Genomic DNA, 57671 nt, shown 5'->3' with positions numbered 1-57671 from the left:
GGTTGTACTTAGTAAACGATACAATCTACCAATCATTCCTTTATATTTGGATGCTTATAATTTGAATAAACCTATTCGATTGTCTGTTGGAAATCCTATTTGGGAAGTAAACGATGCACCAGAAACTATCAATTATATTCGAAGTGAACTGATTCGGTTGAAAGACAAAGGAACTTCTCTTTCTGTTTCTGAAGTCAATAAAGAATTATTGAATGATGAAAATGATGGATTAGAAATTTCACCGGTAGGTTAACTTTCTTTTTTACTTAAAAGTTTTTGAAAATAGGAAATCCCTTCTTCAATGGGATTTCCTGAACCTTTTCTTTTTCTAAGCATTCCTGTCATATCCAAAACAATCACACCGTACATCCAACTCCACATCATTCTGGCAATGGCAGGGTATTCGTTTTTGGGGTAGGGAATCTCACCAGATTCAAATCCAATGCGAACGGTTTCTAAAAAGAAACGATAACTTTTTGGTAATTGTGGGAAAGCTTTTCTATGTACTCCACCGTAATCAGTGACAAACATCACTTTATGTAACTCACGGTTGTTGCTTGCGAAATTAAAATAAGCACGTGCAATGGAAGCCAATTGTTGGAAGGCGGACTTCGTATTTACTTCAGCACTTGCTTTTTTTAACATGGAGAGGAGTTCGTCTTCACCCGATCGAATTAAATCTTGCACTAAGTCAATTTGACTTTCGTAATAAGAGTAGGGGCTTGCCACACTGCATCCTAATCTGTTGGCGATCTTTCGCATAGAAAGACCATCCAAGCCTTCTTCTTTTAAGATTAGGAGAGATACGTTTCTAATTTCCTCACGCGAAAGGCTATTTCGAATCCGTCTTTGTTTGTTTGAAGCTTCCAACATGGATTTGAATCGATCTGACCTCCATGATATTCAAATCCAGCTAAAAATCGAACGTTTTTCTTAAAAAGCAGCGTTGATTTGGGCATAGGCCATGTAGGCGTCACGAGCCAGTTGGTTTTTACCTTGTAAGTAGTTTTGGTTCCATTCGAAGGACTGCGTGGTTACGTTGTATTGGATTTTACTATTTCGATAATTGCGAACCGAATCACCTGCATTTAAATACCCAAACCCCATCCATAAAGAAACAAAATCGTTTATTTGTCCGTGCCAAGTTAAATCCACTTCTGTATAAATTCGTTTTCCTAGAGCATAAGGTGAGGAGTAGGAATTATTGGAATAGTTTTCTGTACTCCCTTTGTCCGAGGATACGGGGTAAGGATTTTTTTCTCCCAAGGAACTTGTCGAATTTGCTGAACCACTAATGGCATACCATGCATCTTGTTTTTCTGCTTTATCATTTTGGAAATAGGTGACTTGGAATTCTCCAAAGGAGTCTGTTTTGTAGCTAATGCTGACTGACTTTGAATAAAGGTTTTGTGCATTAATATTTTCTGAGATTCCGGCTACACTATTAAAATAGGGAATCACACCAAATCTCGGATTGGCCAATGTTTGAAACGTAGATATAGATGCATCGGCTCTATTTTTGTCACCAGAAGCATACAATACTTGTCCACCTAATCTCAGTTTTTTGAAGAATGTATATCCAGTTTGGAAAACGTGCATTTGTCCTGTATACTTCTCTCTTTCGGTTCTAACATTGTCATATTCGTTGGGAAGGTATTCTTTTAGATAGGGATCTTGGATTCTTCTTCCACTAGTTCCTGTTTGAAAGGCGGATTCCAAAGTGAAATCCCAAGACTTTCCTTCTGGAAGGAAATTGCCTTTGGTTCTGTTGGTTAGGCGAAACCCTGTAGTAATCAAATTTTGGTTTTGTCTGCTTCTATTGGCGGCAAGGGGATCGTCATTGGAAGATGTTGGTAGGCCTGTGATTGGATTGATTGGATTTTTTTTCCATTTGCGAACCACTCCTAAACTATAAAGATCCAATGTCACCCAATCAGGAATAGTAAAACTATTATAAGTCCCGAGAAGTGTTGTGTCTGTACCTGTGGCAGCTGAATTGAGTTTGGGATCGTTTGCCGAAACGACACCGTTGGTTCCGCTTTGTGTCCAGTAAGGTCTAGCCATAAGAAAGTGAATTTTAAAATTATCATAGTTGAACATAAGCCTCGCCCCATCAAAAGATAGGCCGTTCACTGTCCAGTTCCCTCCACCGATGATTCGTTGGTCGCCATAAGCCCAAATTTGTCTTCCCACTTGAAATTTAGAATGTAACGGGAGTTGGTTGATGGTTACAAAGGCTTCTCTGATCCCAGTTTGGTTTAACGATACTGCGTTTGTTTGATTTTTCGAATAAAGATCTGCTGTGTTATTAAAAAAATTGGCTCTTATATCACCAGAGGAAGCGGGAGATTCCCCTCCCCAAACGCGTGCGTCTTGGAGTGTAACCTTCGCTTGTACATAGGGGCTCGGATCAAAGATAAAATAAATGGATGATGTTTGTATGGTTCGATCTATATAACCTTTGTCAGATGCATTAAAATCTAAATTGTATCTGGATTCTTGTCTTGGTCTAAGATACAAACCAAATCGTAATATATCGTTTAACCAAAATTGCTGCGAGTTTGCAGAGTGTTTCGATAATTCTGGCTCTACAAACATATGGCGATTGAATTCTGGATCAATTCCCTTTTCTTTCATGGGGGAAACGTAGGATTTAGCGATTGGTTTTGTTTCTTCTGGACTAGGTGAATCGGTTGGTTCGGCCCTTGGAATTGTTAGCGGTAAAAAAACCGCTAACAATAGAAAATAGAAATAACCTTTGGAAATATTCATGATATTTCTCCTTTTCTTTTTGTGAAAAACCAGCTTATTAATTGGTACCTGTGATTACTTTTAGGATGTAAAAGTAAAGAGGAATTCCAATAATAATATTGATTGGGAAAACTATCGATAAAGCGACAGTTAAGTAAATGCTTGGATTTGCTTCTGGTATAGATTCCTTCATGGCTGCCGGTACTGCAATATAGGAGGCAGAAGCACAGAGCACAACAAACATTAATGCATCACCAATTGGCATTTGAATGATTTTAGTGAGTAAGATGGCGATCACAACGTTGATGACCATAATCAGTAGAGCCGATCCGACAAGGAAGAATCCAACTTTTTTTAATTCGCGCATTTGTTTTGCGGCATCAATTCCTTTGTCCAAAAGGAAAAAAGTGAGAAGCCCTTTGAATATATCTTCTGTGAAAGGTTTTGTTGTATTCCAACCAGATTCGCCAGATAGATAACCAACAATCAATGCTCCTATCAGAATATAAACTGAGGAACTAAAGAAAGCTTCATGGAGTAATTGTTTCCATTGAATTTTTTCGTTTATGTTTTCGTGGTTTTTCTTTTTACCTAATCTGTCTAGGATCACGGCAAGGACAATCGCTGGTGATTCCATAAGAGCCATCCCTGCTACGATAAAACCTTGGTATTCGTAACCGTAACTATGTAAAAATGCACCTGCAGTGACAAAGGTAACGGCACTGATTGAACCAAAACTTCCCGCAAGTGCAGCAGAGTTTGCATGATCCAATTTTACTTTGAAGATAAAGTAAGAGTATATGGGAACAAAACATGCCATAAACATACAGGCAATGAGTGTAAGAAGATGTTCTTCTGCGAAAGGAGATTTGAATAATTCATGTCCTCCTTTGAAGCCGATAGAGAACAAAAGATACAAAGAGAGGAACTTAGATACCCCTTCTGTAATTCTTAGATCTGATTTGAAGAATACGACACCCATTCCTAAAAAGAAAAAGAGTACCGGTGGGTTTAATATATTGTTGAGTGCTGCATGGAAATCCATAATTTCTTCCCTCTGTTTGTCATCATTTTAGACATGCATTTTGTCCAAAATCATAAAATTGGACAAAAAATAATCCATTTCAAAAATCCACAAACATCGAAATCGCTTTCTTAGGCATAGATTTCGCGAAACCTGGTGATTCAGATGAAACAAATGGCTTTAGTCCTTTTCCTTTTGGCAATCCTTGCCGGATCGGGAGGGTGTCTGTGGAAACCTGAAAGTTTCTACGGGCAGAATATCAGCCGCAATGTCCAATTTTTGGTACCCCAAAAGACAGAAATTCCAAAGAACTGTAGCCACGAATCCATCCATACCTTGCGAAATATGATTTGGATGGAAAACCGTAGTGCAGATGCCATGCGGGGAAAAAGGGAAGAGGGAGGCCAGTGGGTTCGCTTTCAGTTAATCAATGAACTGGAAATGGACTCTCAATTCAATATTTTAATCCAGTGGATCAATATTCCTTTTGTGGATCTTTGTTCGGAAGGACCCGAGGGAAATGTGATCGAATCCTATAGCGGGAATGTTTGGGAAGATTGGTTGGGAATCCTTTCTCCATTTCCACATTTTAATGTAACACTTCGTACTAAAGAAAGTCGTTACTTTTATATTTATTTGATTTCTAATGAAGATCTAAATTTTCCGATTCGTACGGTATCTCAATCAGGGTACAGGTCGATTGTTCTGTTCCGTTTTTTGACATTTTTGTTTTTCTCAATGGTGGGGATTATTTCCTTTGGTTGGGCAATTTCAGAATATTGGAAATCAAAGGAGAAGGTTTATCTTTCCATTCTCATTCATTTTCTTATGTTTTTCCTACTTGTGTATTCGGTTCATGGGAAGGAGTTTGCGTCGATATTTGGAAATACAAACAATCTAATTAGGCATTCCTATTATCTTTTTCTATCCATTAACCATTTTGTATTCTTCGTTTATTTGGCTTCTTTTGATCAGTTTATAGGTAATCGCCTTTCTAAAAACATTTTGTTTTGGGTTTCGGGGATATCTGGATTTTTGTATTTGTTTGTCCCACTTTTTGAGCGAGTTTATGACTTTAGAATTTTTCTAGTTCTAACAATCTTTGGAACGGCTGCGTATCATTTATATAAAACTCACGAAATCTTGTTATCAAAACAAGAAAGTGAAGATAGAGCTTATGTATTTAGTTGGTTCTTTTTTCTTTTTGCCGTCTTCTTAAAGACATTGTTCCATTTTGATTTTTATCCTTATCAGCCTTTTTTTATCTATGCTTCGGTATTTTATCTTCCTTTTTTGACCGCAGGTTCTTTTTTATTTTTGCGGAATTATGAAAAAAAGGACAAATCAAAGACAAGATACCGTTCTCTAACTTTAAAATTAGATAAAACAGAATTTCGAAATAAACTGGAGTCATTGTTAGGTGCGGAAAAAATATATTTAGATCCTAATTGTAACGAAGAACTAATCGCTTCTAAAATGGGTCTTTCTTACCACCAACTCAGTGAACTTATTAATTCAGAATATAACTTCAACTTTCCATCTCTTTTAAACCAATATCGAATCAAAGAAGCTATGGTTTTGTTAAATGAAAAACCAGAACTCAATATTGCTGAAGTTGGTAAATTATCTGGGTTTGGATCTAGATCAGCATTTTATTTAGAATTTAAAAAACAATCGGGTATCAACCCGAATCAATTTCGAAAAACAAAAGGCCGTATAAATAAAGATATTTAGATAGAGAGGATGTTCGCTATGAACAACGAAGACAAACCAAAAGATTGGTTACCTGGATTAAAGGAAAATTGGAAATCGGACATTGTGTCCGGTTTTATTGTGTTTTTAATTGCCTTACCCCTATGTTTGGGCATTTCACTTGCTTCAGGTGCACCTCCGATGGCAGGAATATTTTCCGGTATCGTCGGTGGTATCATCGCTTCCTTACTCAGTGGATCCCATTTAACGATCAATGGTCCCGCTGCCGGACTCATTGCCGTTGTTCTGAATTCAATTATGGTTCTCGGTGGTGGAGATCCAAAACTTGGATTTGAACTGACACTTGCTGCCATAGTGATTGCTGGTGCCATCCAAGTGGTTTTAGGCCTTGTGAAAGCGGGAAATTTAACGGTTTTTTTTCCAATCTCTGTGGTGCACGGAATGATGGCTGCCATTGGAATCATCATTATCTCTAAACAATTTTATGTGGCCCTTGGAATCACTCCAAAAGCAAAAACTATTGGTGGATTACTTTTAGAAATACCTTTTAGTTTTTCATTTGTAAATCCTGAAGTTGCCATCATTGGAATTTCTGCCATTTTGATCATTGCAATCCTCGCGAAAGTCAAAAATCCATTGTTGAAAAAATTACCTGCTCCGCTTGTCGCAGTGTTAGTCGGGATTGTTTTGGGTATCGTTTTTGATTTAGCCGATGAACATTCTTATACACTACTGGATCAAACTTATAAAATTGGACCGGAAAAATTAGTAAATTTGCCGGACCATATTTATGATGGGATTACATTTCCTGATTTTTCAAGATGGAAAGATGGCGTTTTTTGGGTGATGGTGATTACCATTGCACTTATCGCAAGTATTGAATCTTTGTTAACTGCTACTGCTGTTGATAATACAGATCCATATCGACGAAAATCAAATATGGATCGAGAGTTATTGGCTAAAGGAGCAGGAAACTTCTTTTTGGGATGGATCGGGGGTTTACCAATCATTGCAGAAGTAGTTAGGTCATCTGCCAATATGGAAAATGGTGCAAAAACTCGTTGGTCCAATTTTTTTCATGGATTGTTTTTGTTAATTTTTATTTTACTTTTACCCGGACTCATTCATCGAATCCCTCTCGCAGCGCTTGCCGGTATTTTGATTATGGTAGGAATACGGTTAGCCTCTCCTCATGTTTTTAAGGAAACTTACGACAAAGGATGGGACCAAATTGTTATTTTTACTGTCACTGTTATTATTACAATTGTAGAAGATTTGTTAGTTGGTGTATTCTGCGGAATCATAACAGCGATATTAATTCAAATATATTTTGGAGTTCCTCTACGTTATATTTTTGTAGCGGACATCACAGTAAAATCTGAGAATAAAATTCATGTGTTAGATGTAAAACATGCTTTATTATTTTCGAATATGATTTCACTTAAACTTCTACTTAGAAAAATTGTGCCTGGTGAAAGAGTAGATTTGAAGTTTGATGAAAATGTAAAAATGATTGGTTTCTCTGCCATTGAGTTTTTGCAAAGTTTTAAACGTGATTATGAACTTAGGGGTGGGCAAGTGAACCTAATTGGCTTTGAGGATTTAAAACCAATCTCAACTTATTATGGAGCCACACGAATCCACAAGTAAGTAACAAAAAATTCTTGTAACTTCTGGTTTTAATACCAATATCCTTATATGCAGCGGATATTGGTATTTTTGCTTATGTAGCAGCTAACGAAGATTATATTTTTTTGTTTATTTCTTTTTATTCCCCTTTTGGAAATGATTCCCAAAAGCAATTCACGTTACCAATGTAGTTGCTTTTGCATTTTTAACTTATGCAACCGGTGGAGGAAGTTCGGGGGAGTTGGTAAATTTTTTCAAAAAAAACAAAAATTTGGAACTTTTTGATCATTACTTAGGTTTAGTAAATAGTGAAGTTGATTCGAATTACATTTGTTATTTTTGAGATTTTTGGTATGGTTACTTTATCTGCAAAACCAGTCCAAGTCAAAGATCTTTGGCAAACTGCCTTACAATCTAATCCTGAATTTTTATCTGCAAAGGCAGACTATGATAAAGCTTTTTTTGAAAACGAAAAAAGTTATGCTGCCTATTTACCGACCGTGAATGTTCTGGCATCGGCAAGACAATCTTCTGCTAATTTTAGTGGATCGGGAACTGTTAATGATCCCTTGGTCAATGGATCAGCTGGAACAGGTTCGAGTACAAACCAACAAACAAGTACAGGAGAATCCAGGCCAACAGCAATCAATCGTTATTCGGTGGGTCTAAGCACTAATCAAAATCTTTTTGCTGGATTTAAGGATAAAAGTGGAATTGAAAAAACTGAGGCATTGTTACAGGCAGCAAAACAGACATTACATGATTCTAGATTGAAGATCTGCTTTGAACTAAAGTCAGGTTATGCACAAATGTTGTATGCAAAAGAACTTCACCAACTTTCAGAAAAAATTAAGGAAAGGCGCGCCAAAAACCGCGATTTGGTAAAACTTCGGTATGAAGTTGGTAGAGAACATAAAGGAAGTTTTTTACTGAGCGAATCCTTTGTAAAACAATCCGAATTTGAAGTATCTTCTGCTTTCCGATTATTTGAAAGTAATGTAAACGAAGTCGAGAGAGTGATCTCCAATCGTTTGGATGTAAACATCAATTCAGAATTTGTTTATGAACCTATTTTGGAAAAAAAGTTTTCGGATAAAGAAAAAGAAAATTTGTTAGAATCGCATCCCTCTGTTATGGCTGAACAATCGAAAGTACGGGCAGCACAAGCAAACATTGGTATTGCGGAAGCTGGATTTTATCCGGATTTGAATTTAAGTGCAACTGTCACTAGACAAGATGATGTATGGTTACCAAAACCAAGAAATTATAGTTTTGGACTGAATTTAACTTATCCCCTGTTTAATGGTGGAAGAGATTATTATAATGTAAAAATTGCAAAAACCGAGTATGAAAAATCAATCCATACAAGAGATGCAAAAAAAAACTCTCTTTCGTTTTCTTTAGAACAATCACATCTTAATTTTAAAAATGCCTCGGAACAATTGGTTGTATTGACAGAATTTTATAAAGCATCCGAAATTCGTGCTATGATTGCAAGGTCACAATATTCGAACGGACTTATTAGTTTTGAAAATTGGGATATCATTGAAAACGATTTGATCAATCGGGAAAAAAACCTATTGATTGGCAAACGAGATTTGGGTTTGGCAGAAGCTACATATTTGAGAAATTTAGGAAAGTGTTTCGATGAAGATTAAATTTGTTTCCATAGCCATTGTTTTCGTAATCCTTTCCCTCTCCTTATACTTTTTCGGATTTGGAAAATCAAAACCAAATACAAAAGTTGAATCTTCTAAAGTGTTTCGTGGCGATTTGATTGTTACAGTGCGAGCAACGGGCACTGCCATACCAAAGAATAGATTGGAAATCAAACCACCAATTGCGGGTCGTGTGGAATCTATTTTAGTTGATGAAGGAAATCATGTGGCTCGTGGTAAAATCATAGCTTGGATGAGTTCTACAGAAAGAGCTGCCTTGTTAGATGCTGCCAGGGCAAAAGGGGAAGAAGAACTTAAAAAATGGGAAGATTTTTATAAACCTACACCCGTAATATCGCCATTACGTGGTTTGGTGATTGCATCCAATATCAGTCCAGGACAAACGGTGACCCAACAAGACATTCTTTATGTTCTTTCTGATAATTTGATGATCCAAGCAAAAGTTGACGAAACGGATCTTTCCAAAATTAAAATTGGCCAGATAGCAAATGTTACTGTTGATTCTTATTCTGATGTCCCCATCCAAGCAAAAGTAACTCATATAGGATATGAGGCAGTCACAGAAAATAATGTGACCATGTATAATGTAGATTTAGAACTAAAAACCATTCCTGAATATTTAAGAAGTGGAATGTCAATAACAATTGATTTTATCATCTCTGAAGAAAGAGATGTATTGCTTGTTGCCAATGAATTTATAAAAGGAAATTCGGGAAAAGGAAAAGTTTTAAAAAAAATAGACGGTGAACTTGTAGAAACTCCAGTTAATGCTGGAAACTCCGATGAACAAAATACGGCAATTCTATCGGGATTAGAAGAAAACGAATTGGTGTACCGAAAGAAAAAAATTCAGGAAGAAAAAAAGTCTAGTAGTAGCGGGCCATTTTCCTCACCAAAAATGCCAAAGAGATAACTTTTGTTAGCAATCGAGATTCAAAATTTAAATAAATCTTATACCATAGGAAATTCCAAATTTCCAGTTTTATCAGGAATTGATTTAGAAATTAGCCAAGGTGAATTTGTTGCCATTATGGGTCCATCTGGTTCAGGAAAATCAACACTGTTGCAAGTGATGGGACTACTAGATCATGTAGATTCAGGCACCTACCGTTTGTTTGGTCGAACTGTGAGCGGAGAATCATCCGATGTTTTGTCAGATGTACGCGGGAGTATGATTGGTTTTGTATTTCAACAATTCCATTTGTTAGCAAAATCGAATGCATCGCAAAACGTAAGTTTACCGTCATTGTATACAAATGTAGATCATACTGAAAAAAGAGCCGAAGAACAACTTCGGAAAGTTGGTTTGGAAAGCAGAATGTTTCATACCCCCAATGAACTCTCCGGTGGCCAACAACAAAGGGTTGCCATTGCACGTGCACTGCTTGTTGATCCACCCATTATTTTTGCTGATGAACCCACGGGAAACTTAGATTCAAAAAGTAAAATTGAAATTATGTTGGAATTACAAAGGCTTCATAAAGAAGGAAAAACCATTGTGATGGTAACACATGAACCAGAAATGGCAGAGTTTTGCGATCGAATCATTCATGTGAGTGATGGAAAGATTATTTCGAATGAAGGAAAAAAGAAAAAAAAAGATTTGGTTTCCTTCCCTAAAACAAATTTAAAACGAAAAACGGGATGGACTCTATTCCAAGGAATTTTTTTACAATCCTTGTTTTCTTTATCATCAAACCGATTGCGTACTTTTTTATCAGCACTCGGTATCCTTTTTGGTGTAGTTTGTGTGATCTCAGTGATGGCTCTCGGAGAAGGTGCCAAAAAATCAGTAGAGGAACAGTTTTCTTCGTTAGGTGCCAATTTGGTTATCGTAAGAACAGGTGGAATGCGTAGTGGTGGAGTTTCACTGGAAGCAGGTACTGTCAATCGATTGGATGTTTTTGATGTAGGAGCGGTATCCAAAAAATTCCCAGAAGTGAAACAAATCTCTGCTGTTGTGAATGGAAGAGGGCAACTTGTTTTTGGAAATAGAAACTGGAATAGTTATATTACTGGAGCCAGTCCCAATTACGAAACATTAAGAAATTTGGAACCTGTAGAAGGTAGATTTTTTACAGAAGAAGAAAATCAAAAAAGAGCTCTCGTTTGTCTTGTGGGAAACACAGTAGTGAGAGAATTGTATGAAGGAAAAAATCCTGTTGGAACTTATTTAAAAGTAAATCGAATTCTATTTCGTGTGGTAGGACTTCTTCCAGAAAAAGGAAGTGCTGGTTTTCGCGATCAAGACGACGTGATTCTGATTCCTTTAAATACTGCTATGCGAAGGTTGTTAAACAAAGATGCTGTCGACAGTTTGGAAATGGAATTAGAAAAAACAGAATCTTCCGAAGAATTTACCACTTCCTTAAAACGTTTTTTACATGAGAGACATGGAACCAATGAAGCAATGGGTAATATTTACCAAGTAATGAATATGGCTGATATCCAATCAGCAGTGTCTGAAACTAATCAAACAATGACAACATTACTCATCGCACTAGCAACTGTTTCTCTTGTTGTAGGTGGGATTGGAATTATGAACATTATGTTAGTTTCTGTGAAAGAAAGAACCAAAGAAATTGGTTTACGGAAAGCACTCGGAGCTAGAGAATCTGATATCCGGATTCAATTTTTAATTGAATCCACTTTAACCAGTTTGACGGGAGGGATCGTTGGACTTGTTTTTGGGATATTAGCAGTATTGTTTTTACAAGAATACTTTGGTTGGAGTATTGTTTTATCCTTTCCATCTATAGGATTTGCCTTTCTATTTTCCATATCGATTGGAATTCTTTTTGGTTGGTGGCCTTCTGAATACGCTGCAAAATTGAGTCCCATAGTCGCACTAAGATCAGAATGAATATAAAATTAAATCCAAGGAAAATTCCCCAACAAAAACGTTCCAAGGAAAGATATCAAAAAATCATAGATACAACCATAGAATTGTTAGGTGAGGTTGGGTATGACGATTTAACAACGGATTTGATTGCAGATAGAAGTGGAATCCCTGTAGGATCCATTTATCAGTTTTTTCCAAATAAAGAATCCATTGTTTATTCCCACGCGGAATCATGTTATATAATTCTACATGACTTTTTTTTCAAACTTGTGGATGAAGAACTAAAAAAAAGAAAAAAATTTACACCTGAGTTTATTGATTTTACCTTACATTCCTTCCAACGGACGTTAAACGAGGTAAAAGGGTATCGTCTGATTAATTCGATTCTTTATACAAACCAAGCTCTGTTAAAGTTAGACATCGAAAGTAATGAACGTTTTGCAAAGTCGTTAGCAGAAAAAGTAATTCTTAGTTTGTTTCCCAAAGTAGATAAAAAACGAGCCTATTATAGTTCTTTAATGATCGTGGAAACTGTAGATTCCGTTGTCAAAATTGCCCAAAGAAAGGGGAAACCGGCCGAAAAAAAGGCAATCCTTTCAGAACTACAAAATCTCTTATTTGTATATTTTTCCTCCTTCCTTTGATTTAACATTGACAAAGTTTTAACACAGATGTAAAATTCTTCAAATGTGAGGGAATCCTCATGTTCCGGGAAAGAGCTATGAAACAGACCAAAAAATATTTATTGGGAATCTTCATTGCAGTATTCATAACCTTTGGTATGAATCATTGTAGTTCGGAAGACCCTGCCAATTCGGCCTTCGTCCATGTTACGATGATGGACAATGCCTTTCACCCGCCAGTCATTCGGACGTTCAAAGGCGGTAAAATTCGATTTGTGAACGAAGGAAACAACCCTCACAATGCCATCTCCATCACCAAAGATTGGTCCACAGAGAAAACATTTGGGAATTTGGCTATGTTTCGTGGTGCACATACCGATGTGTTTTTCCCAGAAGAAGGTGTGTACCCTTATTTCTGTTCCTTCCATGCCTCTCCTGATGGCAAAATTGGAATGACCGGAGTTGCTGTCATTGGTGATGCCACATACAATCCTCAGACGAACATTGCTAAGTCGAAGATATCAAAAAAATGGACAGGTGTAACTCGCAAAGTTCCTTCCCAATACAATACCATACAAAATGCAGTGGATGCTGCCTCACCAGGAGACTTGGTTCTTGTGGCCAAAGGAATTTATAAAGAAGAGGTGACTGTCACTACGCCTTCCATTGTGATTCGTGGTGAAGATCGTAATGAAACCATTATTGATGGCGAATTTTTACGTGGAAACGGAATCATGGTCGTTGGTGCCGACGGTGTTGCTGTTGAAAACCTAACAACAAGAAATGCAACACTGAATGGTGTGTATTGGACAGGTGTAAAAGGATATCGTGGTTCCTATTTAACGGCCTATAATAACGGAGACTATGGAATTTATGCATTTGATTCAGAAGATGGACTTATGGAACATTCCTATGCATCTGGATCTCCTGATTCTGGATTTTATATAGGACAGTGTAATCCATGTAATGCGATAATTAATGATGTAATTTCAGAAAACAATGCACTTGGTTATTCTGGAACCAATTCGAGTGGAAACTTATATCTTTTGTCTTCCATTTGGAGAAAAAACCAATTAGGAATTGGTCCTAACACTTTGGATCGTGAGTTACTTCCTCCACAAAAACAAATTGTGGTGAAGAAAAACATAGTGTATGACAATAACAATACCAATGCTCCTTCCAAAAAGTTGGAATATCCGTCCATTGGAAATGGAATCGCACTCCTTGGTGCACTAGAAAACCTAGTCGAAGATAATTTGGTTTTTAACCATAACAACTATGGAATTTTAGTCACTATGAATATTGACGAAAATATTTGGATCTCCAATAACAACGTCATTCGTAACAATCAAGTGTATCATTCCGGTCGTGGAGACATTGCTCTGAGCGGTCCAGTCAATGTGGGAAACTGTTTTGAAGGAAATTCCTACGGCGTATCAAGCCCACCATTTCTGGACTCGCTACAGTCTTGTTCAGGGATTCGTTACCCACATTCTGGAGATATGTCTTCAAGTATTGGTTTACTTGCTTTGTTTGTGCAAGCAAACCTTCGTGAATTTGTGTTAGGTTCTTATAAAAACCAACCAATTCCCGGAGCTCAAATGAACATGCCTAAAGAAAGTTTGGCAAATGTAATTCCCGCACACGATGTATTTGAGACTAACAAAGGTTTAATTGAAGCAGCGGAATTACCAAAACTCAGCCAAGCAGAGTTTGATATAGCATCAAATAAAATGTATACCTCTGGATGGAGAGTTCATTTCCCAGGTACTTTAAAAACTTGGTATTTTCATTTGATAGGTTATCTACTTCCATTCGCCATATTTGCAGCTTGGACAGGACTTTCGATCTTGGATCGATTCTCTGCAAGAGGTGCAAAAGTAGATACGTACTTTTGGTTGATTTTACTCGTACCATTTATTGGTTCTTTGATTTATTTATATTCCAAAGAATCTAAGGTTTCACGAGCCGTTCGAAATACCGTTGTTTTTGGTGGTATTTTACTTTTCTTTACAATTCTGGCTTATGCCGGTTATGCGATGACAGCGGTAACGGAACCGTCTGTATAATCATTTAGGAGATTATTTATGGAAACAACTTTTGCAAACCCAGGTTTTTGGACTTATTTTATCGGCTCTTACGCGTATTACCTTCCCTTCGTTTTAACGATGGTATGGGCTCCATTGGCTTTGTTTGGACTTTCCAAACAAAAAGATATTGATACTACAAAACAAATCATTTGGTCGCTCGTGATCTTGGTAATTCCAGTTCTTGGGCCTGCCATCTATCTTTTGTTTGCTGACAAAGAATACGAAAAGAAATTCAAACAAATTGCAGTTGGTGGTGGATTTGGAGTTTTTGTGCTTGTGTGGGTTCTAAGTTTAATTTCTCACATTTAGTGTTATAGATAAAAGAGAGTTTATTTATGGATCGGAAGAGTTTTTTAACAACGATAGGATTTGGAGTGATGGGGTTTGTGGGATCATTGTTTGGTTCCATGAGAAATAACATTCGAAATTCTGAGGAAATTTGTGGACCTTCTGATCCTGGTAATTCATCCTCTGCAGCAAACTTTGGAATTGTAACTACACCAACCGTTAGCGATAACTATCAAAACTCGATAGGAGCTGGCGGAAGCTTACGTGCTACAAATACCTATGGAAGTATGGCGCACCCTCCTTTTTTTATTAAAGAAGAGTATACTGAGCGCTTTTATTACCCACCTAACTATTCAAATACGAAAAATAAGGTGAAAGATTTTAATTTAAATCTTTTTCCTTTAAGTATGAATATAGCACATAATGTCAATTATCCTGCTTGGACCTTTGATGGATTGGTTCCTGGACCAGTTCTACGGGCAAATTTAGGTGATACTCTTCGTATTCATGTCAAAAATTCAAGCCCGGATCCTCATTCCTTACATTTTCATGGGACACACGATCCATTAGAAGACGGTTGGGAACCGATCCCTGCTTTCGGTGAAAGGACATATCAAATAGAAGCGGGTCCAGTTGGACTTCATCCTTATCATTGCCATGTTCCACCGTTAATGTTACATACCGCCAAAGGTTTGTATGGTGCTTTACTTGTGGATCCACCGGTCAAACGCAAACCAGCACACGAATTTGTTTTAACATTTTCTGGATGGGATACCAAAGGCAAGGGGAGAAACGATTATTATACTTGGAATGGAATTGCTGGAATTTATGACAGATACCCTATGAAAGTTCCTGTTGGGGAACGAGTACGTTTTTACATTCAAAATATGATGGAAAGAGAGCCTATCATTACTTTTCATTTGCACGCACAAACTTTTGATATCATCCGAAGTTTAGGAAGTACAATTCCCGATGGTCACTCTGATGTAGTATCATTGGGCCAAACAGAACGCGTGGTGATTGAATTTGTCCTAAAGAAAAAAGGTAGATATATGTTTCATCCACACCAAACACATATGGCGGAAAATGGAGGTATGGGTTGGATCGTCGCAGTATAAAACTAGTAATTATTTTATTGATTCTAACCTTTAGTTTTTTTTGTAAATCCAAAGAAGATCATATTAAAGAAGAGTGGAAACACCTATCTTTTGTTAATCCAGATGGTACTTTGTTAGAACCAAAATTTTGGTCTGAAAAAAAATCGGTTCTTTATTTTGGATTTTCTCATTGTCCTGATATGTGTCCTTTGGCCTTAACAAACTTTGGAAGGGCCTCACTGATATTAGGTGAAAAATCGAATCGTTTTCGATTTATATTTGTAACTCTTGATCCAGAAAGGGACTCTCCAACAACTCTCAAAAATTACATTCAAAATTTTCCTGGAAAAAATTTAACAGCACTTTCACCCAATGCAGAATCATTAATAAAACTCACGGATTTATTTGGAATTGTTCGGGAAAAAGTTGGTGATGGAAAAAATTACCGAATCGATCATTCCAATTTTATTTATGTGTTAGATGAAGATTTGAATACTCTTGCCAATTTTCCTGGTGGAGTCTCAGCGAATGCTCTTGCCACTAAACTTAGGGAACTTGTTGAACACGAGAATTAAGTATTATTTCGATTTCAGTTCTTGCCCCTTCTGGGAAATTTCTTGTCACTTCGAAACTAAATTCTGTATAAAGATTTTTTAATCGTTCCTTAATATTTCCTAGAGATCTAGCTAATAATTTAGTTTTATCAGCAAGTAAATCTTCAGGAATACCTATTCCATTGTCATAAACCACAAAACTAAAAACAGAATCTCGAATCATTTTTGCATGTATAAATAGTTGGAACTGTTCTTCTGCGGAACCGCGGAATCCATGTTTGAAAGAATTTTCAATGATAGGTTGAAGTAATAGAGGAGGAAGAACTACTGAAGAAAAATCTCCCGACTTTTTAAAGTCAATTTTGATTGTGTCATAAAATCTTAATTTTTGAAGATGTAAGTAGTCTTCTAAAAAATTCCATTCTTCTTCAAAAGGAATCCAATCTCTATCGGTTCGGTCGGAAATAAATCGATAATTATTGGCAAGACTTAAAATTGCATCACCAATTAACTCTGGTTTTATTTTATGTAGAGCATGGATTGTATTCAAAGAATTGAATAAATAATGGGGACTCATTTTTGTTTGAAGAGTTTTGAGTTGGCTTTCTTTTAGTGATTTTTCTGCTTTTAATAAATCTTCTTTATAAACCTGTGCTTTTTGTCTATTAGCAAAAATCGTACGTTCTAAGGCAAATCCTTGAGAGATCACACCAAAAAGAACACCCCAAAGAACTACTTTGTTTGTAGAGTTATCATTGGATTTGACTGCGAGAAAAATTTCTAAGATAACGAGGAGGAGTGTAACGCTAAATCCAATAAAATGACCAAAAGCTTCCTGATTTCCTTTTTTCCAAGATTCAAACGTTATATATATGGGTCCTAAAATATTCAAAAGATTGAATAGGATGAAAAAAGTTCTGCTACTGATCAGTAGTGTATGTGATAAGTCAAAGAAAGGAAGGGAAAAAACCAAAATGGTGGTTAAGGAACAAATGAATACATCTATATAAATTAAGATATCAAGAACCCGAAAACTTCCGCTGCCAAAAAGTCGACGAACACCTGATAACATAGGAATAAAAACAAAATTGGAAGCAATAGTCGTAAGGATAAATAAGGTTTCTGAATTGGTAAATAAATACCGAATAAGTACATTAGATGTAAGGCCAAGTAGACCGAAACATAATGAAAATGCAGCAAAGTCAAGGAGTATGTTATATTGTTTTTTGAATTCAATAGAATATACTATGGCACAGATGATTCCAATCATCAAAAAGAAAGAATGAAAGAAAATGGGTGTTAAATTTTTTAATGCTATTTCTCTATAAAGAGCCGTTTGTTTCCCTACAAGATTTTCTACAATCGAGATGAGAAAGAGAATTCCTTTTTTGTGATACAATCTTAAATAATAATACTTTGAATCATCATTTGGAACTTTAACCCAATCAAATTTGGATTGGAAAATATTTGGAAGTCTTTCTTGGTCCGAAAAATTTCCATACTTGAAAATAGAATCTCCATATTCATTAAAGATTTCTATGTTCAAACCACCATGTTCTAATAATAAATATAATTCTTTTTTTTCTTGGTGATTGGGGAAGGCTTTCGAACGTAACCAAATAAATTCTGAATCAGTGATTCGTTGGAGTTCTGAATCATTGATCCAACCAAATATGGATTCCCAATACACTTTATGCATTTTCTGAAAATCGATTCTTCCGTCATCGTCAGCTGGTATATCCCCAACAAAGTATTCTGTATTCTCGGCGAGGTAATACTCTGTCAAGGAGCCATCTGTTGGTTTTAAAATAGAATAAAGATAAGAAGTTACGGAGACGGTGATGACAAGAAAGAGGAGGCAGATGGATAGAGTTGGTTTTTCTAAAAATCTGCTCCAATATTGTTCCATAGAACTAATGTTAGTCTTCTAAGGAGAATAAAATAGGTAGTCGATGTGCCATTTTTTTGGGGTGTCCTTGCACATAACCTGGGCTAAAACGCACACGTTTGATGAGTTTCATTGCTGCTTCTTCAAATCCGTACCCAGCTCGACCGGAAACAATTTTTGCTGATTGAAGGCTTCCGTCCTCATTTACTTGTACAAGTAACACAACTTGTTTCTCTACAATATTGGCAGCTTTTGCTTGCGGCGGAAAATATTCTTTTAAATCAAAGTCAATGATCGCCGTTGGCATCTTGTCTCCGTTAAAGGAAAAAAGATATCCATCTTTGTCAGTTCCATTTCCAGAAAGTTGATTTGGATTGAGGTCCGAGTTGTCAGGTTCATCGGCTTTATCTTTGTTACTTCCTTCTACCCATTCTTGTTTTTCTACTGGTGCAGGGGAAGACGTACCTCCAATAAGTTCAGGTGGAATTTCTTCAAAACTTACATCCACATCTTCGAAGGTAGATTCTTCAACGACTTCATCGCCACGTAATTGGCTAATCTTGTAACCAGCGTAAGTTGCAGTATGGATGAATAAACTTCCAATCAAACATAGGTGGAAAATACGTTCTCTATTTTGTTTGATGGAATTTTTGAATGTATCCAATAATTCCGCAAAACGATTCATTTTTTTACACTGAGGGCAATTTTTGTGACACCCGCTTTTCGGATGATTCCCATCAGCTCCGTAATTTTTCCATAAGGCAGGCTTTCATCCGCTGAAAGAGTTAAACGCATGTTAGGTCTTATTTTTGCTTCTCTTTCAAGGTTGCGAACTAAACCCGAAATGTCAGTGTCTTTTCCTTCCAAAAGGATTGCGCCTGTTTTTGTTAGTGCTACTTGGACTGATTCCGCCACATTCGGATCAGCCGCCTGCACTTTGGGTAAATTGATATTCAAACTTTCTTTTTTTAAAAAGTTTGCTGTTACCATAAAAATAACGAGAAGTACTAAAATCACATCCACCATAGGAGTGATATTTATACTTCCAATTTCTTCGTCTTGAGAACCTGATGCTCCAGCCATAATTATACCTTTGTCTTATTCATTTGATAAGCGAGTAGTTCTTTTTTCAGTATTTCCAAATTCTGTAGGATCACTTTAGATTTTCTAGAAAAATAATTGTTTGCCATAACTACAGGAATCGCCACTGCAAGACCAGCTGCCGTTGCCAGTAGGGCCGTAGAAATAGAGCGCATGACAACTTCTGCACCAGAACTTCCTAATGTCCCCAATCCATAAAATGCTTTGATGACGCCAAGAACGGTTCCTAGTAATCCAATAAAGGGAGCATTGTTTCCCAAAGTATTCAAGATAGGTAAACGTTTTTCCAGTTCTAATTTTTCAGAAAGAATTTGGCCATCCAAACTTTCATCCAATCCCTTTCGTCCCATTTTTAATTGTTTGAGAGCAAATTGTAAAAATCTTGTATATATAGAATCTTCGCCAGCATCTGTTTTCCAATGAATTTCTGGTTCTTCTTGTAATGAAGTTCTAACTTCCGTTAAATAGTCTTCGTTTTTTTTACCTAAACTTTTTCTGTAATAAATTAGTCTTTCAGCAAATACAGCCAAAGCTACCACACTTGCAAATGCCATTGCTATAAAGATTAATTCTTCGCCTATTTCTACATACTCTTGCATACTATTCTCCGTGTTGAATGTTATTAAATAATAAATATAAAGGAATCTTATCGTTACTAATTTGATTGTTTGTTGATGCAAAACATGATCTTAAACAAGAAATTGCTGAACTAGAAGTTAGACTTGATTCGATGAGTGCGGGAATTGTTGATTGTGTACAAATTCCAGAATTAGTTTTTGTTTTCCAATCCGTTACTTGACATTCAAAAGCACATGTTTGTGCAATTCCTGACATATCCTTATAAAGAGGATTTAAAAGTAAATCTTGGCAAGTTTGAGTTTTTACAGCCGCTGTAGTATTTGAAAAAGATACTCCTATCGAATCTGCATAGGCTTTAAAACATAAATCTTTGTTAGTAATCATCGATTCACATGTTTCTTGAGGCGCATTTTTTGTAGTTAGATATTGTAACAACACAGCTTCTTTATAGGAGTCTTCAAATTTTTTTGGTTCCGAACAGGAGAAGGCAATTGAAATAACTAAAAACGATATCCAGAATTTCATTAGAAATGTACCTCCATACCAACGTTAAAGAATGGAATTACCGTTCCACCTGGCAACTGTAAGGTTCCAAAGGTATCGTTTTCTTTGGGATTGGTTGCAGAAAAGGGACGAGAATTGTCAAAATCAAATCCGTTTTTATTTTTTCTCATATAAACGTTTACGATTTCTAAATACCAGTTTAGGTATCCCCATGAATAATTTTCAAAGATATCAAATCGAATATCTAGTCTATGAAAGTCTGTCCCACGTTTTACATTACCATATTCGGATGTGTAAGGGTTATTAGAGTATTGTGGGTTCCAATAAGTTAGCCCATTTAGTGGATTTGAAAATTTACCGCCATCATCGCCCACCACTGGTCTGGACGGAATCGAAGTTAAATAACTCCACCTACCTCCAATTTGAAAACCCTCGTTCATTCTCCAACCGTAAATAAAGTTGGCAACGTGGGTCCTATCCCAAGGTGCAAGTTGTTCTTTTGAATTCGGAAAATAAGCCGCAAGGATTTGTCGTTCTATTCCACCAATTTGCGAATTATCACCGTCATAAATTTGGTATAAATTTGTATTTTGAAATGATTGTGACCAAGTATAGGAAATCCAACCAAACCAGTCTCTTGTTCCTGGGCGCGCATTTTTACGTATCAAAAGTTCATAACCGTGGGACCAACCTGTTGCTCGGTTAGAATAGTTTAATGGTCGATTGGCGACGATAGGTTGTGTTAGCCATTGGCCTTTATCAGGATTTAAGCCAACAGGCGTGGATGCATATGGATCATCTATGATGGTATCAGTGAATTGGTTTTTAAACATTTCCACTTTTATTTGCCATACTTGGTCTATTTTTTGATCGATACCGGCACTGACTTTTCTTGCTCTTTCGAATCTTAAATCTGGGTTCCCTGTTTCAGAATTGAAATTTGTTGTTAAAGGAAATCTAGAAACATCACCACCACTTCCGTAAACAGTCATTCCTTTTCCAATTTCAGGAAAGGTATAAGAGGCAGTTGCCCTTGGAGTTAACGCACCATTCCCCGTAACTTGAATATAATCATAACGGGCTCCCGGTTCAAAAAGAAAGTTTCCAAACTTAAAATGAAGAGTCGTATATGCATTGTAATACGGGGAAACGCCTCGAATGCTAATCGGTCTTCCGACGAAATCTGGGTTAGATGAATTGTATGGGTTAGGAGATGGATTGGTTGGGTCTCGTAGCGCGACTTCTGTTCCGTAATCTCTAAAAGAAAATTTCCTAACTTCGGTTCCAAAATCAACTTTTAAAAACTTTGTAGCAGTCCAATAGGCATCTTGACGAACACCAACATAACTTCCTCTTTGGTATTGTTTTCCTTGGATAGTACCAAAACCAACATTGTATTCGCCTATTGGGTCAAAGTTAATTAATGTTATACGGTTTTGGAATTTATCGCCTGGAATCCAAGTGTATCGCAAGGCAGTGGTCCTAAAACTTTGTCCAAAACTAGCTTTGGCTCCACTAAGTAAAGCAAATGCTGACGATGTTGGGTCATTAGCTGGTTTATTCGGAACGTTTATAGCAAAGTTATCTTGTGCTGTTAGGTTATAAAATGCAATTTGATGTTCTGGTGTGAAGTTATGAACGTACTTAATTTGTGAGTCATTATAACGAGGAAGACGGATTCCTTCTGGCAATAATCCAGTAGCTCCCAATGATTTATCCAGATATCCAAGTTTTCCAGCAATCGCTAAATACCCTTTACCACCAGAAGTGGGTGTGGCTGCGTAAGCAGTTGTATTCCACAAGGAAACTTGGAATGCTCCTCTTGTTTTTTGAACAGAGTCAACGGTTTCAATTTCAATGATACCACCAGTTGCATTATTAAAGTTTGCTGGATAGGCACCTGAATATAAATCTATAGATTTAATTAAATCATTATGAATGACAGATGTTAGTCCATCCAAGTGGAACGGATATAATATAGGAAGATCGTCATATAGGTATGTGTTTGCATTTGGGTTTGCACCACGTACAATGATCCCATTGGCTCCCCCACCAAATCCAATATTAGGAATGACTCCTGGAAGGGTCTCTAACGCACGTAGAGCTTCTCCAAAAGTACCTGGCATCCGTTTGATTTCTTCATAACGAACTTTGGTTCGGGAAGCAACGGTTTTTTCTCGTTCTCCTTCCACAACAATCCCCGTTTTTGGAGCACTTGCTTTTTTTTCTGTATAAATAGTCCTTGATTCATCTTCAGATCCGACAGAAATTTTTATTTCTTGAATTCCTGTGTCACGTAACAAACGCAAGGTGTATTCGCCGGGAGATGGAAAGTCTAAAGTAACATTTCCTTCTGCATCCGTTTGCGAGAATTTTTTTGTTTCAAATATAAGAACAGAAAGATTCTTCTCGGCAACTTCTTTTTTGGGATTAATGAGTTTAGCTCTGATACTTACCGCGAATAACGGAGATCCAAAACAAAAAAGGAAAATCCCGATTAATAATCGTTTATTTAATTTGAGTTTTGCTGATTTCATTGAAGTTTAAATACCAAGGGATATCTCCCGTTTCTTGTTCGAGATAAATAAGCGTACAAGGTAAAGGATAACCAAGAAATGGACACTCTGTACGTGTGATCGCGATCGTACATAAATCTAAATTTCTTTGGATTGGTTTATTTAGTACGACTAAAGGTGGATTTGGAATTGGATTACCGCATTTGTCTGCCGCAAATTTTGCAGCTGAATAAATTTGGCTTTGGGCATCATTTGTATCTACACGGTCAATCCCAGGCCCGCAGTTAATAACAAATAAAATCAGAAAACAAAAAATAACCGTATAGAATCTCATTTGGTACCTTTTGTCCCTGGATTTTCGGTTTCTTCAGGTTGACCAACAACATCTGCAGTTACATTCACAATAGTTACAAGACCTAATGGAAAATATGCTTTATCTTCTCTTTGGACTTTGATATTGATTAAGGTTTTCCCATTTGGATATTTTTCTAAGATTTGGCTCATCGCCAATTCTATATTAGGCGCTTTGGTGACTGGTATCATACCAAGCAAATAAAAAGCAGAGTCTTGTCCTTTTCCTTTACCTAGAATTTTATACTCCGTGGACCGAACCACTGTGGCTGAATCAAATAAAGTGATTTCTTTCGGAACGTGTGAACCAATACATCCCGAAACCATAACTAACGCAGAGAGAAAGCTTATAAAAAATTTATAAAATGAAGTTTTCATTCGCGAATCTATTTTTTGCTTTTAGTAGTTGTTTGCGATGGAAAACGAACTAAGTCACCTTTGATAGTGAATCGATACCTAGTTAATGGTCCAAAAATGGATTTGTCATTCCAGTAACGAATATTCACAAGTGCATCACCTGAGTCCTCCTCCATTACTTTTTCATACAAATCGGTGACAGGTGGTTCAGAAAAAGGAATCCCAAAGATGATGAAATCAAGAGCATACCAGGTAAAGGTTTTCTCTACAGTTTTTACTGTTTCGTATGGAGTATTAGGGATTGGTTTGTTACTTGTGGCAATTCCAACGGAAGAAGAGGCACAATTGAATAAACCCAAAAATAAAAAGCAAATGCAAGTTATAGTAAAAAAATGTTTCATAAAAAGACTCCGCCTGAATCCAAATCTCATTTTCACAAGTTCGGTCAATGGAATAATTATACTAACGATGATTAACTACACAACAAGGAATGAACGCTACATATTCTGGAGTGAAATCTGATGGGACTACAATTTAAGGGCTTCTTTTAGGTTTTGAGCAAAGGAACGGCCTACGGGGAGTGTCGTTTCATCCTCATTTCTAAGCTGTATAGTGTAAGATCCACCTTTGTCATACCGAAGGCTCGCCACATAATTCAAATTAACTAAAAATCCCTTGTGGATACGTATGAATTGATCTGATGGCAATTTTTCTTCAATTTCTTTGAGTAATTTTGAAGTTTCGTAATCTTTTTGTGAAGTGTGAATCACGCAACTTTTGTTATTCGCTGAAATAAATTGTATATCGTCAAGTGCGAGTAAAAATACAGCAGAATCTGATTGTATTTTGAGATTTGTTAATTTTCCTTGGGAAGGTTGTTTGTTATGTTTTGTTTCTTGCAAAAAACGCAATGCTTTGTCTACGGACTTTCTAAACCTTTCAAATGAAAATGGCTTTAGCAAATAATCAGTTGCATCTAAATCAAATGCTTCTACAGCGTGTTCACTGTATGCAGTTGTAATAATAAAAAAAGTGGACCCGATATGTTCTTTTCTTAAAATATCCATCCCGTTCACTGCAGGAAGATTGATATCCATAAAAACTAAATCAAAATGTTTTTCACCTAGTAGATTTAATGCTTTGTCTCCACTTTCTGCAATACCTGCCAATTTTAACTCTGAACAGTTCATAACGTAATCCATCATGAGCATCCTTGCTGGATATTCGTCTTCGATGATTAATACAGAATAGGAGGATGGTTCCATGAATTTAAGTTAAATCAATAAAGAAAAATGTGACATCATCTTTAAGTTCCTCTTCGGAAAACTTTGAAATTTGTACGATAATTTCTTGTGATAATGTTTTTATATCCTTGTCTTTTCCTCTTTCCAGTAAATCAAGTATTTTGCTTTCACCAAACAATTTATTTTCAGCGCGAGCTTCTGTAACACCATCGGTGAAAAAAAAGTAACGATCACCCGTTTCCGTTTTATGAGTCCATTCATCGTAAGTAAATGAATCTCTCCATCCAATGATAGGGCCTTTGATATTCATAAATTCAAATTTACCTTTGACTCGATTGTAAATGAGAGGATTTGGATGGCCAGCTGTAGAAAAAGTAATTGTTTTTGAATTTGTGTCAATCAATGCACAACATGCGGTGATAAAGTATCTACTTACAAGTGAAGTCAGTGCTTGGTTCATATGTTCCAAAACTTCTTTTGGTGAATTGATATTTTTAGTAGATTCTCTAAATTGCACCTTCACCATAGAAGAAACAAAGGCCGCTGGCACTCCGTGTCCAGCAACATCTGCGATTAACAAAAGCAGACGGTTTTCATCCAATTCAACCCAATCATACAAATCACCACCTACTTGTTTCATTGGTAAGTATGTTGTATGGATTCGAATTCCATTGGTGTTCGGATGTTCTTTCGGTAGTAAATAACTTTGAAGTTGTGAGGCAAAAAATAAATCTTGTTCTAAGTCCTGATTTTTTTCACGGAGTTCTAAAGTTCTTTCTCGAACTCGAATCTCTAAATCCTTTGTGAGGATAGAAAGTTCTTTTTCATTTTTTGCATGTCGATAAGAGATTGCGACTCCTGAAAGAATCATTAATATTAAAAAACCATATTGCGTAAGGTATATATTTTTTCCAGAAGTCACATCAATAATGATATCGATAGTAGTGCCAATGCAGATACAAATGAAACCAATGGTTAGAAAGTAGGCTTCTGCTTTTTTTTCTTTAGCAGCTCGAATGACCCCACGAATGATAAAAAATACGACCAGGATCAATGAGAATTCCCAAATTCGAAGTAATAAAATTCTTGTTGGGATTTCCAATTCCCAGGTTTGCAAAAATGCAAGACAAAGTAGGAAAAAAATCAGCAATCTTTCTTTGAGTTGGAGTTTAGTTTGAAATAAAGAATAACTAAATAAAAATATAGATACAGGAAGTAAAGTTTGTGCGGTGAAAAATACTTTTAACCAAAAGAAAAATGAAAAATTTGTGTAAGTATAACTTATGTTTAAAAGTGGCAATCGCCACATAACAAAAATTAGTGCAGAAATTAGAAGATAAAAATTGGATTTCGCCTGTCTTTTGAGTAAAATGGAAAAAATCTGGTAAGCACCAATTCCAAAAAACAACATGATAAAACAAAAATCACGGCCATCTTCTTTGATGATGAATTCCTGTAATTGTTCATAATTCCCGATGACTGGAACTTTTCTAAACAATCCGCCTTGAAAAGTTTTGTTTCGAAAATGAATTTCCAATTCTAGTTCATTGACATCGTTGACTTTAAGAACTGAGCTCGGGATAAAATAAAGACGTTTGTAATACCAGTTTGGAGAATAAAATCCATCACTAGAGACAGAACCAGTTTCTCCTAACAATATCCCATTCACAAAAAGTTTGTCGACTTCTTGAATTCTGTCTAAGTAAATACCAAGAGGTTTGTTATTTGGTTCATAGTAGAAGGTTGTTTTATAAAAACCGTGGACAGGTGGGTTCATACCTTGTAAAGCAAGACCTTTCCCGACCTGGATAGGAATGGTTTTCCCTTGGGACGTAAAAGTCCAAGCCTCTGACAGTGGCGTAAGGTACTTCGGACTTACTTTTAGTGGTTCCGAGGAGAGCGAAAATACTGCGGTAAGTAAAATGGGGAAAACAAATGAGAGGAGTCTCATCACTACCGGATAAAGTAAGTTGTGTACATCAAGAAAGCAAGTTGATTTTCAATTTCTCATATGGTTTAGTTATTTTTTTGGAGCAAATCTAGATGACAATCACTCAACTTAGATATATCGTAGCTTTGGATCAGTTTAAAAGTTTTGCAAAGGCCGCCGAACATTGTTTAGTTGCACAACCAACGTTGAGTTTACAAATTCAAAAGGTAGAACAGGAACTTGGTTTCGAATTATTCGATCGAAAAAAAAATCCAGTCATTACAACCAAATTGGGAAAAGCGGTGGTTGACCAGGCAAAAAATACCTTAAAAGAAGCCGACAAACTCTTTGAAATCGCAGGGCAATGGAAAGATGAACCAGCAGGAAGTATATCTATTGGTATTATTCCCACTGTAAGTAATTATCTAATTCCCTCTATTTACCAAAGTTTACAGACGGAATTTTCAAAAGTTAATTTTCGAATATCTGAATTACCAACATTAACTATTCTTGAAAAATTAGAATCGGAAGAAATTGATTTAGGGATTCTTGCCACTCCGCTTAAAATTCCAAATATCGTGGAACACCCGCTTTATTATGAACCCTTTGTAGTTTATTATCCAAAAGATGCCAAAGAAAAATCCAGTTCGGTTTCAATGAAACATATAGAAAAATATCCTCTTCTTGTGTTAGGTGAAGAGCATTGTTTTAGGCACCAGTCATTAAAAATTTGTAACAGAAATTCCCTTGCCAAAATTGAAAGTGGGAGTGTAGAAACTCTCAAACGAATGGTGGATATGGGGATTGGTGTGACACTATTGCCTAAATTGTCAGTGAATACAACTTCTGATCGTGTTGTTCCATTTAGTTCACCGGAACCGGCAAGAGAGATTAGTTTGGTATATAAAAAAGGATTTTATAAAACTAGAATTTTGAAAAAACTCACAAGTTTGATTTTAGGTGTGATTCCTAACGAATACCATTCGAAAGAAAAGTTTAAAATTATTGGTGTGTCATTAAACCAAGATTAAAAGATTAAACAAATCCCTGTCATAGTTTTTATAAATGTCATCATTTATCTTATTTATTTTACAAATGATTCATTTGCGAGTATATTCTTCTTAACAACAAAGGAGGATATTCAATGTCCAATATCAACACTCAAATTCCCGATTTTACTACGGAAGCTTTTCACAATGGTGCTTTTAAAAAAATAAGCAAAAAAGACGTTCTTGGAAAATGGTCGGTTTTTGTTTTTTACCCAGCGGATTTTACATTTGTTTGCCCAACAGAACTTGGCGACGTAGCAGATTATTACGAAGAACTTCAAAAAATGGGAGTTGAAGTGTATTCTGTTTCTACAGATACACATTTTGTTCACAAAGCTTGGCATGAAGCAAGTGACACAATTAAAAAAATCAAATTCCCAATGTTAGGTGATGCTTCTGGAAAGATCACCAGAGGATTCGGAGTGATGATCGAAGATGATGGTCAAGCTCTTAGAGGAACATTTGTAGTAAATCCTGAAGGTGTGATTAAAACTGCGGAAATCCATGATCTTGGAATCGGGCGTTCCGCTGAAGAACTCGTTCGCAAAGTGCAAGCAGCACAATATGTTGCAAACAACGACGGCGAAGTTTGTCCAGCAAAATGGAAACCAGGTAACACAACATTGAAGCCAGGTCTTGACTTGGTAGGAAAAATCTAAATGAAGTTAGGCGGGTTAATGCCCGCCTAAATCGGGAGGTTATTATGTTAGATGAATCAACAAAAGAGCAAGTTAAACAATACTTTGAAAGAATCAAAAATCCAGTGCAGATACAATTGTTTTCTGGAGACCATGAAAAACGTGAAGAATTGATTGAATTTCTAAATGATATTGTTTCTTTAAGTTCTAATCTTTCTTTGGAAAATTCTGCGGCTATCAATGATGGTCTTCGGTTTACCATTCTTTCCGAAGGAAAACCAACGGGAATTGAGTTTTCTGGAATTCCCATGGGACATGAATTTACTTCATTGATTTTGGCAATTTTACAATCTGGTGGTAACCCAATCAAATTGGAAGAGGGAATTCTTTCCACAGTTTCTAAACTTACAGAAAGTTTACACTTTGAAACATTCATTTCTCTTGATTGTCATAACTGTCCTGAAGTGGTTCAAACGCTCAATAGTTTTGCTCTTGTGAATCCTTCTATTACACATAACATGATTGATGGAGCTATGTATCCTGAGTTGGTAAAAGAGAAAAATATCCAAGGGGTTCCTGCGGTTTTTCTAAATGGAAAACGTTTTCTTTCCGGAAAAGCCGAAGCTTCAATTATATTTGATAAACTTTTTGAGTTATATTCTGTACCCGAAACAACCGAAGATACAGCAGGTCATTCTAACCCAACTGAAATTTATGATGTAACCGTGATTGGTGGTGGTCCTTCTGGTGTGACAGCGGCAGTATATTCTGCACGGAAAGGATTAAAAACTCTTGTCATCGCAGATAGGTTAGGTGGTCAAGTGAAAGATACTTTAGGTATTGAAAATATAATTTCCTTACCTTACACGACTGGCCCTGAGTTGACAAATGTATTATCAGAACAGCTTAATAAAAACCAAATCAAAAAGAAAGAAAACGTACGTGTCTTAAAAATTGAACCTGGAAAATTAAAAACCATTCATTTGAATACAGGCGAACGCATTGTTACAAAAACAGTGATCCTATCAACAGGTGCAAAGTGGAGAGAACTCAACGTTCCTGGAGAAAAAGAATTTGTTGGAAAAGGGGTGGCCTATTGTCCTCATTGTGATGGACCGTTTTTTAAAGACAAAGATGTTGCGGTGGTTGGGGGAGGAAACTCAGGAGTTGAGGCAGCATTAGATCTAAGTGGAATTGTAAAGTCAGTGACTTTAATTGAATTTGGTGACAAACTAAATGCAGACAAGGTATTGTTGGATAAAGTGGCTGAGTCTTCCAATATCAAAACTTTAGTAAAAGCGCAGACGACAGAAATTCAAACGAATGCTGAGAAGGTAACTGGACTTACTTACAAAGATAGAAGTTCTGAAAAGTCTGAAACAATACCACTTGATGGTGTGTTTGTCCAAATAGGGCTAGTACCAAACAGTAGTTTTGTGAAAGATTTGGTGGAAACAAATCGTTTCGGTGAAATCTTAGTCGATGAAAAATGTAAAACGAACGTAGATGGAATATTTGCTTGTGGGGATGTGACAAATACACCTTATAAACAAATTATCATAGCAATGGGTGAAGGAGCGAAAGCAGCGATTAGTGCATTCGAATATCTTTTACACGCGGCTTGAAGTCAGCCATTTTTCAATCGTAGAATAAAGATCAGTGGTAGATATCGGCTTGGTGAGAAAATCATTCATACCTGATTCTATTGCTGTATCTTTTACAGAAAAAAAGGCTCCAGCCGTTAGGGCAATGATGGGAGTTTTTTTGTTTGTGCCTTTTTCTAATTTTCTAATTTCGATCGTTGCCGTATAACCATCCATAATTGGCATTTGTAAATCCATAAATATTAAATCTGGAACTTTTAGTTGGAATTGTCTTACTGCATCGGCTCCATCAGTAGCAAAACGCAAGTGAATTTGCGGATATCTTTTTAATAACATTTTTGATAATAGCTTTTTATTTAAATCATTATCTTCTACTACCAAAATGTCACTTTGCATTAGATTGTTTTCCACGATTATAGGTTCATCGGCAGATAAATGTTTCTCTTCAAATAAGATTGATGATACCGAGCCCGTATCATTCACTTGTAATGATAGTATAAAACTGAATTTACTTCCTTTCCCAAGTTCACTTTCGATATGTAGTTGGGAATTCATTTTTTGAATCAGTTCACTTGTGATCGTTAAGCCAAGGCCAGTGCCACCATATTTACGTGTGATAGAAGTATCAGCTTGTGAAAAAGAATCAAATAATTTTGTATTTGAGTTGAGATCAATTCCAATTCCTGTATCTGAAACAGAAAACTCAATATCAATGAATTCGTCTATTTGTTTGATTGGTTTTACGGAGACTATAACTTCCCCCTCGTGCGTAAATTTGATGGCATTACCAATTAAATTGGAAAGAACTTGTCTAATTCGTAATGGATCCAAGGAAACAAATTGAGGTAATTGAGAATTTAAATTTAGTTTTAAAGGGATGGCTTTGGAAGCCGCTGAAATTTTGAAAAGATCAACAGTCGATTGTACTAAATCGATTAAATCAGTGCTTATCAATTCCAGTTCCATTTTACCGGAATCAATTTTAGAAAAATCAAGAATTTGATTCACTAATGATAATAAACTTTTTCCAGAAAGACGTATATTTTGTAATGATTCTTTTTGTTCTTCGGATAGATTTGAGTGTAACAAAAGTTCTGTGAAACCAATGATACCATTGAGTGGTGTCCTGATTTCGTGACTCATATTGGCTAAAAAGTTTCCTTTGGCCATATTGGCAGCTTCCGCCATTTCTTTTGCTTTTCGCAGTGTATATTCAATTTTTTTGGTTTCTGTTAAGTCAGAATTGGAACCAACCATTCTAATCTTATTACCAGAAGAATCTCTTTGGATATAACATCTTGATAATACATGAGCATAATTTCCTTTTCTTTTTTTCATTTGGAAACTAAATTCAAAAGTTTCCCGTTGTGAGAGCATAATATTATCTAAAAATTCAGATACCCAATCCAAATCATCAGGATGGATCAAACTTTTCCAATAATCAATTGGAACATTTTCTGCTTTCTCATCGTTACCAAATTCCAACCACCACCTTCTCGAGTAGATGACTGTATTATTAACCAAGTCCCAATCAAACCAACCATCGGAACTAACTTCTAAAATTAGAGCGTAGCGTTCGTTAGATTCCTTGAGAGCATTTTCGGCTTTTTTTTGTTCCGTAATATCTTTACTTGCACCAACAATGAATTTAAATTTTCCATCTACTTCTATCGGAGTAAGAGCAGTGGTCCAAATTTTAGTTCCCGCAGGCATCGGGATACTTTCTTCATAGGAAATTGTAGTTTTTGCTTCTAAAACATTTTGATAGTTTTTAATAACAGGTCTGCCTAAGTCTTCACCTAATAAATCAATGGGAGTTTTACCTTGAATTGATGATTGGTTTACACCAGTTGCTTTTTCATAAGCAGCATTGATGCGGCGAATTATAAATTCCCCACCATCCATAACTTCAATTAGGAACATAGAATCTTGGCTTCCATTGAATAAAATGTTATTTTCGAGTAACAACTGTTTTATTTCGCCAGTTTCATTTTTAATGATGTCTTGTAGGGAAAGTAACTCGGAGATATCGGCAATCACTCCGTCAAATCGAAGAATGTCTCCAGATTCGTTTCGAATGATTCTACCTTGGCATTGTACAAATTTAATTATATTGTTTTTTGTTTGGATTCGATAACGAATGCGAATTTTGTCACCAGCGTTAAGTGAAGTTAAAGCGGTTTCGACAATGGATCTATCTTCTGGGTGAATTAAATTTTTCCAGTGGTCGCGCTCTTGTGTGAAGTAATCTCTAGGGTAACCTGTAAGTGTTTCTGCAGATGGACTAATATAAATGATTTCTAATTCAGGAAAACTCGCCGAGAAAATAACCTCCTCCATAGCAGAGAGAATTTGTTTTTCCAATGAAGGCGGTGGAGGACGCATACCCTTCATTGGACGAATCTTTTTTAGGGATCTAACAAACTAGATTAGGATTTTCTAATAAGAAAGGGGAGTGCCAAATGGGGAGCGAATTTACTGTAGTTCATTCCCAGTAGGTCGGTTTCGTTTAAAACTCGAAATTCGTCTACAAAGTAGGGCCAAGGGAAGGGAGCTTCTTTTGTATATTCTAAGATTAGGCTAGGATTTCCGTCGAGTGGTGAATTTCTAAAAGACAATTTCATGGGATGTCGCATTTGAAATTCAGTAGTCTTTGGTGGCAAAAATAAATTGTAGGCAATATCTGAGCCATCAAAGGATTTTCCCCACCAATGGCGAAACGACATAAAATTTAGGCTGAAACTGGCACCAACTTGGAACCATTTCGGTCCTAACCATTCTGCTTTGTAATTTCCTGCGGGAAAAGATCCTGGCGCCGTTAAGTCGAAAAACTGTTTTTTTATCTGAGATAGTGACATCGTCATCAATCAAATTCCAAAATTTTAAAAGCATAGCGAAAATTCTGATCCAGATAAAAAAATATAGAAAGATTTCTGTTTTCATTCAGGAAAGAGTTGGCAAGAGGTGCTGCTCTTCGTAGAACAGGGAACATTCGAATTTCGGAGTTCTCATGCGTAAGTTAGTATTGGCCTTAGGGTTTCTATTTTTTTTAAGTTCTTGCAATTCTATTAGTGGAATTTTCAGGTCAATCAAACGTACATTTTTTCCGAGTAGTTGCCGAATCGAAGTCAAACTGGACACTACAGATCTCAAATATTTAGAAGACCTTTGGGATTATCGCATTACCGTCACCGAAGATACCAACTTACAAGAGTTAGCATCAGCTGTTCAAATTTTACCAAAACCATCTAATCCCAGTACGGATTTTTCCGATTACGTAAGTCGTGAGTTCTCACTAGACTCTTGGAGTTTTGATCCTGGTGTCGCGTATGAAATCAATATTGGAAAATTTTATGCTGAGAATGACTGTTTCTTAGAGACACCCGTTAGCTTTAAACTTCCTGTAATGACACATAAACCTTCGTTTTATTTATCTCGTGAGAATATATTTGAATCTAATTTAAACAAAGTACTTCCTATTTCAATTTCGAATGTTCCTGAATTTCAAATTCGTTCTGCTGAATTAAATATACCTACACTTGTGAATGCCGTAGCAACATTAGGGGACCGGTATTATGAATTTGAAAGTCAATTGAATTGGAAAAACTCGGTATGGAAATCGGGACAAAAAATAAACTCTTTCGGCAATCAGGGAATGGATATTGATAATTACTTTGGATCAAAACCCAATACAAAAGGATGGATTGCTTTACAGTTAGGTGCAAATGTTATAGGGGAAAATAACAAAGAAGAGTTCAAAAAAGAATCCATTTTTTTACAGTCCACAAACTTAGGAATTACAACAAAACTAGAACCAAATACTCTTCATGTTTGGGTACATAGTTTATCTAAAGCAGAACCAGTAAGTAATACAAATATGAGTTTGTATGAAAAGGGAAGTTTGCGTGGGACATGTAAAACAGACAAAGATGGATACTGTAGACTTCCATCTTTGAGTGATAGTAAATCATTCGATAAATCAGTGTTAATTGCTGAAGATTCCGTTGGAGATAAAGCATTTCTACATTTTAATGAAACCCATATTGAAGGTTATAGCGATTATTATACAGAAAACAATGTAAAAGGAAAGATTTACTTTGATAGAAAGTTATATAGACCAGGTGATCGTGTAGAAATTAAAGCAGTTCTTGCGGAAAGGAAAAATGGAGTTTTGGTGCCTTATTCTTCAAAATCTCTAAACATACAAATTAGAGATTCACGTGGAAAGGATGTGGCCAATACCAATCTCAGTTCCACCACACAAGGAGGTATTACCACAAGTTATCTCATCTCAACGGATGCTTCGCTCGGACATTATTCTGTTTCAGTTTATATTCCGGGTAAAGACGGTTCTATCACATATGATACCTTCCAGGTGGAGGAATTTCGGCCAGTGAACTTTATGGTAAATGTAAATTTGGCTAATGCGGTAAACAAAGATCAAAACGTTAAAGGTTCTGTTGAAGGCAAATATATGTTTGGTGCTCCAATGGGAGGAGCTAAGGTAAGTTATTCGGTATTGAAACGAAAAAGATTTATAGCATTTGATGCATTTTCTAATTATGATTTTTCTGATACTTGGTTTGATTACGAAGACGAATATTCAGGTAGTAATTCTGATTTTGTAACTGGTTCTGAAGGTGTTTTGGATAGCCGAGGTCTTTTTAACTTGGACATTCCTATACAAGAGTTAACTCGCAAATTTGTAACCGATGGTGAGGACATTGAAATTGCAGATGCTTTTAATTTAGTAGTGGAATCGTCAGTGTATGATGTGGATGGAAAGTCGGTTACAAAATCTTCAAGTATACCCTATAATCCTTCTGAAACCTATGTTGGATTAAAATGTAATGATAGATATCAAACCTTAGACAAACCATTTCAGTTTGGAGCTATGGCTGTTAATTTACAAGGCAAATCCGTCGCGGGTGCTGAGCTAAAGGCATATATCATATATAACGATTGGACTTCTGTTTTATCGAAAGGTATTGGTAAATACTTTTTTAGAAGTAATCAACTAACGAAAAAGGTGGTTGAAACAAAAAAACTAATTTCTAAAGCAGAAGGAGTTTCTTTCGATTATCGTGCGAAAGATCCAGGGAGTTATACAGTTTTAGTTTTAAATCGCGATAAAGTTTTTTCACGTGTAGATTTTTATGCGTATGAAAAAGAATCTTATTACACTTGGGACTTTCGTGGAGATGATTCCATTGAGTTACGTTCTGATAAACAAGAATATAGAATTGGAGAAAAGGCAAAAATTTTAATTAAATCACCTTTGCAGAATGCCCGTGTGATCGTAACAGTAGAAAGAGATTCTGTTTATTATAAAAAATCATTTTTGATGAAAGGAAACAGTGCTCCATTAGAAATTCCTATTGAAGAATCCTATTTACCCAATGTTGACGTTAACGTAGTGATGTTGTCTGGAAGATTGCCTGTTCCAGCAGGGCTTTCTGCAGAAGATATAAAAGAATTCAACGAACATGACTTAGGTGCTCCTAAAGCAAAGACTGGTTCCGTTACTTTAAAGGTAAACTTAGCATCCAGAACTGCTCCTGTCGTAATAAAAACTGACAAAAAAGAATATCAACCAAGAGAACAAGTGAAGTTATCTATCCAATCAACTCCTGGTGCAGAACTTACCGTGTCGGTAGCAGATCGGGGAGTTTTAGATTTGGTTGGTTATTCCTTTCAAAGCCCAGTACAAATGTTTTATCAATATTGGTATAATATGATAAAAACTTTTGAACTTCGCAGTATGATCATAAAACATTATATATACGAAAACAAAGGAGATAGTCCTGGTGGAGATTATGGTGAAGATTCGGGAGGTGGATTTTCAGCGGAATCAGAATCGGGAGCAAGAAAAGACTTTAGATACACAGCTTATTGGAATCCTGTGGTAGTTACCGATAGCAACGGAAATGCAGATTTAACTTTTATATTACCTGATAATCTAACAACATTTCGAGTCATGGTTGCATCTTCAGCGAACGGAAAATTTGGTGCTTCCAACGCAGAGTTTACCGTTAAAAAGAATTTAGTTTTACAAAAAACAGTGGCGCGTTTCATTCGTGTTGGTGATAGTTTAGAGTTAGGTGGTAGTATCACTAATAATACTAAGAAAAAAGGAAAGTTTAAATACAAAATTGATTCTGAGTTATTATCAGAGAACAAAGGTTGGTCTTCGATTGAATTAGCGGCTGGCCAAACCAAAGAAGTCCTTCGCACTTTTCAAATTTCAGAATCACAGTATATTAAACTTAAATTGGATCATCCTAGGGATGAGATTCAATTGTCTTATCAAATTTCCGTCGAACCAGAGAATATTTCAGACTTTGTTGAATTGAAAAAATCAGACCTTTCTGATTCTTTAGTTGTATATGTTCCCATCAAAGAATTTGATCCAGTAACGGCTGTTCAGTTTTCTGGTTACACTGATTCTGAATTTAAAACTTTAATCACAGTTCCTAAAAAGGATTCCATTTTACTTAACAAAGGTTCACTGGATATTCGGATGTCGGGAACTGCTCTGACTGCATTAAAATCTGCTTTTGATTTTTATGAATCTAATCCTTATTTCTGCATGGAACAAAGAACCTCTGCTTACCTACTTTCTTTGAGTGCAGGTGAGTTATTAAATGAATTTCAATATAAGGCCCCCTCAAAAGATTCTTATGATTTTACACAAATAGAAAAATTGTTTTTAGATGAGATGTCCGAATTCCAAGCATCAGATGGTAGTTTTAAAGTTTGGAAAGGCTCTGGGCGTACAGGTTATCCTTATTTGACTGCGTATGTTGTTTCTGTAATGCAGATTGCAAAAGAGAAAGGTAAAAGATCAAATTCACCAGCATACCAATCTGCGATTCAATATTTACAAAGTTATGTAAAGAATCCGACAGAAACATCAATCAACTCTTATCAAACTCTTAGTTTGATTTATTCTGTTCTTTCGAAAGACAAAAAAGAGGTACGTTCATTAGAAAAAACTCTTATTGATCACTTTGAAGAATTGAATTTAAAGTCGCGTGGTATTTTTCTTATCTCATATGCAGACACACATAAACTTGAATCTTACGATTCAGATTCTGTGTTTAAAAAGTTATTTTCTGAATTCACAAAGTACATATCATATGAAAAGGAGCTTTTCACATTAAAACCTTTAAATGATAATGCGGAAGAAAAATTCTATTATTCCTATTATAACTCTTCAACAGTACTCGGGAATTATTTACGTTTGTTGTTAAGAGTGGATTCAAAAAATCCTCGGATCGTGGATTTAGTAAAATCCATTATGATGAATCGGCAAAATCATTTTTGGTCTGACAGTCACAGCGTTGGAACCATAGCTCTTGCCTTAGCAGAATATCGAAATCGTTTTGAATCAACATCAATAGACACAGAAGGACAGGCTGTTTTTGGGGAAAAAACTTTAATTAATGAATCGTTTTCTCCTTCATCAGATTCTATCTATAAAGAAGAAATTACATTTGATCGATTGTTCGATTCCAAAGATCCTTCTGGAAGACCTTTGTTATTTAAACGCACAAGTTCTGAAGGAAGACTTTATTTTCAATCTCGGTTAATGTATGTGCCGGTTAAAGATACCACCACACAGAAGTTTAATGGTTTGGAAATTCGTAAAATATTGTATCGAATTGATGGAAGAGATTCCAATGGTAATCCTATTTTAAAAGAAGTGACTAATCTCCAAAGAGGATCTACTTATCTGGTGAAAGTAAAAATATTGAGTAACACGGATCATGCCTTTGTTATGATTGTTGATCCTATTCCGAGTAATACGGAAATTGTGAACACTTCCTTTTTGACAGAAAAAAAATCTGATGCAGAGGAAACAGAAGTTACTGAAAATTATTATGGTGGATTTAAAGAATATAGAGATGATCGTGTCATTTTTTCTGAAGATAGGCTTTCCAAAGGGGAAACAGAGTTTAATTATATACTTAGACCTGTCGCAAAAGGAAATTCAATTTTGCCAGCCTCAAAAACATTTTTGATGTATCTTCCACAGTTTTATGGCAATACAAGTACGATTCGAGTGAAAGTGGATTGATAATCAAAAAATTAAGAATAATAGTTATTCTGTTAGGTGTAGGAATTCTCCTCACCTCAGCAGCCTTTTTATTAAGACCCATTAATTTTGAGTCATTGCGCAATCAATCCACGGTCCGAATCCTTACAGAAGAAGGAAAGCTAATTGGTAGAGGGAAAAATTTATCCCAAACCAAACAAGATTGGCAAAAATTTCGAGAGTATCCGAACTTTGTTTCGGAAATTATAAAGACTGCCGAAGACAAACGATTTAATTCCCATCATGGTGTTGACCTATTGGCGGGTATTAATTCTATTCAATCTTATCTTTTTTCAAAAGGCAAAAGAGGTGGTGCATCTACGATCACCATGCAATTGGTTCGGATTCAAAATCCAGAGATTCGTTCCTTTCCATTTTTTTTGAGAAAATCTTTTGAGATCTTCGAAGCGATACGATACGAAATTTGGCTTACGAAATCAGAAATTTTAGAGGCTTATCTAAATTCTGTATCCATTCATTCGAATCTTGTAGGATTCCCTTCCGCCTCGCTTGCATTATTTGGAAAACATATTCGCTTTTTGTCTATTGAAGAGACTGTATATTTAGCTGTATTAATTCGAAAAAACAAACCTGGCTTAGAAGAATTATCGATTCGATATAATAATTTAATCAAGAGAATTCCTTACGAATTACCAACGTTAAATGATCCAAACGAACTAATCGTAAATCCTGATTTCAAAATTAAATCGGATTTGGCAGAAGAATTAAAAGGCGAAAACCAACATTTTCTAAATTGGATTCGTAAGTTGATTTCTATCCCTTCAGAAGAATTTGTTTCTTCTTTGTCCTCAGAACTTAACTCAGAATTACATTCGATTGTAAATTCCGAGTTAGAAGGTCTTTCTAGATGGAACGTATCAAATGCTTCTGCAATTGTACTCGAACGAATTCCGGGAACTGAGGAAGAGTTAGAACTAAAAGCAATGATTGGTTCCAAAAATTTTTTTGAAAATGGAAATGGAATGGTTAATGGTAGTTTGGCGTATAGGGATGCTGGAAGTACACTTAAACCTTTGTTATATGCTAATGCTATTGAGAAAGGATATTATAGTGTAAATTCTATCTTTTCTGATGAAAAATATTCTTTTTCACTTGGACAGGGGGGGAACTATCTTCCAAGAAACGCAGACTTAAGGTATTGGGGAGATTTAACGCTAGCTGAGGCACTGGGTAATTCAAGAAACATTCCGGCGGTAACTGCAATTAACCAAATTGGCGTTACAACCTTTTATCGATTTTTACAATCAGCAGGATTTTCGCACTTAAAAGAATCTCCTCAGTTTTATGGGCCGGGTTTAGCTTTAGGAGCTGGGGGGACCAGTCTTTTGCAGCTAACACGAGCTTATGGAACATTTTTATTGAACGGTATTCTGCCTAAAATTCATCTTGGTACTATAGATAAAAAACCTTTATATTATGGGTCAAATGTACGTTTATTTTCTGCTGAAACTGCAGAAGAAATTAAGTTTGTTTTGAAAGACCCTAAACTACGACAGAGAGCCTTCGGCCGGAGAAGTTATTTGGACTTTCCTTTTCCAGTTTCAGTTAAAACGGGGACATCTAAAGATTATAGAAATTCATGGACGGTTGCATTTAACGAAAGATATGTGGTTGGTGCTTGGGTTGGAAATTTTTCAGGTGAACGGACAATGGATGTTTCTGGTTCGTTTGGTGCTGGACGTATTGTACAAAATATTTTTCGAAATTTAATGAAAGCTAAACCAAAACAAGATTATACTTCTCACTTCACTGAAACAAAAAGTTTTTGTCGTTTAACAGGAAAAATCGCTACGGATAGGTGTCCCACAATTTCGCTAAAAGTAAGAAAACAAATCTTACCTCCGGAGTTTTGTAATGAACATAGGAAAGGTACGAAATCATCCGTATTAGGCGTCGGGTTTGTTTATCCTTCAGCAGGCCAAATTTACTTATATCATCCTTCGTATGAAAAAGAAACACAAAGTATTCCTATACGCATTCGTGAAATCAAAACCTTAAAAGAACCTAAACTTGTTTGGAATGGTGAAAAAGAACTTTTGCCATCGCCCAATGGTGACTTACGTTTGCCGATCTTACGTGGAAAACAATCATTAGTTTTGTATGACGGCGAAGTGCAAAAGGCAACTGTCGATTTTGAAGTTAAATAAGTTTAAATACTCTGAGCTGTTTTTAAATTGGGAAAATATACCTTTGTTTTATAATTATTTGTTTTTATATTTTTTTCAAGGACTACATTCATATTCCTTAGGAGTTTGGTTTTATTTTCATGGACTTTTTCTTAATGCATTCACAATTTTTGTTTTAGTTTTAGAAGTTTATTTAAAATATAAACAAGTCCATAGAAATCTACTTAATAAAATATTTCGATCCACAATATGGAGTTTATATGTAATACTAATTGTTTACCAACAAGTATATCAAACGGCCGTAAATTTTGAGTTGTTTATTTATTTTTTTAATCACATTGAACTTTTGATCACTGATTTGATCGGATTTTTATATCAATGGAAGTTATCACAGTGGTTCCTTTTGTTGCTAGGATTTTATTGGATTTTATTTACGACTCGAAAAAAGATTTTAATCCCATTGTCAGTAGTGATTTTGTTTTTTCTTTCATATCATTCCGAGATGGAGGGTTTGGACGTTAGCAATCCATCGCCTTTAAGTAATTTGCAATCGAAACGAGTTAAGACGGTTTTGTCATCTATACCAGAGAAACCAAATATTGTTTTTGTTATACTAGAAGGAGTTTCTAGAAAACAATTAGCTACTCAAACATCAAAGTACATTGATTTTTCTGTATTGAATGGATCTCATTTTTGGATTCCCATGCCACATACTTCTAAAAGTTTATTCACATGGATGACTGGGCAGCCACAACTTAATCAAACTCGCATAAAATTGGAAGAGTATTTATTGGAAGGTAGTTTGCCCATACAATTAGAAAAAAATCATAATTACCAAACCATTATGATTTATACACAATCCATTTACTTTGAAGGAATGGAAAAGTTCTTTCCAAGAATTTTTCAAACTGTATTAGATAAAACTATATTAGAAAAAGAGTATGGTTCTTTGTATTCCTCATTTAGTTGGGGAATGGACGATCGTGTAATTCTTGCAGCACAAAGAAAGATTAACCTAAAAACTAACAGTCCTTTGTTTATTTTGATTGGTCTAAGCCAAACACATAGTCCATATTTTGTTTCAACGCAGGGCTCTGATTCGCAATGGATATCACCATCTGTTCGTCATAAGGTTTCATTAGGAGAGGAAGTAAAAGTATTGGATTCTATTATTTCTTTTTGGAAAGAAAATGTAGATCGAGAAACACTATTAATTATAGCAGCTGATCATGGAGAATCTTTTGGAGAAGAAGGAGCCCATGCTCACAACTATTCATTATACAATCAGGAAACAGATGTTCCTTTTTTATTTTATTTTCTTAAATCAAGTCAGATATATATTCCCAAATTAGGATCGTCTGTAGATTTTAAAACAACGATCCTTAGTTTATTAAATTCAATTCAAAATCAAGAAAACTCAATGCAAGAAAATAACTTTTTCGTACCAAATTATGAATTAAGTTTATTTTTAAAAACTTGGAATTCGGAAATTCAAAAATCTTTGATTACATCTGACAAAAAATATATTTACCATAGTGATCGTGATCAGTTGTTTCAAATGGACCACGATGAAAATAATCGAAAGCAAGTTTTTGATGTTCACTTAAAACAAAAGGTAGTCAATCAGATATATACTGGAATCCGTTAAGTATTTTTGTATCCGTTTAGTAATGTAAGAATAGATGTTCTAAGGAAAAGTTTATAATCTAATACGAACATAGCTAATCCATCTTCTTTGACAGCATCCTTGACTTGGTTAGATGGGAATCCATGAGACCAAGATCCAACAGCTAATGCATGACATTGCATCAAAAATAAAAATGCCGATTGTTCTTTTAAAAAAGGAAAAACTTGAATTAAAAGTGGCAGGATTCTAAATATCTGACTTTTTAAACTTCGTTTGAATTCGCGAATGGTTTCTACACTTGCATTTTTTTCTAATATGGTTGGAACGATAGGCAATAACTTTAAAAAACGTACATGTCTATCCATTGAGTCGACAAACCAATTCGAAAATACTTCCGCATTCACTACTTTGGTTTCTGTTAAAAATGTCTCCATATCTAAAAACCAAACTTCATAATCTGCATTATGGACACGAAGACAAAGATCTTCCTTTGTAGGAAAGTAAAGATACAAAGTCCCTTTTGCAATTTTTGCTCGTTTGGCAACTTCATCCATAGATAGTTCTGCCCAATCTTTTTTTTGCAAAAGAAAGGCCGCGGATTGAAGAATCGATGTTCGTTTGGAAAGTTTGTCTTTTTCCAATACTGCTCTTTTTTTGGGAGATCGTTCTGCCATCGGTGCGCGGCTCATACCTCCAATATGGGAAAATCTAAAAAAATAAGCTAGAAAAAAACATCCTATTGACTTCAGGTCAATTGGAAACAACCGGCAGTCATTTATCTCTGACTTTCAGTCATCGGACTTTTTCAATGGTAAGTATAAAAAATTATTATAAATATTGATTTTCATTGTTTTCTATTTATAATGATTTGGGATACTAACAATACTGTAAAATTATATATGCAAAGGTTTGTTTATGATGGTTCTAAGAATTAATTGGTATATATTTATAATTTTATTTTGTTCGGTCCTTTTAAACTCATATTTATATGGAAAAACGGAATCATGTTTTCCATTAACGGAAGAGCAAAAGATTGAAAAACTTTTAAAGAAAGTGGGGAAAATACAAGGCAGTTTTATTCGTAACGGAGATACTCATACGCCAGAAGAAGCAGAAAAACATCTTCGTTATAAATTAGAAGAAGCTAAAAGTTCTATTTTTGCTCCCAATCCTAAAGATTGGACGGCAAAACTTTTCATAGAAAAAATTGCATCAAAATCATTTTTAACAGGTACTCCATACCTGGTTAAACTTTCCCAAGGTAAGGAAATACCTTCCGCAAATTGGTTGATTGCAGAATTGGCCCAATTGGAAAATTGTAAGTAACAGAAATTAGATTTTTCTATTAGCAAAATTATTTTTTGACTTTAGTGTAAACAATAGTTGTAGAAAATAATTTTTCCTTTAGTATTTTCCATCATACAAAAAAACATTGGAGACCTTTATGCGTTATAATATATTTTTTGCCTTCCTTCTTTGTTTTGGAATTTCCTTATCAGCACAAAACATAGAATCGGAATTTTCTTTTGCTACTGATTTTAATGTGCGACCAACATTTGTTGAAGGTAATTCTCCATTCTTTACGAATGATGGGAAGTGGATTTATTTGGGTAAAACAGCAGATTTTGATGAACCTGGATTGTATTTTTATGATATTGAGACTAAGTTAAAAATTTATAGACCCATTCCATTAGAAGCTTATTATATTTCTCAACCAACTCAATTCCTTGGACAATTAGAAACACAAGGAAAACGTTTGCCTTTAACAGTATATGAGTTTTTATTTTATGATGAAAAATCAAATCGTGCAGGGTTCGTTATCGAAAATAAACATAAGTCTGTGAACGCAAAAAGATATTTTTTTATCGGCTGGGATTTGACTACAAACCAAATAGATGTGGTGGAACCAATTTTTGAAATAGAAGAGAATGATAAAAAGTCTTTTGCCCAAAGTTCCGTCATCGGGTATTCACAAGAGGATAATACTGGATATTTTACCTTTGCAGTGGATGCAAATTTAAAAGACGATGAATCTGAAGATGTTACTGCCTTTATATACAAAATTCAAAATAAAAATTTGTCAAAATTAAAGGAATACAAATCAAAATTTTATCCTTACACACCAGAATTTCATCCGGAATCAAAACAAATCGTAATTGCTTGTTATACGGAAGCATTCCAAAAAAGAAATCCGCTTGGATATTTATATAAAGTTGATCAAAACTCTTTTCAAGAGTTTCCTATTCCTTCAACTCCTTATGGAATTAGTTTTTCGAAAGATGGAAAGTTTTTGTATATGGCCGCAGCAGATACTGGGGAAGTGCGAATGTACAATACTGACAACCTTGCAGATGTTAAAAAATCGAAATGGGGGACACATGGCCATAAATTAGGGTTTTGGAAAGAAGGAGAGCTTGTTTGGGTTAGAAATTCTGGATTACATATTTATGACCCTATCAGTTTAAAACAGAAAAAAGTCATACCTACCAGAAAATTTTATAAAAACCATGTAAATGTTAGCGGATCAGTTTTTTTACCATTCCGTAAATTACTTTTAAGAAATATACTGGAAGATCCAGCTGGCGGAGCTGCCAACCGGATCCTAATCCCAGATTAAAATTCAATCCAAACTTAATGTTATCGATTCAAATTTAAATGTTTGAATTTTTATTTCCAAGCATTTGCATTTTCTTTTGCATATTGGCTAAAAGAAATTGGATTTTTGCCGGTTAAAGTTTTCACTGTATCCAAAATAGGAGAAGCAAATCCTTCTTTTAAGGCACCGGCAATCATTACAAGAAATGCAGCATAATCTTTTGAGAGTCCAGCAGATACAAGTGAGGATTCAAAAATTTTTGGATCAACATCAACATATTCAATATTTTTTCCGCTTACTTTTGTTAAATGGTCGGCTACTACGTTATGGTCGATTGACTCAGGACCTGTCAAAGTAAAGGCTTGGTTATCATTTTTTGAACTTGTGAGAAGGACTGATGCCACAGAGGCAATGTCTCTTGCATCAATAAAACTTGTATTTGCATTTCCACCTGGAAAATAAATTTTTCCATCTTGTTTGATCCCAGCAATCCAGAATGTGTGAAAGTTCTGCATAAACCAGTTAGGACGAATGATATTCCAAGGTATACCCGATCCTTCAAGCATAATCTCTGTTTTGCGAAACGGTGCTTCTGGTGGCGCATGTTCTACACCCATCGCAGTCATTAATACAAGTTTTTTTAAACTAATTTGTTTTGCTTTTTCTATCCAAGGAGATAGAATTTCGTATTGGTTGGTTTGGCCTGGAGGGCTCAGAAAAAAAGCAGCATCTACTTTTTCTAAGATTTCCTGTCCTTTGTTAAGATCACTAGAATCTGCAAAAACCCAATGTAAGTTAGTGGAACTCTTTTGGGATTCCGGTTTTCTGGATCCTGCAAATACCTCATGTCCATTGTTTAACAATTCTTTGATTAAGTGGCCACCGACGAGTCCTGAGCCGCCGTATACAAATACTTTCATAGTTTATCCTTAGTTTCGGAATCCAATCCGTGAATAAATCTAGAATACTACGAATATTCTGGACTGTCTATGTCAAATAATATTAAAAATATATCCAATCGTATAAACTTGTAGACATTTGGTGAAATTGGAAAGAAAAAGGGTTATGGATCTACTTTCTGATATTCTCGCCTCTGCCGGTTGGAAAAATGACCTCCTTTCCAAAGGGCAAATTTACGATAGTTTTGGATTCCACTTTCCTTGTGAAAGGAGTGGAGGCTTTCATGTGGTGACACAAGGCAGCTGTTATGCGAGGATGGGTAATACTACAATTCCTTTGCACAAAGGTGATTTAATATTTATCACCCGAGGAATCAATCACGAACTTTTATCGGATCCTAAAGCAAAAGTGGTAACTGTTGAACGATTTTTAAGTGATAAAGAGATACGTCTTAAAAAAGAAAATCCTGTTACTACATTTGTTTCGATTCGTTATGAAGTGCCTCCTGGACCAACACATCCATTTTTTCTGGAAATTCCCGATTTTATTCACATTCCATTCGAAACTATACAAGCTCACCATGCATTAGGAGATATTATTCAAATTCTGTCTCGCGAATTGGAGTTAAATTTGGGCACAGATTTAATTTTACAAAGGTTAACAGATATTTTGTTATATTATATGTTGCGCATGTGGTTGAACCAAAATGTAACATCACAAGTGGGTTGGGTAAAAGCATTTCATGACTCATTAGTATTATATGCATTGGAAAAGTTACACAATGGATATAGTAAAGATTGGACGATTGAATCTTTAGCAAAAGAAACAGGTGTGTCTCGTGCCAACCTTGCTAACAAATTTAAGGATGTTCTCGGAATTCCACCGATGGAATATTTGGCAAAACTTAGAATGGAAAAGGCTAAACAATTGTTTCAGAAAGGGAATATGGGCCTTGAAGAAATTGCACAAAATGTAGGTTATGCGTCGGCTTTTTCTTTTTCCAAAGCTTATAAACGTATTTTTGGAAGTTCACCGAGTCGTGAGTGGAAACGAGTTGTGTAACAAAGTTCTGATACTTTCCAATTGGTTTTTTTTTGGCAAAAATTCTGGGTGATTACGAAATACTTCGGCTGCTTTACGAATTTTGGAAGTATCTGCCATCATAGGTTTTATTTCTTTCCACCTCCCATCTAGTTTCATTTGTTCAGAAAGTTTGAGATAGGTTTTAATCCTTCCCGCCTTCGTAGCATATTTGATTCGATTGGTACATTGGCATGGATTGTTTGCATGGGTTAAACTGCATTCTTTTCCAAGAAATGTTTCCATCTGTTTTCTTGCTCTAAACAACCTTTGTCGAAAGGTTTCTTGCCGTATACCCATCACAGATGCGCCTTCTTCACTGGATGTTTGGAAAACCTCACCTAGAAGGTAAGCCATTCTGTAAGGTCTAGTAAGACCTTGTAACATTGCATAGGTGCAAGCAACTTGTACATGTAAAACAAGTTCGGAAACTTTTGGTGCAGATTCTTTCTCTTCGAGATGACTTGGAATGTGGGAATTTGGATCGTATGGCGATTGAGTTCGATGTAGTTCTTCACGAATCACTCTAAGATGTACCTTTCTTCTTTCCATTTTTGATTTTTGTAAATTGATTAAATGATTGCTGGCGATTTTATAAATCCAAGTTGATAGTTTGCTTTCTTTTCGAAAACCTCCTAAGTTGGTAATTACTTTCACTAAAATTTCTTGTGTTGCGTCTTCCGCATCTTCAGGGTTCCATAAAAATTTCAAAGCCAGAGAAAATACTTTGGGTTGGAAAATATGAATCAATTCCTCCAAAGCATTGGTTTTACCCGACAGGGAATTTTCTAATAAAGGAAGATGCGGATCATCGATCATTATTTTTTGTTGGCTACGTAATGAACTACAAGAGCAAGAAAAGCTGGTAATCCTTGTGAAAACAAAATCGAAAACTTAGCAGTTGCTGATCCGTAAATACCTGCTACCACAACGCAAATGAGAAAAAATAAAATGGTTTGGAATTTTTGTTTTTGGTCTTTGATTAAAATCAGTGCCCAAAAAAGTCCCGCTGCTAAAAATCCATTATAGAGGCCTTGGTTTTTTGCTAACTTTGCTGTGATTTCTGCGGTTTCTGGTGTTAGTTGGAACACTTTCATACCAAATTCAGTTTTCCAAAGGAACATTTCCAAGACCAAAATGAACACATGTTCTACAGCTACAAAGCCAGTCAAGATGAGAGAAAAAAGTTTCATATAATTCTCCTAAAGAATTGTTTTCTTCTTGGGACAATTGATTTTCTCGTTTGTGACAAAATGGGAAGGAAAAAATGAAAAAAATTCTCTATTTTTCTGAATAAACCACTAATTTGAATCTCAGTTTTGTCATAAAAAAAATTCTGGTTCTTTGTTTGTCTAGATAGTCCTGGAAGGTTCTTTTATGGTTCTGCACTTGCAGGCATTGTTGAGATTTCAAAATTTCTAGCGGTACTAAAGTTTGCAATGGCACCAAATTTGGAATGAATTGTCACCATTCTTCCCGCACATGCGTCCACTTGATTGGTGAGAAACTTTCCATTATTACCACTACTGTCTGAGGTGGCATCATAGTATTGTAGTTGATTGAATCCGCCATTAGAAGGATTGATTTTCAATCTTGCTTGAGCCAGTGGATACTGAAAATTGCCTAAAGTGATATCAGAAGATATACCTGTAAATACATTGCCATTGTCTATTGCCAATAGATTCCCAACAATTTCTTGCCTTCCACTATTGTATGCTAAATTTCCCGGTAATACCTCTGGCACATTGTAGGCACTGGCTCCTAAAAATTGACCCCAGATTAAACCAGTATTTCTTTTGTCCGGTTTCAATATTTGGTAATTTCTGCGACCTGATGTTCCTTGGAAAGGGTAAATGGTGTTAGGTGTAGAATACGGTTCACCAGTTTTCCCAATTAAAAAAACTTCATTGTTAGCAAATAACGCTTTTTGTAAATTGAAAGTACCAGCTGTAATTGTTGGTCCATAATAACTCAATGCATCCCAAGTTAATCCCGAGTTTATAACTCCATAAAAAACTCTGCTTTCATTCACTTTCGGGTGACCTGAAGTTGAGACAAAATTGTTTGATGTACTTCCAGCAAGTAAAATTTTGTTTCCATCTGATTTGAATAGAACTGCTTCTGTTGCAGATCCAGTATTAGGCAAAAAACTTTGAATCAGGCCATTTCCATTACCATCAACCACTGCAATTCCTAGTTCCTTTTGGCTAACCGTTGTTGCATTTGAGCCATAGATTGGATACGGAAGACCAGGATATCCTAGTCCTATATTGTCTTGGGTTGGAGTTGAAGCTTCAGAAATTCCTTGGAATAAGAGGGCAATTTGATCAAAGTTAATGATGGACATCGCATAAGTTTTTGTTCCAAGTCTTGAGTTGTCTTTATTCAAATAACCTTGCCAAACAATTTCTCCAGAATGTTGTTTCAGCCGAGCAAGGTAGAATGCATTAGTAGTTGTTTTTGCATTGGTTACATTTGATCTTCCTGCACCATTTACCAAAGCATATACTGCCAAATCTCCGTTGGAAAATTCATCAACCGAAATAGTTTCTGGTAAAGGCCAATCATCAATTCCATAACTCATTTCACCAATATAATCCAGCCATAATATTCTTGAAAAACTTTTGTCTATGACGAAAACAACTGCATTTAATGCCGAATTTTGATGGCTTCCGTTAACTCCACTGGTACGCCCATTCCAAAAAAGTGGTTCTCCCGATATTGCAGTAACAACTGTATTCCCACTATTTAATACTTTGAGAGATAAGGGTATGATTAAAGTATTTCCACTTCCAAATTGAAAATATCCGCTTGTATTTGGATTACATAATGAATTTAGAAAGAAATTCCAAAGTGCGGTTTCAAAAAAACTCTTTGATCTTGGATCACTTGGATTGTTTAGTTCCAGTTTGCAGTTGTTAAGAGGAAATAGAGAAAATAAAAGTGTTAGTAATAAGATTTTAATAGTTGGAACTTTCTTATGAAATTTGAATATCGACATATTTCCCTTTCGGTTTCATTCTATCATCTAAAAAAGAGAAAGAATAGAATTAGATAATAAATTTTGATTTCTTAAAGAAATAGAAATACATAATTTCACAAGCCTTTTGTGGGATGGAAGGAATAAAAAATTGACTTATTAGATTCGTACGAGTCCTAATATTTGATTTTAGATGAGCGAGAGAAATGAAATTATGCGCCAGCGATTGTAGCGGAAATCCTTTCCCAGAGGCGAAAGATTGGAGCGTAAAGCGCGGTCGTTGCTAGGTTGGAATTACGGCAACTAACGAGTTCGAGGCGCCATAACTTATGAAAATTAAGACAATGATCTTAAAGTGAATTTGTTATTTATGGATGAGTCAGAAAAATTTCCGATGGAATGAGAAATACTTTATATTTTTAGATCAATCGCTTTTTGATAAACAAAATCATATTCTAATTTTCTTTTTTTCCAACTCCAATCCAAACTCATAATGTTTTTCACTACAACAGCATGGTCTTCGGAATGATATAAGTCTTTGGCACGTTCTAAGGCATAACCTAGCGAACCTGCATCACCTGGTTCAAAAACAATTCCGGTTTTGAATTTTAATAAACTAGATTCTTCGACAGTATCTCGTAAACCACCAACACGAGATACAATGGGTATCGTTCCATAGGTATGACTATACATTTGGTTAAGTCCACATGGTTCAAACAAAGAAGGCATAAGAAAAAAATCGCTAGCGGCTTCAATTTTGTGAGCCAAACTTTCGTTATATCCTCTATAAAAATAAAATAAGTCAGGAAATTTGTCTGAGAGATTATAGAAAGCCTTTTCCAATTCCAAATCACCTGAACCAAGCACCACATAACGGTGCGGTAGATGCTGTCTATCTAGAAAGGCTTGTAGAAATGTAGGAAAACCTTTTTGGTAGGTAAGTCTTCCAATTAAGCCAATCAATGGTACATCTAATGGCAAAAAAGGTCTTCCTATTTCCTGATATAAGTTTTCTTTGTTTTTTAATTTTCCTTCTTTCCAGTTTTTTTCGGTATAAGATTTAAAAATTCTTTTGTCTTTTTCTGGATTCCATTCATCCGTATCGATTCCGTTTAAAATTCCAGAATAATCGGAAGATCTTTGATTTAAACAATAACTAAGCCCAAATCCATTTGGTTCTGACAAGGTTTCTTCTCTGTAACCGGGACTCACCGTTGTGATTTGGGAAGCTGATAGAATCCCTGCTTTCATATAGTTACACTTTTCGTCATGGTCAAAGGGACTTGTGATGAGGCGAAAGGGATCTTCTTTTAAAAACCCGGTCATCCAATAGGGGTGGTCTCCTTGGTAAGCCAAATTGTGGACAGTAAAAACCGAAGGGATGGGGAAAGCTGAATCTTTTTGTAAGGCAAGTGACAAGGCTGTATGCCAATCATGGGCATGAAAAATATCTACTTTTAAGATTTGGCTTAGCGCATAACATGCATAAGAGAACATGGCAAATCGAAAATGTTCTTCTTCGTGTCCATAAATTGAGTTTAAGGATTGGAATAAATCTGATTCAAAAAAGTACAATTTGACCTGAGACTCTTCTGCTTCCAAAAATCTAGAGTTTTTCAGTACGGAAACGATTAGGGAATCGGTTTTGGTATCTCTTGGGAGGAGGGCGGGAAACTCTTTGCCAGTCCATTTAGGTTCCTTCCCCATCTTTGCGATCCGTGGCAATGCGACATAAACTTCTTCTGTCTCTGCTTGTTCTTTGGTGAGAGAGGAGAGCATGTCGGCAAGCCCTCCCATTTTAATGTATGGAAAATATTCTGCGGATGCGTGGAGAATCTTCATTTTCTGTTATTGACACCGACTCGCAAAGTAAGAAGCTAGAAAAACACAAAGTGAAATCGAGGAGAGATCCATGTCAGTATCTACTAATCTGCGCGGCCTTGCTGAATTAGGCCTTAAACCGTCTGAAGTCTTCCATAACTTATCATACGAAGAAATTTACCAGCACGAATTGAACAACAAAGAAGGCGTAACTTCTGATAACGGAACGATGATGGTAGATACCGGGATTTTTACGGGTCGCTCCCCTAAAGACAAATACTTTGTCGATGAACCTTCTTCCACAAACAACATTTGGTGGGGACCGGTCAACACAAAGGTTTCTGAAGCTATTTTCAATGAATTATACACAGAAGTAACCAAATTCCTAGATAACAAAAAACTTTATGTTTTTGATGGTCATGCAGGAACTAACGATGACACACGTATCTCCCTCCGTGTGGTTACGGAAAGAGCTTGGCAACACCATTTTTGCACCAATATGTTCCTCCGCCCAACAAAAGAAGAACTAGAAAAACTAAATCCAGAATTTACTATCATCAACGCTTCTGGTTACAAAAACGCAAAATACAAAGAACACGGCCTCAATTCTGAAGTGTTTGTGATCTTCCACTTAGCAAAAAAAATCTGTATCATCGGCGGAACCGAATACGGTGGAGAAATGAAAAAAGGGATTTTCTCTGTCATGAACTACTACCTGCCGCTCAAAAACGTGCTCACAATGCACTGTTCCGCTAACGTTGGTAAGGATGGAGATAGCGCTCTTTTCTTTGGATTATCCGGAACAGGAAAAACCACTCTTTCCACTGACCCACACCGCAAACTCATAGGTGATGATGAACATGGTTGGGACGATAATGGAATTTTCAACATTGAAGGTGGATGTTATGCAAAAACCATCAATTTGGATCCAAAAACAGAACCAGAAATCTATGCAGCCATCCGTCGTGATGCTCTTCTAGAAAACGTAGTATTTGATGCGGCTACAAAAAAGGTAGATTACTCTTCTGCTGCAAAAACAGAAAACACAAGAGTTTCTTACCCAATTTTTCACATCGATAACATCCAACCAGGATCGAAAGCAGGTCACCCTAACACTGTGATCTTTCTTACTTATGATGCTTATGGTGTTCTTCCTGCGGTTTCTAAACTTTCTATCGAACAAGCAATGTATCACTTCCTTTCTGGTTACACAGCTAAGGTTGCGGGAACAGAGCGCGGTGTGAAAGAACCACAAGCAACTTTCTCAGCTTGTTTTGGTCAGGCGTTTATGACTCTTCACCCAACATACTACGCAAAGTTACTCGGTGAAAAAATGAAAAAACACCAAGTAAATGCATACCTAATCAACACAGGTCTTGTTGGTGGAAAGTATGGAGTCGGAAAACGTATGAACCTTCCTGCAACTCGCCAAATCATCAATGAAATCCTCAACGGAAACATTGAAAAATCCGAGTTCGAAAAACACCCAGTATTCCAAGTTTCTTTCCCTAAATCAGTTAATGGTGTGGATGCTCATATCCTCAACCCACGTAACGCTTGGGAAAACAAAGAAGAATATGACAAAACAGCAACTGACCTTGCAAAACAATTCATTGAGAACTACAAAAAATACCTTACTGGTTCTAAAGAATTTGATTACAGCCAATACGGTCCAGTAGCGTAAGAGTTAAGTCAGAAAAATACAATGAATACCGACTTACGTAGGTAAGTTGGTTCGTTGGTTTGGATCAAAGCCGCTCCTCCGAAAGGACAGCGGCTTTTTTGTTTTTTTCTAAATCCGACTGGGCTCACTCCGGTTTGTGGTCTCGCTCCCGCCTCACCCATGCATGGTGAGACCTCATAAGCAAAGGCTAAATGATTTGACAAGTATGGAAAAGGAAGGTAGGAACTTCCCCGTAGCTCACTAAATCATTCAGAAATTATTAAAAAATTTGAACCAAAATCATAGCAGCGATATTGATTCCTACGAAGTGATAGGCACTGGAAATGATACCATATAGAATGGGCCTAGGAATGTTCGGATTGATCGCAATAGTAAAGGTATTGGCTGACAAGTATCCAATGCCAATCAAAGATCCCCATCGGAGCGCTTCGGCCATTTCGTTGATTTGCAAAGCGTAGAACAAAACGGCAGTAGTGACTAAATTGAATAGAGTACAAATTCCGGGCCCAATGATAAATATTGCTGTTAACGGCGCAGGCGTTTCATTTTCCTTTCCGAGAGATATTCTATATGGTTTTTCAAATAAAATGGTAAACCAAACATAACCTAGAAAAAAATAGACTAGGAATGCCAATCCTATAGCAATCCAATTTAAACTTAAAAATATTTGTAACATAAACAATCTTCCTTTGGTAGATAAGTATTGAATCTTTATAGCGGATTTTTGAAAGGAGAGATTGTAAAAAATCAGGGTGGATTGATTTTTTAAGTCAAAAATTGTGTGGGTGTTTTGCCTGTGAACGATTTGAATTCTTTTATGAAATGGGATTGGTCAAAATATCCAAAATCATAAGCAAGTCTTGTGAAAGAATTGTATGTTGGAATTGCTCGAATTGCAGAATTCATTCGTATGATAGATGAAAATTGTTTAGGTGTGCCTCCTATAATTTCTCGAAAATTTTTTTCAAAAGTATCAATACTCAAATTCACAATAGAAGCAATCTCATTGATTTTGATTTTCCCTTGTGACAGATTCATTTGTGAAATTGCTTCTAAAATACGTTTATCAATGGTTTGTTTTTTGATCATTTTTAATAAAAAATTCTCAACATGATCTATTTTGGAATGATTATCCTTTGTTTCCAACAATCGAGCATACATCTCATTTAAATATGATTGATTCCATAAATCATATCCAGAAGTCCCAACTTCATTCAGTTCATTCATCGACATATTGAAAAAAGAAAAAGCACCCCAAGGTTGGAACTTAACAATCAAAATTTCCGTTCCTTTCGAAAGTGTATTATGTTTTACTGTTTTGCGTAAACCCGACAAAGAAACAATCGGCAAACTTCTAGAATCCGAATGGATTTGGTAGTGATGATTTCCTTTGAGTTTGATGGTCAAAACAAATGAATGGTGCGGAATGATAGATTTACTAAAACTTTCCTCACATTGGATGAGGAGATAACTTTCCACATAAGGTGTGAGTTGAAGTCGAGGTTTGTATTCAAAAACCGTTGGTAACATCAGACTTAATCCCAATGAAACTCATTTTAATCCTCTGTAAATAATTTTCCTGCTGAGAATCGAGGGACTAAAGAATTGTCAGATCAAATCCTCGCATCCATTGCTGGTAGACTAAAACGAATGTCTTCGGTGATTCTATGTTTACCCGTATCGATTTTTTAAAAACTGAGTCATCTCTCAAAATTGTAGTTGTTAAGCAAACGTTGTTCAAAATTGATAGAGTTTGTGGCTGTTTTAAAATCCAAAAAAACTTTGCTTCCCAAAAAAGAAAGAACACGGGCGCAAATTATGAATGCAGCGTTACGATTGTTTGCCTTGAAAGATGCAGGAGAAACTTCCATTGCCGAAGTAGCTGTAGAAGCAGAAGTTGCAAACGGTACCATTTATAATTATTTTAAAACTAAAGAAGAATTATTAGATGCCTCGGCTCTGATGTTAGCAGAACAAGTAGCAGCCGAAGCTGACATTCTCATGGTCGACATACAAAATGAAGTAGAACGTTTGGCATTTGGTGCTGTCCATTTTTTAAAAAAAGCCAGAAACGATTCCGATTGGGCTTGGGCTCTCATTCGAGTGGCATCTGTGGCACCAAGAATGAGTGAGATCCTTAGAGCCTATCCTCTACGTGATTTGAAAAAAGCTGTGGCTTCTGGGAAATTTACAATTGATTCCCAAGATTCCGCCTTGGCATTGTTTGTTGGTGCAATTCATTATGGAATCCGTAATATTCTAGAAGGGAGAGCAAATTATAAAACCCACGATGTAGATATGATTGTTTTAGTATTGAGAGCCTTTGGTCTAACACATACGAACGCTAAGAACATAGTCACTCGTGCCCATGAAAAAGTTTGGAATTCAAATTCCTAATTTCTGATATTTAATTTCTAATCATTTAAATGTAACTAGATCGTTTCCATTGATTTTGTATACGATTTGAGTTGTTTCTTATCTCCTACCATCAATTCCCAGTCTTAAAATCCAATATGGTCCATTCTTCGCAGTATTGTTTCCCAAGGGAAAACTAGGTGACTTCCTACCAATTCATCCGGTTTTACACATTTTAAAATATTGACATTTTATCCATAAATGAGAATACTCTCAAAAAAGAAGGATTCTACATTTATGGAACGGTCGGTAGAAAATAAAAATCTGAATACACCCAATGTAGTGATCGTTGGTGCAGGTCCTGTAGGCGTACTCACAGCCAATCTTTTAGGTCTTCAGGGAATTCCTGTGCTCTTAATCGATCAGAATCCAAGGATTTTAGAAATACCCAGGGCCATATCTTTAGACCAAGACGCTTTGAGGGTTTTGCAAGCAGCAGGATTTGGGGAAGAGATCGCAGCATCAATGCCATCGATTTCCGGAATTGAACTCATATCTCCCTTTGGAGGGCGATTTGCTAAAGTTAATTCCTTAGGCTCTTTGGATTGCCATCCGCGTTTAGTATCCATTTATCAGCCGGAGTTAGAGAGGATCCTGAGAAATGGTTTAAAACGATTTTCTCACGTTCGCTTATGGTCAGAGTGTACATATATTTCTCATATTGAATCAGAATCCAATATTATAGTGAATGTAAAATGTCAAGGGGTTGCTTGTAAAATTACCACAGGTTTTCTGTTAGGTTGTGATGGAGCCCGTAGCACAGTTAGAGAAAATCAAGGTTGGTCCATGTTAGGATCTTCATACAAAGAAGATTGGCTGATATTGGACATTACCAAACTTCCCAATCTGTTAAATAAAGTAGAGTTTATTTGTGATCCCAAACGTCCGGTGGCCCATGTGCCGGGACCAAATGGTTCAGAGAGATGGGAGTTTCTACTACATGAAGGTGAAACAAAAGAAGAAATGGAAAAACCCGATAAGGTTCGTGAATTAATGAAACCTTGGGGTGATGTTTCCCAAATGGATGTAGAAAGAATCGCAGTTTACCGATTTCAGGCAAAAACTGTGGATTGGATGGGTAAAGGTAAAATATTTTTGTTAGGGGATGCTGCTCATCTCACTCCTCCTTTTGCAGGCCAAGGTCTTGTAAGTGGAATCAGGGACAGTATAAATCTTTCATGGAAGTTGTCAGCTGTTATCAATAAAACTGCAGCTTCTAAAATACTTTCTAGTTATCACACAGAAAGAAGACCGCATGCAAAAAAAACAATTCGATTAGCAGTGTTACTTGGTTCTATCATAATGACTAGAAGTAAAATCAAGGCAATTATTCGTGACACTATATTTAAATTATTATATTATACACCTCTGAAGCAGTTTATTTTTGATTTAAGGATTAGACCAGAAAATTCATTCAAACATGGACTGTTTATAAAAAACAAAAAACTTACAAAAACAAAAATTAAAGTGGGATCAATTTTTCCTCAAGCGCCAGTTAAGTTGCCAAACGGAACTTTCATATTATCAGATGATTTGTTTGGACAGTCGCTTTATATAATAGGATATGGCACACATCCTTTGAGTGTTTTGGATGAATACACTAAATCCCTTTGGGAACAAATGGGAGGTAAAACGCTATTTTTTTCAAACCAACAAAGTTTTTATCAACAAGGATCTTATTTACCCAGTGCCGAAGATATAACCTCTGCTTTTTTCTCTGCTTTTGGTGGATTGGATCGGTTCGTCATTTTACGCCCTGATCGAATTGTTGCCGCTGTTTTTAGCAAAGAAAATACAAACCAAACGATCCTTGAGTTTTATAAAATTTATTTAGAGACGAATGTATGACAAAAAACAGTTCCAAATCACCATGCCCAGTAAAAGCAAAAAATCCATTGAGTAAAGCTCGGGACATTGCTTACATTCGACTTGGTAGAAAGAATTTAAAAATGGCCACTCAATATTATCTTGATTTTGGTTTAAGTTTATTAGAACAAACTGAAAATAGAATCTTGTTTCATGGATTGAACACCGAATGGCCTTGTTGGTCAATTGAAAAACATCATGAGGATGTTTTACTTGGCCTTGGAATGTATATTTCATCTAACGAAGAACTTGCGAAGCTAAAGGATTTGAAGGGTGCAGTGTATTTGGAAAATGGTAGGTTTGCTAGTTCAAATTTTTATCCTACAATAAATATACCTGATCCATCTGGTCTTTCTGTTGATGCAGTTTTGAACTCGAATTTTCAAATTCCATTACCAAAAATAAA

The 57671-nt window shown here is 35.9% G+C and carries 47 protein-coding genes and 1 pseudogene (2 of these 48 only partly in view); 24 read left to right on the top strand and 24 right to left on the bottom strand.

Annotated elements, in window-relative coordinates; translation table 11 throughout:
* Window positions 1-253, top strand: partial view of a lysophospholipid acyltransferase family protein gene (locus EHQ31_RS11810; protein WP_135573472.1) — the end only. It extends 503 nt beyond the left edge of the window; only the last 253 of its 756 coding nucleotides appear in the window; the start codon falls outside the window, past its left edge; it ends in the stop codon at window positions 251-253.
* On the opposite strand, the gene EHQ31_RS11805 is transcribed toward EHQ31_RS11810, so the two are convergent.
* Genes EHQ31_RS11805 through EHQ31_RS11795 form a run of 3 tightly spaced genes read right to left on the bottom strand, consistent with a single transcriptional unit; the run spans window position 250 to window position 3796 of the window.
* On the bottom strand, window positions 250-873 hold the full coding sequence (locus EHQ31_RS11805) for a TetR/AcrR family transcriptional regulator (protein WP_135573474.1): 624 nt from the start codon (window positions 871-873) through the stop codon (window positions 250-252). The two genes, EHQ31_RS11810 and EHQ31_RS11805, sit on opposite strands and share 4 nt — an antisense overlap.
* A gap of 60 nt (window positions 874-933) precedes the next feature.
* Window positions 934-2805: an alginate export family protein gene (locus EHQ31_RS11800; protein WP_420844116.1), complete on the bottom strand. Its 1872-nt coding sequence runs from the start codon at window positions 2803-2805 to the stop codon at window positions 934-936.
* Between the two features lie 4 nt (window positions 2806-2809).
* A complete protein-coding gene (locus tag EHQ31_RS11795; protein ID WP_135573478.1) occupies window positions 2810-3796 on the bottom strand; it encodes a sodium-dependent bicarbonate transport family permease in 987 nt (328 codons plus the stop codon).
* Between the two features lie 144 nt (window positions 3797-3940).
* Between EHQ31_RS11795 and EHQ31_RS11790 the strand changes: the two genes are divergently transcribed.
* From EHQ31_RS11790 to EHQ31_RS11745, 10 genes are all read left to right on the top strand, one after another.
* Window positions 3941-5509: an AraC family transcriptional regulator gene (locus tag EHQ31_RS11790; protein WP_135573480.1), complete on the top strand. Its 1569-nt coding sequence runs from the start codon at window positions 3941-3943 to the stop codon at window positions 5507-5509.
* Between the two features lie 18 nt (window positions 5510-5527).
* A complete protein-coding gene (locus EHQ31_RS11785) occupies window positions 5528-7138 on the top strand; it encodes a SulP family inorganic anion transporter (protein WP_135573482.1) in 1611 nt (536 codons plus the stop codon).
* Window positions 7139-7470: 332 nt separating this feature from the next.
* Window positions 7471-8775: a TolC family protein gene (locus EHQ31_RS11780; RefSeq protein ID WP_135574106.1), complete on the top strand. Its 1305-nt coding sequence runs from the start codon at window positions 7471-7473 to the stop codon at window positions 8773-8775.
* The gene (locus EHQ31_RS11775) at window positions 8765-9709 is read left to right on the top strand and encodes an efflux RND transporter periplasmic adaptor subunit (protein WP_135573484.1); all 945 of its coding nucleotides are present in this window, start codon (window positions 8765-8767) and stop codon (window positions 9707-9709) included. The genes EHQ31_RS11780 and EHQ31_RS11775 overlap by 11 nt, the downstream gene beginning before the upstream one ends.
* Window positions 9710-9712: 3 nt before the next feature.
* Window positions 9713-11659: an ABC transporter permease gene (locus tag EHQ31_RS11770; RefSeq protein ID WP_135573486.1), complete on the top strand. Its 1947-nt coding sequence runs from the start codon at window positions 9713-9715 to the stop codon at window positions 11657-11659.
* Complete coding sequence (locus EHQ31_RS11765) at window positions 11656-12282, top strand: TetR/AcrR family transcriptional regulator (protein ID WP_135573488.1); 627 nt, start codon at window positions 11656-11658, stop codon at window positions 12280-12282. Before EHQ31_RS11770 ends, EHQ31_RS11765 begins: the two co-directional genes overlap by 4 nt.
* A gap of 77 nt (window positions 12283-12359) precedes the next feature.
* On the top strand, window positions 12360-14330 hold the full coding sequence (locus tag EHQ31_RS11760; protein WP_135573490.1) for a right-handed parallel beta-helix repeat-containing protein: 1971 nt from the start codon (window positions 12360-12362) through the stop codon (window positions 14328-14330).
* Window positions 14331-14348: 18 nt separating this feature from the next.
* Complete coding sequence (locus EHQ31_RS11755; RefSeq protein WP_135573492.1) at window positions 14349-14660, top strand: PLDc N-terminal domain-containing protein; 312 nt, start codon at window positions 14349-14351, stop codon at window positions 14658-14660.
* 26 nt (window positions 14661-14686) lie between these two features.
* Window positions 14687-15757 carry a multicopper oxidase domain-containing protein gene (locus EHQ31_RS11750; protein ID WP_135573494.1) on the top strand — a complete coding sequence of 357 codons (1071 nt, stop codon included), beginning with the start codon at window positions 14687-14689 and terminating at the stop codon, window positions 15755-15757.
* Window positions 15739-16311: an SCO family protein gene (locus tag EHQ31_RS11745; protein WP_135573496.1), complete on the top strand. Its 573-nt coding sequence runs from the start codon at window positions 15739-15741 to the stop codon at window positions 16309-16311. The genes EHQ31_RS11750 and EHQ31_RS11745 overlap by 19 nt, the downstream gene beginning before the upstream one ends.
* On the opposite strand, the gene EHQ31_RS11740 is transcribed toward EHQ31_RS11745, so the two are convergent.
* The 11 genes and pseudogenes from EHQ31_RS11740 to EHQ31_RS11690 form a co-directional block, all read right to left on the bottom strand.
* Window positions 16283-18199: a sensor histidine kinase gene (locus EHQ31_RS11740; RefSeq protein ID WP_135573498.1), complete on the bottom strand. Its 1917-nt coding sequence runs from the start codon at window positions 18197-18199 to the stop codon at window positions 16283-16285. The two genes, EHQ31_RS11745 and EHQ31_RS11740, sit on opposite strands and share 29 nt — an antisense overlap.
* Window positions 18200-18209: 10 nt before the next feature.
* A pseudogene (locus EHQ31_RS11735) lies at window positions 18210-18680 on the bottom strand (energy transducer TonB); the annotation flags it as partial.
* A 179-nt stretch (window positions 18681-18859) separates the two neighbouring features.
* Window positions 18860-19261: an ExbD/TolR family protein gene (locus EHQ31_RS11730; protein WP_002973390.1), complete on the bottom strand. Its 402-nt coding sequence runs from the start codon at window positions 19259-19261 to the stop codon at window positions 18860-18862.
* 2 nt (window positions 19262-19263) lie between these two features.
* Complete coding sequence (locus EHQ31_RS11725) at window positions 19264-19878, bottom strand: MotA/TolQ/ExbB proton channel family protein (RefSeq protein ID WP_135573502.1); 615 nt, start codon at window positions 19876-19878, stop codon at window positions 19264-19266.
* A gap of 1 nt (window position 19879) precedes the next feature.
* Window positions 19880-20383 (bottom strand): hypothetical protein, encoded by a 504-nt coding sequence (locus tag EHQ31_RS11720; RefSeq protein WP_135573504.1) that lies wholly within the window; start codon window positions 20381-20383, stop codon window positions 19880-19882.
* The gene (locus EHQ31_RS11715; RefSeq protein ID WP_135573506.1) at window positions 20383-22899 is read right to left on the bottom strand and encodes a TonB-dependent receptor plug domain-containing protein; all 2517 of its coding nucleotides are present in this window, start codon (window positions 22897-22899) and stop codon (window positions 20383-20385) included. The genes EHQ31_RS11720 and EHQ31_RS11715 overlap by 1 nt, the downstream gene beginning before the upstream one ends.
* A complete protein-coding gene (locus EHQ31_RS11710) occupies window positions 22871-23212 on the bottom strand; it encodes a hypothetical protein (RefSeq protein WP_135573508.1) in 342 nt (113 codons plus the stop codon). Before EHQ31_RS11710 ends, EHQ31_RS11715 begins: the two co-directional genes overlap by 29 nt.
* The gene (locus tag EHQ31_RS11705) at window positions 23209-23607 is read right to left on the bottom strand and encodes a hypothetical protein (protein WP_244247365.1); all 399 of its coding nucleotides are present in this window, start codon (window positions 23605-23607) and stop codon (window positions 23209-23211) included. The genes EHQ31_RS11710 and EHQ31_RS11705 overlap by 4 nt, the downstream gene beginning before the upstream one ends.
* Before the next feature lie 8 nt (window positions 23608-23615).
* A complete protein-coding gene (locus EHQ31_RS11700) occupies window positions 23616-23987 on the bottom strand; it encodes an LIC20211 family lipoprotein (protein WP_135573509.1) in 372 nt (123 codons plus the stop codon).
* A 126-nt stretch (window positions 23988-24113) separates the two neighbouring features.
* Entirely contained in the window at window positions 24114-24851 is a 738-nt protein-coding gene (locus EHQ31_RS11695; RefSeq protein WP_135573511.1) for a LytR/AlgR family response regulator transcription factor, read from the bottom strand.
* Between the two features lie 4 nt (window positions 24852-24855).
* Window positions 24856-26781, bottom strand: a complete 1926-nt coding sequence (locus tag EHQ31_RS11690) for a PP2C family protein-serine/threonine phosphatase (protein WP_135573513.1) — start codon at window positions 26779-26781, stop codon at window positions 24856-24858.
* Between the two features lie 92 nt (window positions 26782-26873).
* Between EHQ31_RS11690 and EHQ31_RS11685 the strand changes: the two genes are divergently transcribed.
* From EHQ31_RS11685 to ahpF, 3 genes are all read left to right on the top strand, one after another.
* Window positions 26874-27791, top strand: a complete 918-nt coding sequence (locus EHQ31_RS11685; protein ID WP_135573515.1) for a hydrogen peroxide-inducible genes activator — start codon at window positions 26874-26876, stop codon at window positions 27789-27791.
* Between the two features lie 113 nt (window positions 27792-27904).
* Window positions 27905-28468: an alkyl hydroperoxide reductase subunit C gene (gene ahpC / locus EHQ31_RS11680; protein ID WP_100744043.1), complete on the top strand. Its 564-nt coding sequence runs from the start codon at window positions 27905-27907 to the stop codon at window positions 28466-28468.
* Between the two features lie 44 nt (window positions 28469-28512).
* Complete coding sequence (ahpF, locus tag EHQ31_RS11675) at window positions 28513-30072, top strand: alkyl hydroperoxide reductase subunit F (protein WP_135573517.1); 1560 nt, start codon at window positions 28513-28515, stop codon at window positions 30070-30072.
* Here the strand turns inward: ahpF and EHQ31_RS11670 are convergent.
* On the bottom strand, window positions 30058-32436 hold the full coding sequence (locus EHQ31_RS11670; RefSeq protein WP_135573519.1) for a PAS domain-containing protein: 2379 nt from the start codon (window positions 32434-32436) through the stop codon (window positions 30058-30060). The genes ahpF and EHQ31_RS11670 overlap by 15 nt on opposite strands.
* Window positions 32437-32480: 44 nt before the next feature.
* Window positions 32481-32915 (bottom strand): hypothetical protein, encoded by a 435-nt coding sequence (locus EHQ31_RS11665; RefSeq protein ID WP_135573521.1) that lies wholly within the window; start codon window positions 32913-32915, stop codon window positions 32481-32483.
* Between the two features lie 146 nt (window positions 32916-33061).
* On the opposite strand from EHQ31_RS11665, the gene EHQ31_RS11660 reads away from it, so the two are divergent.
* Genes EHQ31_RS11660 through EHQ31_RS11650 form a run of 3 tightly spaced genes read left to right on the top strand, consistent with a single transcriptional unit; the run spans window position 33062 to window position 41944 of the window.
* Entirely contained in the window at window positions 33062-38131 is a 5070-nt protein-coding gene (locus EHQ31_RS11660; RefSeq protein ID WP_135573523.1) for an alpha-2-macroglobulin family protein, read from the top strand.
* Complete coding sequence (locus tag EHQ31_RS11655) at window positions 38128-40317, top strand: transglycosylase domain-containing protein (RefSeq protein WP_244247363.1); 2190 nt, start codon at window positions 38128-38130, stop codon at window positions 40315-40317. Before EHQ31_RS11660 ends, EHQ31_RS11655 begins: the two co-directional genes overlap by 4 nt.
* On the top strand, window positions 40304-41944 hold the full coding sequence (locus tag EHQ31_RS11650; RefSeq protein ID WP_244247362.1) for a sulfatase-like hydrolase/transferase: 1641 nt from the start codon (window positions 40304-40306) through the stop codon (window positions 41942-41944). Before EHQ31_RS11655 ends, EHQ31_RS11650 begins: the two co-directional genes overlap by 14 nt.
* Here the strand turns inward: EHQ31_RS11650 and EHQ31_RS11645 are convergent.
* Window positions 41941-42612 (bottom strand): TetR/AcrR family transcriptional regulator, encoded by a 672-nt coding sequence (locus EHQ31_RS11645; protein ID WP_135573525.1) that lies wholly within the window; start codon window positions 42610-42612, stop codon window positions 41941-41943. The two genes, EHQ31_RS11650 and EHQ31_RS11645, sit on opposite strands and share 4 nt — an antisense overlap.
* 226 nt (window positions 42613-42838) lie before the next feature.
* Here EHQ31_RS11645 and EHQ31_RS11640 point away from each other — a divergent pair, with 226 nt between their 5' ends.
* Together EHQ31_RS11640 and EHQ31_RS11635 are read left to right on the top strand one after the other, a co-directional pair.
* A complete protein-coding gene (locus EHQ31_RS11640; RefSeq protein WP_244247361.1) occupies window positions 42839-43249 on the top strand; it encodes a DUF5329 family protein in 411 nt (136 codons plus the stop codon).
* Window positions 43250-43367: 118 nt separating this feature from the next.
* Window positions 43368-44540 (top strand): YncE family protein, encoded by a 1173-nt coding sequence (locus EHQ31_RS11635; protein ID WP_135573527.1) that lies wholly within the window; start codon window positions 43368-43370, stop codon window positions 44538-44540.
* Window positions 44541-44590: 50 nt separating this feature from the next.
* On the opposite strand, the gene EHQ31_RS11630 is transcribed toward EHQ31_RS11635, so the two are convergent.
* Window positions 44591-45439, bottom strand: coding sequence for an NAD(P)H-binding protein (locus EHQ31_RS11630; protein WP_135573529.1), 849 nt, complete (start codon window positions 45437-45439; stop codon window positions 44591-44593).
* 145 nt (window positions 45440-45584) lie between these two features.
* Between EHQ31_RS11630 and EHQ31_RS11625 the strand changes: the two genes are divergently transcribed.
* The gene (locus tag EHQ31_RS11625) at window positions 45585-46481 is read left to right on the top strand and encodes an AraC family transcriptional regulator (RefSeq protein WP_135573541.1); all 897 of its coding nucleotides are present in this window, start codon (window positions 45585-45587) and stop codon (window positions 46479-46481) included.
* Here the strand turns inward: EHQ31_RS11625 and EHQ31_RS11620 are convergent.
* The 4 genes from EHQ31_RS11620 to EHQ31_RS11605 all read right to left on the bottom strand — a co-directional run bounded on the left by EHQ31_RS11620 (window position 46449) and on the right by EHQ31_RS11605 (window position 51321).
* On the bottom strand, window positions 46449-47318 hold the full coding sequence (locus EHQ31_RS11620) for an RNA polymerase sigma factor (protein WP_135573543.1): 870 nt from the start codon (window positions 47316-47318) through the stop codon (window positions 46449-46451). The genes EHQ31_RS11625 and EHQ31_RS11620 overlap by 33 nt on opposite strands.
* The gene (locus tag EHQ31_RS11615; protein WP_135573545.1) at window positions 47318-47692 is read right to left on the bottom strand and encodes a DUF1304 domain-containing protein; all 375 of its coding nucleotides are present in this window, start codon (window positions 47690-47692) and stop codon (window positions 47318-47320) included. The genes EHQ31_RS11620 and EHQ31_RS11615 overlap by 1 nt, the downstream gene beginning before the upstream one ends.
* A gap of 182 nt (window positions 47693-47874) precedes the next feature.
* A complete protein-coding gene (locus EHQ31_RS11610; protein ID WP_135573547.1) occupies window positions 47875-49500 on the bottom strand; it encodes a hypothetical protein in 1626 nt (541 codons plus the stop codon).
* A 390-nt stretch (window positions 49501-49890) separates the two neighbouring features.
* Entirely contained in the window at window positions 49891-51321 is a 1431-nt protein-coding gene (locus EHQ31_RS11605) for a glycogen/starch synthase (protein ID WP_135573549.1), read from the bottom strand.
* A 70-nt stretch (window positions 51322-51391) separates the two neighbouring features.
* On the opposite strand from EHQ31_RS11605, the gene pckA reads away from it, so the two are divergent.
* A complete protein-coding gene (pckA, locus tag EHQ31_RS11600; RefSeq protein ID WP_135573551.1) occupies window positions 51392-52984 on the top strand; it encodes a phosphoenolpyruvate carboxykinase (ATP) in 1593 nt (530 codons plus the stop codon).
* A gap of 259 nt (window positions 52985-53243) precedes the next feature.
* Here the strand turns inward: pckA and EHQ31_RS11595 are convergent, their stop codons facing one another.
* Together EHQ31_RS11595 and EHQ31_RS11590 are read right to left on the bottom strand one after the other, a co-directional pair.
* Window positions 53244-53660, bottom strand: a complete 417-nt coding sequence (locus EHQ31_RS11595; protein WP_135573553.1) for a DUF1761 domain-containing protein — start codon at window positions 53658-53660, stop codon at window positions 53244-53246.
* Window positions 53661-53749: 89 nt separating this feature from the next.
* Window positions 53750-54514 (bottom strand): helix-turn-helix transcriptional regulator, encoded by a 765-nt coding sequence (locus EHQ31_RS11590; protein WP_135573555.1) that lies wholly within the window; start codon window positions 54512-54514, stop codon window positions 53750-53752.
* Between the two features lie 225 nt (window positions 54515-54739).
* Here EHQ31_RS11590 and EHQ31_RS11585 point away from each other — a divergent pair, with 225 nt between their 5' ends.
* The 3 genes from EHQ31_RS11585 to EHQ31_RS11575 form a co-directional block, all read left to right on the top strand.
* Window positions 54740-55381, top strand: coding sequence for a TetR/AcrR family transcriptional regulator (locus EHQ31_RS11585; protein WP_244247360.1), 642 nt, complete (start codon window positions 54740-54742; stop codon window positions 55379-55381).
* Between the two features lie 255 nt (window positions 55382-55636).
* Window positions 55637-57247 carry an FAD-dependent monooxygenase gene (locus tag EHQ31_RS11580; RefSeq protein WP_135573557.1) on the top strand — a complete coding sequence of 537 codons (1611 nt, stop codon included), beginning with the start codon at window positions 55637-55639 and terminating at the stop codon, window positions 57245-57247.
* Window positions 57244-57671, top strand: the beginning of a protein-coding gene (locus tag EHQ31_RS11575) for a VOC family protein (RefSeq protein ID WP_135573559.1). It continues 694 nt past the right edge of the window; only the first 428 of its 1122 coding nucleotides appear in the window; it begins with the start codon at window positions 57244-57246; the stop codon falls past the right edge of the window. The genes EHQ31_RS11580 and EHQ31_RS11575 overlap by 4 nt, the downstream gene beginning before the upstream one ends.

This window comes from Leptospira montravelensis, assembly GCF_004770045.1.
GTDB classification, from domain to species: domain Bacteria; phylum Spirochaetota; class Leptospiria; order Leptospirales; family Leptospiraceae; genus Leptospira_A; species Leptospira_A montravelensis.
This window is presented reverse-complemented; position numbering and strand designations above follow the sequence as displayed.

Bases quoted from the DNA above. Each gene is read 5' to 3' on its own strand.
- EHQ31_RS11805 (WP_135573474.1), bottom strand. From the start codon at position 873: ATGTTGGAAGCTTCAAACAAACAAAGACGGATTCGAAATAGCCTTTCG.
- EHQ31_RS11795 (WP_135573478.1), bottom strand. From the start codon at position 3,796: ATGGATTTCCATGCAGCACTCAACAATATATTAAACCCACCGGTACTC.
- EHQ31_RS11790 (WP_135573480.1), top strand. From the start codon at position 3,941: ATGAAACAAATGGCTTTAGTCCTTTTCCTTTTGGCAATCCTTGCCGGA.
- EHQ31_RS11785 (WP_135573482.1), top strand. From the start codon at position 5,528: ATGAACAACGAAGACAAACCAAAAGATTGGTTACCTGGATTAAAGGAA.
- EHQ31_RS11780 (WP_135574106.1), top strand. From the start codon at position 7,471: ATGGTTACTTTATCTGCAAAACCAGTCCAAGTCAAAGATCTTTGGCAA.
- EHQ31_RS11775 (WP_135573484.1), top strand. From the start codon at position 8,765: ATGAAGATTAAATTTGTTTCCATAGCCATTGTTTTCGTAATCCTTTCC.
- EHQ31_RS11765 (WP_135573488.1), top strand. From the start codon at position 11,656: ATGAATATAAAATTAAATCCAAGGAAAATTCCCCAACAAAAACGTTCC.
- EHQ31_RS11760 (WP_135573490.1), top strand. From the start codon at position 12,360: ATGAAACAGACCAAAAAATATTTATTGGGAATCTTCATTGCAGTATTC.
- EHQ31_RS11755 (WP_135573492.1), top strand. From the start codon at position 14,349: ATGGAAACAACTTTTGCAAACCCAGGTTTTTGGACTTATTTTATCGGC.
- EHQ31_RS11750 (WP_135573494.1), top strand. From the start codon at position 14,687: ATGGATCGGAAGAGTTTTTTAACAACGATAGGATTTGGAGTGATGGGG.
- EHQ31_RS11740 (WP_135573498.1), bottom strand. From the start codon at position 18,199: ATGGAACAATATTGGAGCAGATTTTTAGAAAAACCAACTCTATCCATC.
- EHQ31_RS11730 (WP_002973390.1), bottom strand. From the start codon at position 19,261: ATGGCTGGAGCATCAGGTTCTCAAGACGAAGAAATTGGAAGTATAAAT.
- EHQ31_RS11725 (WP_135573502.1), bottom strand. From the start codon at position 19,878: ATGCAAGAGTATGTAGAAATAGGCGAAGAATTAATCTTTATAGCAATG.
- EHQ31_RS11720 (WP_135573504.1), bottom strand. From the start codon at position 20,383: ATGAAATTCTGGATATCGTTTTTAGTTATTTCAATTGCCTTCTCCTGT.
- EHQ31_RS11715 (WP_135573506.1), bottom strand. From the start codon at position 22,899: ATGAAATCAGCAAAACTCAAATTAAATAAACGATTATTAATCGGGATT.
- EHQ31_RS11710 (WP_135573508.1), bottom strand. From the start codon at position 23,212: ATGAGATTCTATACGGTTATTTTTTGTTTTCTGATTTTATTTGTTATT.
- EHQ31_RS11705 (WP_244247365.1), bottom strand. From the start codon at position 23,607: ATGAAAACTTCATTTTATAAATTTTTTATAAGCTTTCTCTCTGCGTTA.
- EHQ31_RS11700 (WP_135573509.1), bottom strand. From the start codon at position 23,987: ATGAAACATTTTTTTACTATAACTTGCATTTGCTTTTTATTTTTGGGT.
- EHQ31_RS11695 (WP_135573511.1), bottom strand. From the start codon at position 24,851: ATGGAACCATCCTCCTATTCTGTATTAATCATCGAAGACGAATATCCA.
- EHQ31_RS11690 (WP_135573513.1), bottom strand. From the start codon at position 26,781: ATGAGACTCCTCTCATTTGTTTTCCCCATTTTACTTACCGCAGTATTT.
- EHQ31_RS11685 (WP_135573515.1), top strand. From the start codon at position 26,874: ATGACAATCACTCAACTTAGATATATCGTAGCTTTGGATCAGTTTAAA.
- ahpC (WP_100744043.1), top strand. From the start codon at position 27,905: ATGTCCAATATCAACACTCAAATTCCCGATTTTACTACGGAAGCTTTT.
- ahpF (WP_135573517.1), top strand. From the start codon at position 28,513: ATGTTAGATGAATCAACAAAAGAGCAAGTTAAACAATACTTTGAAAGA.
- EHQ31_RS11670 (WP_135573519.1), bottom strand. From the start codon at position 32,436: ATGCGTCCTCCACCGCCTTCATTGGAAAAACAAATTCTCTCTGCTATG.
- EHQ31_RS11665 (WP_135573521.1), bottom strand. From the start codon at position 32,915: ATGACGATGTCACTATCTCAGATAAAAAAACAGTTTTTCGACTTAACG.
- EHQ31_RS11660 (WP_135573523.1), top strand. From the start codon at position 33,062: ATGCGTAAGTTAGTATTGGCCTTAGGGTTTCTATTTTTTTTAAGTTCT.
- EHQ31_RS11645 (WP_135573525.1), bottom strand. From the start codon at position 42,612: ATGAGCCGCGCACCGATGGCAGAACGATCTCCCAAAAAAAGAGCAGTA.
- EHQ31_RS11640 (WP_244247361.1), top strand. From the start codon at position 42,839: ATGATGGTTCTAAGAATTAATTGGTATATATTTATAATTTTATTTTGT.
- EHQ31_RS11635 (WP_135573527.1), top strand. From the start codon at position 43,368: ATGCGTTATAATATATTTTTTGCCTTCCTTCTTTGTTTTGGAATTTCC.
- EHQ31_RS11630 (WP_135573529.1), bottom strand. From the start codon at position 45,439: ATGAAAGTATTTGTATACGGCGGCTCAGGACTCGTCGGTGGCCACTTA.
- EHQ31_RS11625 (WP_135573541.1), top strand. From the start codon at position 45,585: ATGGATCTACTTTCTGATATTCTCGCCTCTGCCGGTTGGAAAAATGAC.
- EHQ31_RS11620 (WP_135573543.1), bottom strand. From the start codon at position 47,318: ATGATCGATGATCCGCATCTTCCTTTATTAGAAAATTCCCTGTCGGGT.
- EHQ31_RS11615 (WP_135573545.1), bottom strand. From the start codon at position 47,692: ATGAAACTTTTTTCTCTCATCTTGACTGGCTTTGTAGCTGTAGAACAT.
- EHQ31_RS11610 (WP_135573547.1), bottom strand. From the start codon at position 49,500: ATGTCGATATTCAAATTTCATAAGAAAGTTCCAACTATTAAAATCTTA.
- EHQ31_RS11605 (WP_135573549.1), bottom strand. From the start codon at position 51,321: ATGAAGATTCTCCACGCATCCGCAGAATATTTTCCATACATTAAAATG.
- pckA (WP_135573551.1), top strand. From the start codon at position 51,392: ATGTCAGTATCTACTAATCTGCGCGGCCTTGCTGAATTAGGCCTTAAA.
- EHQ31_RS11595 (WP_135573553.1), bottom strand. From the start codon at position 53,660: ATGTTACAAATATTTTTAAGTTTAAATTGGATTGCTATAGGATTGGCA.
- EHQ31_RS11590 (WP_135573555.1), bottom strand. From the start codon at position 54,514: ATGTTACCAACGGTTTTTGAATACAAACCTCGACTTCAACTCACACCT.
- EHQ31_RS11580 (WP_135573557.1), top strand. From the start codon at position 55,637: ATGGAACGGTCGGTAGAAAATAAAAATCTGAATACACCCAATGTAGTG.